This is a genomic window from Undibacterium sp. RuTC16W (assembly GCF_049339445.1).
Lineage (GTDB): Bacteria > Pseudomonadota > Gammaproteobacteria > Burkholderiales > Burkholderiaceae_D > Undibacterium.
Map to the genome: position 1 here is coordinate 1 of NZ_JBMPPE010000001.1, position 57,671 is coordinate 57,671.

At 50.5% G+C, this 57,671-nt stretch carries 52 protein-coding genes (1 of these 52 running past the window's edge); 14 read left to right on the forward strand and 38 right to left on the reverse strand.

Features of this window, described 5'->3' with window-relative positions:
- Nucleotides 1–41: 41 nt before the first annotated feature.
- A complete protein-coding gene (locus ACO0K4_RS00005; protein WP_422955401.1) occupies nucleotides 42–155 on the forward strand; it encodes a hypothetical protein in 114 nt (37 codons plus the stop codon).
- Nucleotides 156–338: 183 nt separating this feature from the next.
- On the opposite strand, the gene trmB is transcribed toward ACO0K4_RS00005, so the two are convergent.
- The 15 genes from trmB to ACO0K4_RS00080 form a co-directional block, all read right to left on the reverse strand.
- Entirely contained in the window at nucleotides 339–1,058 is a 720-nt protein-coding gene (gene trmB, locus ACO0K4_RS00010) for a tRNA (guanosine(46)-N7)-methyltransferase TrmB (protein ID WP_422954568.1), read from the reverse strand.
- Between the two features lie 293 nt (nucleotides 1,059–1,351).
- A complete protein-coding gene (locus ACO0K4_RS00015) occupies nucleotides 1,352–2,431 on the reverse strand; it encodes a porin (RefSeq protein WP_422954569.1) in 1,080 nt (359 codons plus the stop codon).
- A gap of 479 nt (nucleotides 2,432–2,910) precedes the next feature.
- On the reverse strand, nucleotides 2,911–4,188 hold the full coding sequence (locus ACO0K4_RS00020; RefSeq protein WP_422954570.1) for a multidrug effflux MFS transporter: 1,278 nt from the start codon (nucleotides 4,186–4,188) through the stop codon (nucleotides 2,911–2,913).
- Between the two features lie 327 nt (nucleotides 4,189–4,515).
- A complete protein-coding gene (locus tag ACO0K4_RS00025; protein ID WP_422954571.1) occupies nucleotides 4,516–5,988 on the reverse strand; it encodes an NAD-dependent succinate-semialdehyde dehydrogenase in 1,473 nt (490 codons plus the stop codon).
- 167 nt (nucleotides 5,989–6,155) lie between these two features.
- Nucleotides 6,156–7,367 carry a THUMP domain-containing class I SAM-dependent RNA methyltransferase gene (locus tag ACO0K4_RS00030; protein WP_422954572.1) on the reverse strand — a complete coding sequence of 404 codons (1,212 nt, stop codon included), beginning with the start codon at nucleotides 7,365–7,367 and terminating at the stop codon, nucleotides 6,156–6,158.
- Nucleotides 7,368–7,643: 276 nt separating this feature from the next.
- The gene (locus tag ACO0K4_RS00035) at nucleotides 7,644–8,246 is read right to left on the reverse strand and encodes a 2-hydroxychromene-2-carboxylate isomerase (RefSeq protein WP_422954573.1); all 603 of its coding nucleotides are present in this window, start codon (nucleotides 8,244–8,246) and stop codon (nucleotides 7,644–7,646) included.
- Between the two features lie 17 nt (nucleotides 8,247–8,263).
- On the reverse strand, nucleotides 8,264–8,686 hold the full coding sequence (locus tag ACO0K4_RS00040) for a CopD family protein (protein ID WP_422954574.1): 423 nt from the start codon (nucleotides 8,684–8,686) through the stop codon (nucleotides 8,264–8,266).
- Between the two features lie 79 nt (nucleotides 8,687–8,765).
- Nucleotides 8,766–10,031, reverse strand: coding sequence for a glutamate-5-semialdehyde dehydrogenase (locus tag ACO0K4_RS00045; protein WP_422954575.1), 1,266 nt, complete (start codon nucleotides 10,029–10,031; stop codon nucleotides 8,766–8,768).
- A 247-nt stretch (nucleotides 10,032–10,278) separates the two neighbouring features.
- Nucleotides 10,279–11,295 carry a DNA polymerase III subunit delta gene (gene holA / locus ACO0K4_RS00050; protein ID WP_422955402.1) on the reverse strand — a complete coding sequence of 339 codons (1,017 nt, stop codon included), beginning with the start codon at nucleotides 11,293–11,295 and terminating at the stop codon, nucleotides 10,279–10,281.
- Nucleotides 11,296–11,388: 93 nt separating this feature from the next.
- A complete protein-coding gene (gene lptE, locus ACO0K4_RS00055) occupies nucleotides 11,389–11,922 on the reverse strand; it encodes an LPS assembly lipoprotein LptE (RefSeq protein ID WP_422954576.1) in 534 nt (177 codons plus the stop codon).
- A gap of 2 nt (nucleotides 11,923–11,924) precedes the next feature.
- The gene (gene leuS / locus ACO0K4_RS00060; RefSeq protein ID WP_422954577.1) at nucleotides 11,925–14,645 is read right to left on the reverse strand and encodes a leucine--tRNA ligase; all 2,721 of its coding nucleotides are present in this window, start codon (nucleotides 14,643–14,645) and stop codon (nucleotides 11,925–11,927) included.
- Nucleotides 14,646–14,762: 117 nt separating this feature from the next.
- A complete protein-coding gene (locus ACO0K4_RS00065) occupies nucleotides 14,763–15,215 on the reverse strand; it encodes an ExbD/TolR family protein (protein WP_422954578.1) in 453 nt (150 codons plus the stop codon).
- A 5-nt stretch (nucleotides 15,216–15,220) separates the two neighbouring features.
- Nucleotides 15,221–15,877 (reverse strand): MotA/TolQ/ExbB proton channel family protein, encoded by a 657-nt coding sequence (locus ACO0K4_RS00070; RefSeq protein ID WP_422954579.1) that lies wholly within the window; start codon nucleotides 15,875–15,877, stop codon nucleotides 15,221–15,223.
- A 202-nt stretch (nucleotides 15,878–16,079) separates the two neighbouring features.
- On the reverse strand, nucleotides 16,080–16,886 hold the full coding sequence (gene dapB, locus ACO0K4_RS00075; protein ID WP_422954580.1) for a 4-hydroxy-tetrahydrodipicolinate reductase: 807 nt from the start codon (nucleotides 16,884–16,886) through the stop codon (nucleotides 16,080–16,082).
- 14 nt (nucleotides 16,887–16,900) lie between these two features.
- On the reverse strand, nucleotides 16,901–17,479 hold the full coding sequence (locus ACO0K4_RS00080; protein WP_422954581.1) for an outer membrane protein assembly factor BamE: 579 nt from the start codon (nucleotides 17,477–17,479) through the stop codon (nucleotides 16,901–16,903).
- A gap of 189 nt (nucleotides 17,480–17,668) precedes the next feature.
- Between ACO0K4_RS00080 and fur the strand changes: the two genes are divergently transcribed.
- Nucleotides 17,669–18,106, forward strand: a complete 438-nt coding sequence (gene fur, locus ACO0K4_RS00085) for a ferric iron uptake transcriptional regulator (protein ID WP_422954582.1) — start codon at nucleotides 17,669–17,671, stop codon at nucleotides 18,104–18,106.
- 134 nt (nucleotides 18,107–18,240) lie between these two features.
- Here fur and ACO0K4_RS00090 read toward each other — a convergent pair whose 3' ends face one another.
- Both ACO0K4_RS00090 and hrcA read right to left on the reverse strand, forming a co-directional pair.
- The gene (locus tag ACO0K4_RS00090; protein ID WP_422954583.1) at nucleotides 18,241–18,624 is read right to left on the reverse strand and encodes a response regulator; all 384 of its coding nucleotides are present in this window, start codon (nucleotides 18,622–18,624) and stop codon (nucleotides 18,241–18,243) included.
- A gap of 57 nt (nucleotides 18,625–18,681) precedes the next feature.
- Nucleotides 18,682–19,710, reverse strand: coding sequence for a heat-inducible transcriptional repressor HrcA (gene hrcA / locus ACO0K4_RS00095; RefSeq protein ID WP_422954584.1), 1,029 nt, complete (start codon nucleotides 19,708–19,710; stop codon nucleotides 18,682–18,684).
- A gap of 149 nt (nucleotides 19,711–19,859) precedes the next feature.
- On the opposite strand from hrcA, the gene ACO0K4_RS00100 reads away from it, so the two are divergent.
- Genes ACO0K4_RS00100 through arsC form a run of 3 tightly spaced genes read left to right on the forward strand, consistent with a single transcriptional unit; the run spans nucleotide 19,860 to nucleotide 21,352 of the window.
- Nucleotides 19,860–20,207 carry an ArsR/SmtB family transcription factor gene (locus ACO0K4_RS00100; RefSeq protein ID WP_422954585.1) on the forward strand — a complete coding sequence of 116 codons (348 nt, stop codon included), beginning with the start codon at nucleotides 19,860–19,862 and terminating at the stop codon, nucleotides 20,205–20,207.
- The gene (locus tag ACO0K4_RS00105; protein ID WP_422954586.1) at nucleotides 20,204–20,893 is read left to right on the forward strand and encodes an aquaporin; all 690 of its coding nucleotides are present in this window, start codon (nucleotides 20,204–20,206) and stop codon (nucleotides 20,891–20,893) included. Before ACO0K4_RS00100 ends, ACO0K4_RS00105 begins: the two co-directional genes overlap by 4 nt.
- A 39-nt stretch (nucleotides 20,894–20,932) precedes the next feature.
- Nucleotides 20,933–21,352, forward strand: a complete 420-nt coding sequence (gene arsC, locus ACO0K4_RS00110) for an arsenate reductase (glutaredoxin) (RefSeq protein WP_422954587.1) — start codon at nucleotides 20,933–20,935, stop codon at nucleotides 21,350–21,352.
- 108 nt (nucleotides 21,353–21,460) lie between these two features.
- Here the strand turns inward: arsC and ACO0K4_RS00115 are convergent, their stop codons facing one another.
- Entirely contained in the window at nucleotides 21,461–22,150 is a 690-nt protein-coding gene (locus ACO0K4_RS00115) for an HAD family hydrolase (protein ID WP_422954588.1), read from the reverse strand.
- 161 nt (nucleotides 22,151–22,311) lie between these two features.
- Here ACO0K4_RS00115 and ACO0K4_RS00120 point away from each other — a divergent pair, with 161 nt between their 5' ends.
- The 4 genes from ACO0K4_RS00120 to ACO0K4_RS00135 all read left to right on the forward strand — a co-directional run bounded on the left by ACO0K4_RS00120 (nucleotide 22,312) and on the right by ACO0K4_RS00135 (nucleotide 27,033).
- Nucleotides 22,312–23,205: an NAD kinase gene (locus ACO0K4_RS00120; RefSeq protein WP_422954589.1), complete on the forward strand. Its 894-nt coding sequence runs from the start codon at nucleotides 22,312–22,314 to the stop codon at nucleotides 23,203–23,205.
- 112 nt (nucleotides 23,206–23,317) lie between these two features.
- Entirely contained in the window at nucleotides 23,318–24,964 is a 1,647-nt protein-coding gene (recN, locus tag ACO0K4_RS00125) for a DNA repair protein RecN (protein WP_422954590.1), read from the forward strand.
- Between the two features lie 96 nt (nucleotides 24,965–25,060).
- Complete coding sequence (gene hemH, locus ACO0K4_RS00130; protein ID WP_422954591.1) at nucleotides 25,061–26,167, forward strand: ferrochelatase; 1,107 nt, start codon at nucleotides 25,061–25,063, stop codon at nucleotides 26,165–26,167.
- 20 nt (nucleotides 26,168–26,187) lie between these two features.
- Nucleotides 26,188–27,033, forward strand: coding sequence for a symmetrical bis(5'-nucleosyl)-tetraphosphatase (locus ACO0K4_RS00135; protein ID WP_422954592.1), 846 nt, complete (start codon nucleotides 26,188–26,190; stop codon nucleotides 27,031–27,033).
- Nucleotides 27,034–27,094: 61 nt separating this feature from the next.
- Here ACO0K4_RS00135 and ACO0K4_RS00140 read toward each other — a convergent pair whose 3' ends face one another.
- From ACO0K4_RS00140 to ACO0K4_RS00165, 6 genes are all read right to left on the reverse strand, one after another.
- Nucleotides 27,095–27,829: a lysophospholipid acyltransferase family protein gene (locus ACO0K4_RS00140; protein ID WP_422954593.1), complete on the reverse strand. Its 735-nt coding sequence runs from the start codon at nucleotides 27,827–27,829 to the stop codon at nucleotides 27,095–27,097.
- Between the two features lie 230 nt (nucleotides 27,830–28,059).
- Nucleotides 28,060–29,343, reverse strand: coding sequence for a dihydroorotase (locus ACO0K4_RS00145; protein ID WP_422954594.1), 1,284 nt, complete (start codon nucleotides 29,341–29,343; stop codon nucleotides 28,060–28,062).
- Nucleotides 29,344–29,475: 132 nt separating this feature from the next.
- Nucleotides 29,476–30,435 carry an aspartate carbamoyltransferase catalytic subunit gene (locus ACO0K4_RS00150; protein WP_422954595.1) on the reverse strand — a complete coding sequence of 320 codons (960 nt, stop codon included), beginning with the start codon at nucleotides 30,433–30,435 and terminating at the stop codon, nucleotides 29,476–29,478.
- Nucleotides 30,428–30,940: a bifunctional pyr operon transcriptional regulator/uracil phosphoribosyltransferase PyrR gene (gene pyrR, locus ACO0K4_RS00155; protein ID WP_422954596.1), complete on the reverse strand. Its 513-nt coding sequence runs from the start codon at nucleotides 30,938–30,940 to the stop codon at nucleotides 30,428–30,430. The genes ACO0K4_RS00150 and pyrR overlap by 8 nt, the downstream gene beginning before the upstream one ends.
- The gene (ruvX, locus tag ACO0K4_RS00160) at nucleotides 30,937–31,341 is read right to left on the reverse strand and encodes a Holliday junction resolvase RuvX (RefSeq protein ID WP_422954597.1); all 405 of its coding nucleotides are present in this window, start codon (nucleotides 31,339–31,341) and stop codon (nucleotides 30,937–30,939) included. Before ruvX ends, pyrR begins: the two co-directional genes overlap by 4 nt.
- Nucleotides 31,341–32,039, reverse strand: coding sequence for a YqgE/AlgH family protein (locus ACO0K4_RS00165; protein ID WP_422954598.1), 699 nt, complete (start codon nucleotides 32,037–32,039; stop codon nucleotides 31,341–31,343). The genes ruvX and ACO0K4_RS00165 overlap by 1 nt, the downstream gene beginning before the upstream one ends.
- Before the next feature lie 199 nt (nucleotides 32,040–32,238).
- On the opposite strand from ACO0K4_RS00165, the gene ACO0K4_RS00170 reads away from it, so the two are divergent.
- Nucleotides 32,239–33,738: a cryptochrome/photolyase family protein gene (locus ACO0K4_RS00170; protein WP_422954599.1), complete on the forward strand. Its 1,500-nt coding sequence runs from the start codon at nucleotides 32,239–32,241 to the stop codon at nucleotides 33,736–33,738.
- Between the two features lie 64 nt (nucleotides 33,739–33,802).
- On the opposite strand, the gene ACO0K4_RS00175 is transcribed toward ACO0K4_RS00170, so the two are convergent.
- The 6 genes from ACO0K4_RS00175 to ACO0K4_RS00200 form a co-directional block, all read right to left on the reverse strand.
- Nucleotides 33,803–40,348, reverse strand: coding sequence for an Hpt domain-containing protein (locus ACO0K4_RS00175; protein WP_422954600.1), 6,546 nt, complete (start codon nucleotides 40,346–40,348; stop codon nucleotides 33,803–33,805).
- A gap of 93 nt (nucleotides 40,349–40,441) precedes the next feature.
- Nucleotides 40,442–42,778 carry a methyl-accepting chemotaxis protein gene (locus tag ACO0K4_RS00180; protein WP_422954601.1) on the reverse strand — a complete coding sequence of 779 codons (2,337 nt, stop codon included), beginning with the start codon at nucleotides 42,776–42,778 and terminating at the stop codon, nucleotides 40,442–40,444.
- A 59-nt stretch (nucleotides 42,779–42,837) separates the two neighbouring features.
- On the reverse strand, nucleotides 42,838–43,428 hold the full coding sequence (locus tag ACO0K4_RS00185) for a chemotaxis protein CheW (protein WP_422954602.1): 591 nt from the start codon (nucleotides 43,426–43,428) through the stop codon (nucleotides 42,838–42,840).
- A gap of 32 nt (nucleotides 43,429–43,460) precedes the next feature.
- Nucleotides 43,461–43,826 carry a response regulator transcription factor gene (locus ACO0K4_RS00190; RefSeq protein WP_262837714.1) on the reverse strand — a complete coding sequence of 122 codons (366 nt, stop codon included), beginning with the start codon at nucleotides 43,824–43,826 and terminating at the stop codon, nucleotides 43,461–43,463.
- Between the two features lie 29 nt (nucleotides 43,827–43,855).
- Nucleotides 43,856–44,257, reverse strand: coding sequence for a response regulator (locus ACO0K4_RS00195; RefSeq protein ID WP_262837715.1), 402 nt, complete (start codon nucleotides 44,255–44,257; stop codon nucleotides 43,856–43,858).
- Nucleotides 44,258–44,403: 146 nt separating this feature from the next.
- Nucleotides 44,404–44,574: a rubredoxin gene (locus ACO0K4_RS00200; protein WP_422955403.1), complete on the reverse strand. Its 171-nt coding sequence runs from the start codon at nucleotides 44,572–44,574 to the stop codon at nucleotides 44,404–44,406.
- A 187-nt stretch (nucleotides 44,575–44,761) separates the two neighbouring features.
- Here ACO0K4_RS00200 and thiD point away from each other — a divergent pair, with 187 nt between their 5' ends.
- From thiD to ACO0K4_RS00220, 4 genes are all read left to right on the forward strand, one after another.
- A complete protein-coding gene (gene thiD, locus ACO0K4_RS00205) occupies nucleotides 44,762–45,592 on the forward strand; it encodes a bifunctional hydroxymethylpyrimidine kinase/phosphomethylpyrimidine kinase (protein ID WP_422954603.1) in 831 nt (276 codons plus the stop codon).
- Nucleotides 45,593–45,715: 123 nt separating this feature from the next.
- Nucleotides 45,716–46,999, forward strand: a complete 1,284-nt coding sequence (gene hemL / locus ACO0K4_RS00210) for a glutamate-1-semialdehyde 2,1-aminomutase (protein ID WP_422954604.1) — start codon at nucleotides 45,716–45,718, stop codon at nucleotides 46,997–46,999.
- A 120-nt stretch (nucleotides 47,000–47,119) separates the two neighbouring features.
- Complete coding sequence (locus ACO0K4_RS00215; protein WP_422954605.1) at nucleotides 47,120–47,821, forward strand: transglutaminase-like cysteine peptidase; 702 nt, start codon at nucleotides 47,120–47,122, stop codon at nucleotides 47,819–47,821.
- A gap of 12 nt (nucleotides 47,822–47,833) precedes the next feature.
- Nucleotides 47,834–49,741 (forward strand): bifunctional diguanylate cyclase/phosphodiesterase, encoded by a 1,908-nt coding sequence (locus ACO0K4_RS00220; RefSeq protein ID WP_422954606.1) that lies wholly within the window; start codon nucleotides 47,834–47,836, stop codon nucleotides 49,739–49,741.
- 433 nt (nucleotides 49,742–50,174) lie between these two features.
- Here the strand turns inward: ACO0K4_RS00220 and corA are convergent, their stop codons facing one another.
- The 8 genes from corA to ACO0K4_RS00260 all read right to left on the reverse strand — a co-directional run.
- Nucleotides 50,175–51,140 carry a magnesium/cobalt transporter CorA gene (gene corA / locus ACO0K4_RS00225; protein WP_422954607.1) on the reverse strand — a complete coding sequence of 322 codons (966 nt, stop codon included), beginning with the start codon at nucleotides 51,138–51,140 and terminating at the stop codon, nucleotides 50,175–50,177.
- Between the two features lie 83 nt (nucleotides 51,141–51,223).
- Nucleotides 51,224–51,652 (reverse strand): hypothetical protein, encoded by a 429-nt coding sequence (locus tag ACO0K4_RS00230; RefSeq protein ID WP_422954608.1) that lies wholly within the window; start codon nucleotides 51,650–51,652, stop codon nucleotides 51,224–51,226.
- Nucleotides 51,649–52,335: a monofunctional biosynthetic peptidoglycan transglycosylase gene (gene mtgA / locus ACO0K4_RS00235; RefSeq protein ID WP_422954609.1), complete on the reverse strand. Its 687-nt coding sequence runs from the start codon at nucleotides 52,333–52,335 to the stop codon at nucleotides 51,649–51,651. Before mtgA ends, ACO0K4_RS00230 begins: the two co-directional genes overlap by 4 nt.
- Nucleotides 52,332–53,210 carry a shikimate dehydrogenase gene (aroE, locus tag ACO0K4_RS00240; protein WP_422954610.1) on the reverse strand — a complete coding sequence of 293 codons (879 nt, stop codon included), beginning with the start codon at nucleotides 53,208–53,210 and terminating at the stop codon, nucleotides 52,332–52,334. Before aroE ends, mtgA begins: the two co-directional genes overlap by 4 nt.
- Nucleotides 53,207–54,103, reverse strand: a complete 897-nt coding sequence (locus ACO0K4_RS00245; RefSeq protein WP_422954611.1) for a TonB family protein — start codon at nucleotides 54,101–54,103, stop codon at nucleotides 53,207–53,209. The genes aroE and ACO0K4_RS00245 overlap by 4 nt, the downstream gene beginning before the upstream one ends.
- A 69-nt stretch (nucleotides 54,104–54,172) precedes the next feature.
- Nucleotides 54,173–56,296 carry a ribonuclease catalytic domain-containing protein gene (locus ACO0K4_RS00250; protein ID WP_422954612.1) on the reverse strand — a complete coding sequence of 708 codons (2,124 nt, stop codon included), beginning with the start codon at nucleotides 56,294–56,296 and terminating at the stop codon, nucleotides 54,173–54,175.
- A 199-nt stretch (nucleotides 56,297–56,495) separates the two neighbouring features.
- Complete coding sequence (locus tag ACO0K4_RS00255) at nucleotides 56,496–57,152, reverse strand: chorismate--pyruvate lyase family protein (RefSeq protein WP_422954613.1); 657 nt, start codon at nucleotides 57,150–57,152, stop codon at nucleotides 56,496–56,498.
- On the reverse strand, nucleotides 57,149–57,671 hold the 3' portion of the coding sequence (locus tag ACO0K4_RS00260) for a YqiA/YcfP family alpha/beta fold hydrolase (protein ID WP_422954614.1). Its footprint extends 50 nt past the window's final position; only the last 523 of its 573 coding nucleotides appear in the window; its start codon lies off the right edge, out of view; its stop codon occupies nucleotides 57,149–57,151. Before ACO0K4_RS00260 ends, ACO0K4_RS00255 begins: the two co-directional genes overlap by 4 nt.

Genomic DNA, 57,671 nt, shown 5'->3' on the forward strand with positions numbered 1-57,671 from the left:
CAGGACATTGGTATCAAGGCAGCGTACGCCCTATGCCCGCGATGCTTGTAGAGCAAATTACAATAGCGCCAAGTCCTAATCATTATTGGATACCAGGGCACTGGAAATGGCATAGTAATGAATGGGAATGGGTCAAAGGGCGTTGGAATATTTAAGTGCTTGACTGCCAGCATCGATCTGCTGTGCTGGCAGGGCTTGCTGATTTTTGTGATCCCCGCGCATGGACATTGTAGTAGTGCGAACGTAGTAAGTCGTTCAAGCTTTGTTAATACTACTCTGCTTGCGGCAATGTGCTTTGCTTGTTTGTTTTAGCGAACTAATTAGCTAGGCGAAATCAATTAACGCTTACAAAACACTAAATCCCAAACACCGTGACCAAGCTTCAGACCACGGTTTTCAAATTTCGTGACGGGGCGATAATCGGGTCGCGGTGCATAGGCATCCGCAGTATTTTGCAGGCTTGGCTCTGCGCTCAGCACATCGAGCATCTGAACCGCATATTCTTCCCAATCGGTTGCGCAGTGGAGGTAGCCGCCCGGTGCAAGACGCGAGGCGAGCAGCGCAACCAGCGGGCCTTGAATCAGGCGGCGCTTGTTGTGACGTGCTTTGTGCCATGGATCGGGGAAGAAGACATGTACGCCTGCGAGTGAGTTGGGCGCAATCATGTTTGTGAGAACTTCAAATGCATCATGCTGAATGATGCGTTGATTTTTAAGTCCTGATTCATCCGTCAATTTCAGCAAACTACCTACACCTGGCGTGTGTACTTCAACACCGATGAAGTTTTTTTCCGGCATGCTGGCAGAAATTTTAGCGCTGGTTTCGCCCATGCCAAATCCGATCTCAAACACTGTAGGCGCGTGGCGACCAAACGCAGCATCGATATCTAATACGGCTTTTTGATATGGCAACATCAATTGCGGACCGAGCGTCTCGATTGCTCGCGCCTGTGCATCCGACAAACGACCGGCACGTGTCACAAAGCTGCGAATGCGATGCTCGGTTGGGTCGTAGAAAAGTGGCTTAGATGCGCCGTCGGCAGGTTTGGAATCGGACATACGTGTGAGCTTTAAGAAAGATGAGGATCCATTTGTCCGGATCGGCTCATGAGAATTGGATTAACTGATTGAATGGACTTGCGACGCTAAATTAAACTTAGTTAAAATTAAGCGTAAGCCAGAATAAAGGCGTATTTTACGCGGTTTTAACCCCACTTAGCAAACTCGCGAGGGTTCTGTAGTATGCACAGAGCTGGACGAAGATCATCAAAACAAATGGGGTAATCATCACTGATTACCCCATTTTTATTACGAATTCACTTCTGATTTATTCAGGCTAGGCCTGACATCAATTAGAACTGGTGACGTACACCAAATGTGAGTTCTTTTACGTCTGCGCCGTTCACGGATGCCAAAGTTTTGGAATTAGCATCTTGTGTCAAACGAGCGTAAGCAGCATACAAATCAGTACGCTTAGACAATGCATATTGGTAACCCAATGCGAATTGTTTAGCATCGCCAACTGTATCAGTCGTTGTTGTGTTGATACGTGTGGAATCTTTCACTTTTGTGAATGTAGCGATTACTTTGCTGGAAGCATCAACTGGTACTGTTGCACCCAATGTGAATACTTTTTTGTCCAGAGCAGAAACTGCTTTGTCATCTTCAACTTTTTGATAGATCACAACTGGCTTTACAAAACCGAAGTCATAAGTTGCAGCAACTGTGTTTGCTTTTTTGCCTACGATAGGACCGCCAACAACTGCTTGTTGGTTGTCTTTAGTGAAGGAGTAGCCAACATCCAGACCACTTGCAGTGTAACGCAGGTTCAAGCCCAAAGAACGGCCAGCAGATGTGTCACCAGCGACTTCACCCATACCGTAACCAACCAGAGCGGAGAAACCGTTCAGGTTACCTGGTGTGGAGTACAGAACTGCATTAGTGATACGGCCATTGGATGCACCAGCTGTGTTTGCTGTGTCGCCACCAACGAAGTACAAAGTGTTGTTAGACAGACCGCTACCGTTGTTGATGTAGCCAGATGCGTATGGATCGAAGTTGTCGAAGAATTTGAAAGTTGGAGTCTTGTCGCGGCCCAGATCAACAGAACCGAAATCGCCAGACAGACCAACCAAAGAGCGGCGACCAAACGCCTTGCCACCTTGACCGGATGTGCCATCATCAACGTTCAGGCCCATTTCCAACACGAAGTTTGCTTTCAGACCGCCGCCCAGATCTTCAGTACCTTTGAAGCCCAGACGTGAACCACTTTCCTGACCGCTTTGCAGTCTGGAAACTTTACCGGCAACAGCGCCGTTGTCCAGACTTTGGAAGCCAGCGTCAACGATACCGTAGACAGTTACAGAAGATTGCGCGAATGCTGCGCCGGAGAAAGCACTGATTAGAGCCAGTGCGAGTAATGATTTTTTCATAGGGTAATATCCAGAAAATGATAAGTTTAGTCTTTGCTGCAACACAACAAATTCAGCGAGCAAAAACAAATTTGCAGGTCTTTTACAGCCTTGAGCACTCTAAGCGACTCAATGACAGAAGTCACGATACCTGCGGAAAATGACAACTTGATGAAATCGGTACTTGCTCACATACAAGACTGTACCTAACGTTGTTTAAAAAATACACGAAGTATTTTTAATAACGGTATGCACATTTCTTAGATGCGTTAATTTCAATTTGGTTCGCATTATAGGCAAATTTTCAAAATGCTGCAGAGCATCAATAATGTAAGGTGTCAAAAGCTTATTTCAAGTCAAGGAAAGCAAATATTTTTGGCCGAATTGTAAAAAACTGTATCAGTGAAAGACATTTGAATTTCGTTGCGTGGAATAGTAAATGCAATACTAGATTCACTACCGGATTCGCCGCTCGATTGAGTATTGTTCCAGCTACCCGGCTACCCAACGGTCTCCCAGGCATTTTGTTTTTGATTCGTCATGGCATGCCAGTAATGGCGCCCCGTGTACCACAAGACCATGCCGATCACGGCAAATGCCAGCTGGCCGAGCGCCAGCGTCAAAGCAGAGTGATCCAACGCAGGAGCGACCACGCCGGCAACCACAGCGCCTAACATAGTCACCGATGCCGACTGGCAAGACGCGACAATCCCGCGAATTGTCGGAAACAGATCGAGCACCAGCAAGGTTGCACCGGGAGCTACCAGTGACATGCCGAAGCAATAAAAAAACAGAGGCAAAACAGACCATGGCAACATCGGTGGCCAGATAGCGTGATACGCGACATTGAATAAGGCAGCGCCAACCAAAAAACCAAATCCGATATTGACCTGCTTCCAGACCGATAGTTTACCTGCAAGACGGTTCGCCGCCAAAGCACCGAGAAAAATCCCGCCCACAGATGGCACAAACTGCCAGCCAAACTGATCTGCACCAAGATGCAAGTGCTGGGTAATAAAAGCCGGTGCCGACGATACGTATAAAAACAAACCAGCAAAATTAAAAGCAATCGTGCCCGCTTTTAGATGAAACAACGGCGACTTAAATACTTTTTTGTAGCTATCCCATAAAAACTCTGCACTGAATGGCTGGCGCTTATCTAAAGGCAAGGATTCCGGCAAGCGTTTGTAGCAAGCCCAAAACAACACCAAGGTATATACGAACAAGAGTAAAAATATGCTGCGCCAGCTGAGATAACTCACAACCCAGCCACCCAAAATCGGCGCAATCGCAGGCGCAATCGAAAAAATCATCGTGACCAGCGACAGCAAGCGCTCGGCCGCCGCTCCCGCATAAAGATCGCGGATAATCGCCCGGCCAACCACTACACCAGCGCCGGCCGACACTCCCTGCAAAATACGAAATCCCCACAAATAGTGAATGCTATGCACTGACGCACAGCCAAAGGACGCAACGGCGAAGATCGCCAGAGATACCAGGATCACATTGCGACGACCAAATGCATCAGACAGAGCGCCATGCCACAAGGTCATCACAGCGAATGACAGCATGTATGCAGTCAAGGTCTGCTGTACCTCGATCGCACTCGCCTGTAAGCTCGCCTGTATCGCTGGGAAGGCCGGCAGGTACGTATCAATCGAGAACGGCCCCAACATGGCCAGCGCCGCTAATAAAGTAGCCAGAGCGCCTGTGCTGGCTACTTGCATAGGTGACGGCGAGGAAGATGAAACGGATGGCTCGGGTGGCGTGGTCGACATAATTTCACTTATTAAAACAGGAGTATCGCCGCATCACATACGCGGCGATTTACAACATGGTGCAAATACAATGTCCGGACAGTGCCGGGTAGAGCGAGTGACGGCGCATCTGATACCGGCGCTGTATTTGCAAATTGGCTCATCACTAGACTGCACTTTAATGCAGCAACACGACATTACCAGGCTCACACTACTGAGTTCACACTACTGAGTTCACACTGAAGCATGATGCCCGAGTGTGAGCAATACAAACAATGAGGCGATCAACTATCAACCACCAATCACCGTTCAACATCAGCGCTGAAAAAATAAAGTACAAAAATCCGCTTAAATTCCACCCATGCATAAGTATTTCATTTCGAGATACTCATCCATCCCGTAGACAGACCCCTCGCGTCCCAGGCCAGATTGCTTGACGCCGCCGAAGGGTGCTACTTCGTTTGAAATCAGACCGGTATTGATACCGACCATACCGTATTCCAGTTGCTCGGCGACGCGCCAGACACGGCCAATGTCACGCGAGTAAAAATACGATGCCAGACCAAAATCAGTATTGTTCGCAGCGGCGATCACTTCAGACTCAGACGTGAACTTGACGACTGCCGCAACCGGGCCAAAAGTCTCTTCACTCATAATCTGCATCGACTCTGTGACATTCGATAACACCGTAGGTTCATAAAAAAGTGAACCGGCTGCATGTTTTTTTCCACCAGCCAGCACAGTCGCGCCCTTAGACAAGGCATCGGCGACATGTTCTTCTACTTTTGCCACGGCCTGCTCATCGATCATCGGCCCCTGGTTGACGCCTGCATCAAGCCCGTTGCCAACCTGAATTTTTTTAGCACCGGCAGCGAGCTTTTCGACAAAAGCGTCATAAATCGATTCGTGTGCATAAAACCGGTTCGTACAGACACAGGTCTGACCGGCATTGCGGAATTTTGATAACAGTGCGCCCTCCACCGCGGCGTCAAGATCGGCATCATCAAATACGATGAAAGGTGCATGACCACCTAATTCCAGCGCGAGTTTTTTCACGGTAGAAGCGCACTGCCGCATCAAAATACGGCCAACCGGCGTAGAACCAGTGAACGATAAATGACGGACCACTGGGCTATCGCATAAGACTTTACCGACCTCAACCGAACGCTCGGAGTCTGCGGTAATCACATTGATCACCCCTGCGGGCACGCCTGCACGATGTGCGAGCTCGGCCATTGCCAGTGCCGACAAAGGTGTTTGTTCCGCTGGTTTGATCACGATGCTGCAACCGGCGGCCATCGCTGGCGCTACCTTGCGCGTGATCATCGCAATCGGAAAATTCCACGGCGTGATTGACGCGCAGACACCGATGGGCTGCTTCAATACCACCATACGTTTATCCGTCCAGGTTGAGGACATGACATCGCCAGAAACACGCTTGGCCTCCTCGGCAAACCATTCTATAAAGCTGGCGCCATAGATCACCTCGCCTTTTGCTTCCGCGAGTGGCTTGCCCTGCTCTACCGTCATCAGGATTGCCAGATCATCGGCATTGGCTACCATCAGATCAAACCATTTACGCATGATCGCAGCACGCTCTTTACCGGTCTTCGCCGCCCACAACGGAAAGGCTGCTTGTGCCGCATCAATTGCCGCCTGAGCCTGCTCAGCGCCGAGATTCGGCACAGTGCCGACCAGGGCAGAAGTCGCTGGATTGGTGACATCGAATGTCCCGGATGCACCAACCCAGATACCATTGATATAGGCTTGGCTGCGTAACAAACTGGGATCTTTTAAATTGAGGGAAGTAACTTGGGACATGAATTAATCTCCGGAATAGTTGCTGTATGTGCCGTATGTGCTGAGCGCTCTGTCTATGCGATGAATTCCATGGATGCTGTGAATGCTGCATGGCTTGATGAACTGGCGATCAGCATAAAGCAAAACGGGCGAATCTGCTGTGCAGCTTCCGCCCGTTAGATGAGGAGTTAAGACAAGTGTTTAGGCTTGGCTTCTTCGCGGCGATTAAACCCCGCGACCATATCGAAGCGGAATAAACGACACTCCAGTGCACCATTAAAGAACGGTGTTTTACGCGATTCCTTCAAGCGCAACATCTTAGGCAAACCCAGATCGGCGGTGAACAGAAAAACGCTCCAGCCGGCAAAGCGTTGCTTCAGTGTCGAACTGAATGCACTGAAAAAGTCTCTCGCCATATCATCTGGTTCGACCGTGCTGTCACCACGCACACCAATACGCTCACCGTACGGCGGATTGGTCAGCAGGACGCCTGGTATCTCTGTCGGTGCTTTGATTTCCTGCGCTTCAATCTGCTTGAGTGGTACGTCAAAACGGATACCCGCCTTGTTCAGATTATTGCGAGTCATCACGATCATATCGCCCGAAATATCGCTACCAAAAATCGTCGGCTCAACAGGCAAAGGATGCGGTTTGGCCTTGGCTTTGGTCGCCAGCCACTCTTCTTCTTGAAAGCCTGCAAATTTTTCAAATGCAAATTCACGGCGTAAGCCCGGCGGGATACCTGCCAGCATCTGTGCCGCTTCAATCAGGATCGTGCCCGAACCGCACATAGGGTCAAGCAAAGGCATGCCTGGCTTCCATCCCGTGGTGCGCAGCAAACCCGCCGCCAGATTTTCACGCAACGGTGCATCGCCTGTTTCCATGCGCCAGCCACGCTTGAACAAAGGCTCGCCCGAGGTATCAAGATAAATCGTGAAGTTGCGCGCATCCAGAAAACCGACGATACGCATATCCGGATTTTTGGTATCTACCGACGGACGCTGGGTAAACTGATCACGGAAGCGATCGCAAATCGCATCCTTGATTTTCAGCGTCGTGAATTCCAGACTCTTCAGCGGTGATTTCACCGCAGTCACATCAACGCGTATGGTGTGGTGATAACCGAACCAGTCTTCCCATGGCTGCGCCAGAGTCAGGTCATAAATATCGTTTTCATTCAGGTAACCGGCATGTGCCATCCGCAGCAAAACACGGGATGCAATACGGGAATGCAAATTGATGCTGTAGGCATCGCGCAGTTCGCCAGAACAATGCACACCGCCTGGCACTTGTGTGTGCACATGCAGTGTTTGATCAAACTGAGCAATCTCATTCAGCTCTTCAGCGAGAGCGACTTCCAGGCCACGAGGGCAAGGGCAAAAATACGAGTAACGTGTCATGGGGAACCTTTTATCCAAATTAATTTTTAAAGACCAAGCTCTTGCTTAGCCGGTGTGAGCATCAAACGCTACGTTTTCACTTCAGAACATCAGGACGTAAGCAAAACCTTAACTCTTAAAATCTCTTAATACACTATGATCGGATATGGATTTTTGAGCGCCTCAAAAAGGGAACACGCTTTATTGGCGCGCCTTCCAGCATGAAATGCCTCCATAAGCCGCATCCAGTCTGCGGATGGCATTTTGAAATTTTCAAAATCCCTTACTCAAAAACGCTTATTCCTGAAATACACGCTCTAAAAAATCCAGTCTATCCTGTCCCCAATAGCTCTCGCCATTAAAGACAAACCAGGGTACGCCGAACACATTATTGGCGATCGCCTCATTGGTAAAACGTTCGTATTCGGCTGATACACTGCTGGTTTCCGACGACTTGATCAAGGCTTTACCATCGAGATCACAATCAAGCGCGATACTAATCAGCGTGTCGAGATCGGCAATATTTTTTTGCTCGGCCCAGACTCCGCGCATGATGGCGCCGGTTAAATGCAATGCGGTCTCGGTGCCGTGCGCCAGCTGCGCGGCGATAATCAGATGCGCGGCAGAATCAGCGGCGACCGGAAAAAAAGTCGGCTGCAAATTCATCGGCAGCTCCAGATGCGTACTCCAGCGTTGCATCTCGACCAGGCGATATGCCTGCCTCTGCGGCGCACGTTTAGCCAACGGAAGACCACCCGAAATCGCGAATACTTTGCCTAAATCAATCGGTTTCAGATCAACGCGGACTGCGTGCTTTTTCGCCAGATCGACAAAACGCTGGTGCCCCAGATATGCCCATGGGGATTGCGGAACGAAATAATATTCACAGACTCTGTTCATCGTGATTCCCTGCAGGATTAAAACGGTTTGACTACGACAAGAATAACGACGGCCAGTAACAACACAACGGGCACTTCATTGAACCAGCGAAACCAGGTATGCGTGCGTTTGTTTTTGGCTTGTTCAAATTTTTTCAGAATGCTGCCGCAAGCATGGTGATAGCCGATAAGCAAAACAACGATGAAAAGTTTTGCATGCATCCAGCCACTACCTGGACCGCGTCCGATTCCCGTCGCAAGCCAGTACCACAGCCCGAAGCCAATCGCAGGAACCGCCAGTATCGTCATGAACCGGTATAACTTGCGCGCCATCAGCAACAGGCGTTCTGTCGTGACAATTTCATTTTCCATCGCAAGATTGACAAAAATACGCGGCAAATAAAACAGTCCCGCAAACCACGACGTCACAAACACAATGTGTAGCGCTTTAATCCAGAGCATGCATTTCTCCTGTTATTCATATATTCATATTGAAGGCGAATACGACACTATTCCAGCACAAGGCCGGGACGGCGAAGGTTTATTGACGGACTTCGCCATTCCCAAATACCACGTACTTGAGCGACGTCAGTCCTTCTAAACCAACTGGTCCACGCGCATGTAATTTGTCGTTCGAGATACCGATTTCGGCACCCAGACCGTATTCAAAGCCATCGGCAAACCGCGTCGACGCGTTGACCATCACTGAGGCAGAATCGACTTCGCGCAAGAAGCGCATGGCTCGCGTGTAATCTTCGGTGATGATGGATTCGGTATGTTGCGATGAATAATGATTGATATGTTCAATCGCTTCATCCATATCCGCCACCACTTTGACGGCCAGAATCGCCGCCAGATATTCGGTGCTCCAGTCGTCTTCGTTCGCACTGGCTAAATGAGGATAACCCGCCAGCAATTGCATCGCTTCCGGATCACATCTCAACTCGACCTGTTTGCCCGCATACAGCGTTGCCAGCTCCGGTAATACTTGTGCCGCAATCCCGCGTGCGACCAGCAGAGTTTCCATGGTGTTGCAGGTGCCGTAGCGGTGGCATTTTGCGTTGAAGGCGACATCCAGCGCTTTTTTACTATCGGCTTTGTCATCGATATACACGTGACAGATGCCATCCAGATGTTTGATCATCGGCACTTTGGATTCGCGCATCAGGCGCTCGATCAAGCTCTTGCCACCGCGCGGAACGATCACATCGACATACTCTGGCATGGTGATCAGTTCACCGACTGCAGACCGGTCAGTGGTCTCGACGACCTGTACCGCATCCGGTGGCAAACCGGCACCGGCCAGACCTTCTTTAACGAGTTTAGCCAGGGCTTGATTGCAATGAATCGCTTCCGAGCCGCCGCGCAGGATAGTCGCGTTGCCGCTCTTGATGCACAAGCCTGCGGCATCGACGGTCACGTTCGGACGGGCTTCGTAAATGATGCCAATCACTCCCAGAGGGACGCGCATCTGTCCGACCTGGATCCCGGTCGGACGAAATTTCATATTCGAGATTTCACCAATCGGGTCGGCGAGGCTGACAATTTGCTCCAGTCCTTCGGCCATGGTGGCGATCGCCTTGTCTGACAGAGTCAGTCTATCCAGCATCGCGGCTTCCATGCCATTTGCACGCGCTGCCGCGAGATCGAATTCGTTCGCTGCGCGCAAGGCCGCTGCCTCGCGGCGTATCGACGCGGCAATCAATGATAAGGCGCGATTCTTGGCTGCTGTATTGGCCTTGGCCATGGCACGCGACGCTTTGCGGGCGCGTATGCCAAGGTCTTTCATATAATCTTTGATATCCATGTGTAATTCTTTATCGATTACGGTGAAATTATGTGCATTCACACATACTCCACCATGTATATTTTAAATGCCTAGTATTGTTGTGCGGGTAAATGCCTATTTTCGGGCATACCCCCCCCAAATAACGACGCAATACGATACGACGCAACGCGATGCGACCTGACATAACGTAACACATCTCGATCAGCCTGCCGCTTAGTCGCCGACCCGGCGCACCGTGCGTCTGGCACAAACGCTGGCGACCTGTTTATCCGCGCGCGACCCTGAGACCTAACTGCAACAGTGCATCCCATGCATCACCCGCAAAGGCTTTGGCACGCAAACCTTTCACCATCTTATCGACTTGTGCCGCCTCTTGCAGCGCAGTCTCCAGCGTGGCGAGGCTGACGCGACGCAATGCAGGCTCCATCAATTTTTCACGAGGCCCCCAGATCCGGTATTCCTTGAGCAGCATGCCCAGGGATTTACCCTGACTCATGCCGGACTTCAGCTTGAGCAGGGTACGGAGCTCTTCAGCAACCGCCCATAACACCAGTGGCAGCGCCTCGCCCTCGCCTTTTAAGCCTTCCAGCATGCGCACCAGGCGAGAGACATTGCCAGCTAACATCGCCTCATTGAGCTTAAAGACATCGTAACGCGCTACATTCAGCACTGCATCGTGGATTTGTTCAAAACTCAGCTTGCCAGCGGGATGGAGCAAGGCGAGCTTCTGGATTTCCTGATGCGCTGCGAGCAGATTGCCCTCAACCCGGTCAGCAATAAAGTCCAGGCTTTGCCGGTCGGCGCTTTGTCCTTGCATAGAGAGCCGCAAAGAAATCCAGTTGGGCAATTGCGCCCGTTCTACCAGCGGGATGTCGATATACACCGCCGCCTGTTGCAAGCTGGTGACCCAGGCCGCCTTTTGCGTAGCCCAGTCCAGCTTGGGTAGAGTAATCAGGGTCAGATTATCCGGTGATAAGTCGCTCACATATTCTTGCAATGCTGCACCGCCATCCTTGCCGGGCTTACCGGTAGGGATACGTAAATCAACGAGCTTTTTATCGCCGAACAGGGATTGCGACTGATTCGCGGCAAGCAGAGCACCCCATTTAAAACTGCGCTCTACGGTCAGGATTTCCCGCTCCAGAAAACCCTGCGCTTTCGCTGCGCGACGGATTTTGTCCGCTGTTTCTAATGCCAGCAAATGTTCGTCGCTGGTGATGACATACAAGGACGCCAGCGATTTGCTCAGATGAGCGTCGATTGCATCAAAGCGCAATTGCATCTCATTGATCTCCAGAGAGGACGGCATCATCCTCAGCACTACCGCTCTTCTCCGCACGGGATGAGATTGGCGTGAGGGGATGCATGTGCGTCATTAGTCGATTTTCAGCACGGCCAGGCGGCGCATGATTTGTTGCACCAGATCGCTTTGCATGTCCCGATATAGCAGAGCCTCTTCGGCCTCTTTCGCCAAGACCTGTGCCTCGTTAAACGTGATATTTCGTTTCAGGCTGATATCAGTCGGCGCAAGCAGCTCTTTGCCAGCCTCGTTGCGAACGCGAAAACGGAAGGTATAAATCAAATTGTATTCACGTGCGCGACCTTGGCTATTCAAGGACAAAATGACTTTTTCTCGCGTCTCGCCCAGTACTTCCAAAATCACGTCTACATTTTTGGCTTCGCTGGCAATGACTGTTTTTCCATTCGCACGGATATTGCGCTTCAGTTCACCGCCGAGTGGCGCACTGTCAGGCAAGCCAATGTAGATACTGGAAAAAGGGAATGCCACCGGCCCGCGCAAAGCAAAACCGCAAGCAGACAATGCCAGCACAGCAGAGGCCATCGCAATGCAGGCAAGCAGCTTGCACGCGATGTGACGAGGGGAGAAAGTGGAGAATTGAGTCATCATGATCAGGCGACGATGTTAATCAGCTTGCCCGGCACCACGATGATTTTCTTCGGTGTGCCTTCGACAAAACGCAGGACATTTTCATTCGCCATCGCGAGCGCTTCTATCGTCGCTTTGTCTGCATCCTTGGCCACTGTGATGCTGCCACGCAGCTTGCCGTTGACCTGGATCATCATCTCGATTTCGGTTTGAACTAAGGCAGCCTCATCAACTTGTGGCCATGGAGCGTCGAGCAAGTCACCTAATTTTCTACCATTCAAAATCTCTTCGTTATAACCAAGCCTCTGCCAAAGATCGTGCGTAATATGCGGACAAGCTGGATAAAGTATCCTTAACAATATGCCAAACGCCTCTCCAATCACAAAGCTTCTTTCAAATCCATTTTCTTTAATACTATCAATAGCACTAAATTTATCGATGGAATTAAGCAATTTCATACATGCTGAGACAACCGTGTTGTATTGCATGCGCTGATAGTCAAAAGTTGCTTGTTGCAAGGTGCGATGTGTCTCAGCCCTAAAGTCTTTGAAAGATTTGTGTGCGGCGTCCCAATCAGGTTGTCGACCCTGAACTCTATGACCAGTAATTCCTCCTCCATGGTCACTTGCAAATTTCCATACGCGGCTTAGGAATCGATGTGCGCCTTCTACCCCAGAATCATTCCATTCCAAAGTCTGCTCGGGTGGCGAGGCAAACATCACGAATAAACGTGCGGTATCTGCACCATATTGGTTGATCAGTTCTTGCGGATCAACGCCATTACTCTTCGATTTAGACATGGTGGTCATCTCGTATTCTAGTGCCGATCCATCCGATTTCAGTGTCGCGCCAGTAATCCGACCTTGCTCGTTGGTGATGACATTAACTTCTTCTTCCCAGAAATAATTCTTGCCTGCACCTTCTGGTTTTTGGAAGAACGCGCCCTTGAGAACCATGCCTTGCGTCAGCAATTTAGAGAACGGCTCATGTGCATCGATCAGCTTCAGATCGCGCATGACCTTGGTCCAGAAACGTGCATACAGCAAATGCAAAATCGCGTGTTCGATACCGCCGATGTATTGATCCATCGGCATCCAGTATTTGCTGCCCTCCGCCACCATCGCCTGATCATTACTCGCATCGCAATAGCGCATGAAGTACCAGGAGCTATCGACGAAAGTATCCATGGTGTCGGTCTCGCGCTTGGCTGGCTTGCCGCAGCTTGGGCAATCGACATGCAAGAAATCGAGGCGTTTATTTAGCGGATTGCCAGCACCGTCAGGAATGCAATCTTCTGGCAATACGACTGGCAAATCTTTTTCCGGCACAGGCACCGCACCACAAGCATCGCAATGGATGATAGGGATAGGTGTGCCCCAATAACGTTGACGGCTGATGCCCCAGTCACGCAAACGCCAGGTAGTTTTTTTCTCGCCTAATTCTTTTGCTGCCATCAATTCTGCGACTTTGCTGACTGCCTGTTTGCAAGTCAATCCATTTAGGTCAACACCAGAATGGTCACTATTGATCGTCAAGCCACGCTGCTTGTCGCCATACCAGTCGACCCAAGCCTCTATGGAATAGGTTTCACCCTCGACAGCAACCACTTGTTTAATCGTCAGATTGTATTTTTTTGCGAAAAGGAAATCACGCTCATCATGCGCAGGCACGCCCATGACCGCACCATCCCCGTAACTCATCAATACATAATTACCGACCCAGACTTCAACCTGCTCACCTGTTAGCGGATGCGTGACGAACAGACCTGTTGGCTGCCCTTCTTTTTCACGTACTGCAACTTCAGCTTCGGTAGTACCGCCTTTTTTGCATTCTTCGATGAAGGCTGCCAGACCAGGATTACTCTCTGCAGCATGTATCGCCAGTGGGTGTTCCGGCGCCACGGCGCAGAAAGTCACGCCCATGATGGTATCGGCACGGGTCGTGAACACATACATTTTGCCGTCTTGGATCAGATTACCGCTGACATCCTTGATGTCATGTGTAAAAGCAAAACGTACGCCTTCGGATTTGCCTATCCAGTTTTCTTGCATCAGGCGCACACGCTCTGGCCAGCCGGACAGGTAATTCGGATCTTCCGGATTGGCGACCGCCGACAATAATTCTTCGGCGTAGTTGGTGATGTTCAGGTAATAGCCTGGAATTTCGCGCTTTTCGACCAGTGCACCGGAGCGCCAGCCGCGGCCGTCGATTACCTGCTCATTGGCGAGCACGGTCTGGTCAATCGGATCCCAGTTAACGACTTGGGTACGGCGTTCACAAATACCGGCTTCCAGCATTTTCAGGAACAGCCATTGATTCCATTTGTAGTATTCAGGTGAGCAAGTTGCGACTTCGCGCGACCAGTCAATCGCCAGGCCCATGGCTTGCATCTGGGTCTTCATGTAGGCGATATTGTCGTAGGTCCATTTGGCAGGCGGCACCTTGTTTTTGATCGCGGCGTTTTCTGCTGGCAGACCAAAGGCATCCCAGCCCATCGGCATCAGGACGTTATAACCATTCATGCGCAATTGACGCGCCAGCATGTCGTTGATCGTGTAATTGCGCACGTGACCCATGTGCAGCTTACCCGACGGATAAGGCAGCATAGAGCAAGCGTAGTACTTTCCTTTTGGGAAGCGCGGGTCGTTTTCAACCGCTTTATACGCGTCTATTTTTTTCCAATGAGATTGTGCTGATTGCTCGACGTCGGCTGGTTTATATACTGAGCTGAATTTTTCTTGCATGGCGGACTATATTTTCTGAATGCGAGGGAATCTTTTGAACCTTGGATTATAACTGGTTCAGGGGTGCTACTGAAGGCGGGATGCCGCGCCTGGCTATTTTTTGCCGGTGCTGCAGGTTTATCGGGGCTGTGACGAAGATGTCGTGGAGGCCGGATCGGTAACAAAACCGATTTTATCCAAGCCCTGCGCCTGTGCAGCTGCCATGACCTGAGCAATGATTTCGTAACGGGTTGCCTTATCGGCACGTAATTGCAGCTCCGGCTGCGGTTGTTTTTTCGCTGCCTCTGCCAATTTAAGGTCTAAATCACGAAAACTGACCGGTGCTTTGCCCCAAAACAATTGCCCCCGCGCGTCAAACGACAGACTGATGGTGTCAGGTTTATCCGGAGAGGCCGTGGATTTGGCAACGGGCAGTTCTAACTTGATCGATTGGGTCAGCAAGGGTGCAGTAATAATGAAGATCACCAGCAACACCAGCATCACATCAACCATCGGCGTGACGTTGATGTCCGCCATGGCCACGGGCGCTTTTGAGGTCAGGTCGTTACGGCTGAATTTACCGAAAGCCATGAGGTTTACACCTTAGTCAGATGCGCATGCAAGTCGTAGGCAAACGCATCCAGCTCTGCCTGACAAATCCGGTTTAAGCGGTTAAACGCGTTGTACGCCAGCACCGCAGGAATCGCCACCAGCAAACCCAGTGCCGTCATGATCAGCGCCTCGCCTACCGGACCAGCAACCTGGGCAATCTGCACGCTGCCTGCGCTTGCGACGGTAGCCAGTGCATGATAAATACCCCAGACCGTTCCTAGCAAGCCCACAAACGGGGCTGTTGCGCCGATTGAGGCGAGCACGCTTAAACCTGATTCCAGTCTGACGGTGGCGGTGTTGAGCTGTTGTCGCAATACCCGCGTCAGTACGTCATCGAGACTGGCCCTGGCATTCAGGCTGGAGCTTAAGTTTTCAGGTGCTGTCGCTTCTATAGCCGCTCTCGCGAGAGGTGCATAAATTTCCTCAAGATCAGCCTGGCTCAGTAATGTCAGCGCATCGGCAAAATCAGGTGCTTTCCAGAAATTGGGCAATGCCGCTGCAGCGCGGCGAATACGCCAGAATGACCAGGATTTGTATAACAAAATGAACCAGCTGAACAAAGACATCGCCAGCAATACATAGGCAATGAGGTGACTGAATTCATCCACTTGCGCCCAGTAATGGGAAATCGTCGGGTTCATAAGGTTAGGTTTGTATCTTAGCTAAAAGAGGAGTGAGGATGTATCCAGCGAACAAACGTCTGACTAAGTGCAACGGATAAAGACAGAAGGCAAGGCACAGATTATGTGCTTTTGAGGGCTGCTACCAACTTTTTCAGCAAAACGCACCCGCACGCACCGACAATAAAAAATAAGCACTGCCGGTGCGGTGCGCGCAAGTTGTCTAATTCAACCCGAGCACGTCGTACATATCGTACAAACCTGTCTGCTTGTCTGCTAGAAAGCGTGCTGCGCGCAAGCTGCCGTGAGCATAATTGATACGGCTTGAAGATTTGTGACTAATTTCTACCCGCTCGCCGATGCCAGCAAACATTACCGTGTGGTCGCCAACAATATCGCCACCACGAATCGTCGCAAAACCGATCGAGGATGGATCGCGCTCACCGGTTACACCCTCACGGGCGAATACACCGACTTCGTTCAAATCACGACCCAGCGTATCGGCGATAACTTCCCCCATTTTCAGGGCGGTACCGGACGGTGCATCGACCTTATGGCGGTGATGCGCCTCGATGATTTCAATGTCATAGCCCTGAGCAAAACTTTTTGCTGCCATTTCCAGCAACTTCAAGGTCACATTGACGCCGACACTCATGTTCGGAGCGAACACGATAGCGGTTTTTTTGGCGGCCGCAGCGATTGCGGCTTTGCCTTCTTCATCAAAACCTGTCGTGCCAATGATTATCTTGATGCCATGTTCGGCACAATAGGCAAGATGAGTCAGCGTGCCTTCAGGGCGGGTAAAATCGATCAGAAAGTCGGCATTAGCCAACCCTCTGGATAACTCAGATTCGATCAACACACCGGCTGGCTTACCCATACTCGCAGCAGCATCCGTACCGATAGCAGGCGATGCTGCGACATCAATCGCGCCGACCAATAGCGTGTCGTCGGCGGCAGCGATTGCTTCTATCAACATTTTACCCATGCGACCGGAAGCACCGGCCACCGCAATTTTCAATGCACTCATGCTGGTTATCCTGATTATTTTTTCTTGTCTTTATCCGTTGTCAGGATAGAGGATTCCGCTCTGATGCCAATAGCGGAAGTCGTGATGTGGGCGAGGTAGTCTTTTTCTGTCGGCAAGTTACCGCCTTCAAAACGCTGCACCGTATTATTTTTAAAAAACACGGCAACACGGCTGGTAATCAGATCGCCGTTTGGCTTTTGCAGACGGAAAGGATAGTCCCAGCGGTCTTCATGGAACATATCCGTCAGCAAAGCCGTACCCAACAAAAAGCGCACTTGCTCACGGGTCATACCCTCTTTGAGCTGCGACATCATTTCTTGAGAGACAAAGTTACCTTGCTGAATGGTGATGCGATAAGGAGAGATATAGCCGAGGAATTTAGAAACACCGGTGCGGCCAACAATCTGTGCATCGGTCGATGCCGCAGTGGACGCTCCAGTCGCCGCCGCATCCGTTGTCGCGGTGAGTTTTGTCGCAGCAGGTGCGTCAACCATAGGGTTGAACAAGGCACAACCAGACAAGCTCAAGGCAAAAGCCATTGCCGTCAATCGTAGTGGCATGCCTTTGGATGCTTCAGGGAACAACAATCGCATAGTGTTAACCTCAATGTGTGTGCAACAGTGTACAGTTTGCAAATAGTTCACGGCTAGGCCGTTGCTTAGCTCAATGTAAGTTAAAAATATAAGCTTGAGAAAATCGCCGACAAATCTGCTGGTGATTTACTTTGAGTTAAGCTTTAAACCCTATATCATAAAGCAGATAGACCTTTTTTTACTGAAAACATGACGAATTCCACTACCGACCTCAAATCCAGCGGCCTCAAGGCGACTTTGCCAAGATTGAAAATTCTGGAAATTTTCCAGAACAGCTCGATTCGTCATCTGACAGCAGAAGACGTCTATAAAATCCTGCTCAATGAAAATATGGACGTCGGACTGGCAACGGTGTACCGCGTTCTGACTCAGTTTGAACAGGCTGGCTTGCTACATCGCAACCATTTTGAAACTGGCAAGGCCATTTTTGAGCTGAACGAAGGTACGCACCATGACCATCTGGTTTGCTTGGACTGCGGTCTGGTGGAAGAGTTCTTTGATGAACAAATTGAAAAACGCCAGCAAGCGGTCGCCCAGGAGCGCGGCTTTACTATTGCAGAGCACGCTCTGGCGCTGTATGGCAACTGCACAAAAGTAAATTGCGAACACAAAGTGCGCAAAGCATAGGGCGCTTGCCAAATTTGGTTTGATTTAGACTGATTTGTCGGAGGAGTGACCAAGACGGTTTCAGCAAGAAATATCCGCAAACTGTCAAGCCACCGGAAGTAGTACAGTGGCTTTTATATAAACTCAGCCTTCCATTATTTACCTAACTTTACAACCACACTGGCGACGGTATCGAGCACGCGCTGTGCATTAAACGGTTTCACAATGAAGCCATGGATGCCTGCCTTAACCGCCTCACTTACCGTATCCTGATCCTTATTCGCGGTGACCATCAGTACCTTCACGTCTGGCAAGGCCTCTTTAATCTTTGGCAAAATTTCCAGCCCGCTGATTTTAGGCATCACCACATCAAGCAAAATGATTTTTGGCTTTAACTTGATCGCCAATTCTAAGCCGGTACTGCCGTCAGCAGCCTCACCGACCACGTTATAAGCCTCACTGCGGAGGACAACACGCAGTACTTCACGCGTCGCTTCGTTGTCATCAACGATCAGAATAGAGATGTCTTTGTTATGCATACGTATCTTCACTGACTGAATGTCTGATCACAATCACGATGCCATCATTACGACAATTTAATTGTTCACAGAACCTAAGGCATTAGAAAGTAATTTTGCCGTAATATCTACAATCGGAATGACACGCTCATACGCCATGCGTGTCGGACCTATTACACCCAGAGTACCTACAATTTTACCGTTCACGCCATAGGGCGCAGTGACAATACTCATTTCATCCATCGGCACCAACTGTGATTCACCGCCGATAAAAATCTGCACGCCAGTTGCCTTACTCGACACATCCAGTAACTGCATCAGGCCGGTTTTTTGTTCGAACATATCAAACAGCTTACGCAAGGAAGTCATGTTATTCGACAGATCCTGGACATTCAGCAAATTGCGTTCACCGGAGATCACGACTTCATCAGACTGATCCGACATCGCATCGCTACCGGCCTCAACAGCCGCCTGCATCAGTCGGGTCATATCGTTTTGCAACTGACGTAATTCACTGTTGATACGCAACCGGGCATCTTCAAAACTCAGACCGCCAAAATTTTGATTCAGATAGTTTGCTGCCTGTATCAGTTGCGAGGCATTGTAGTCAACATCGGTCAGCAGCAAGCGATTATGCACCTCACCATTGGGCGCAACCACAACCAGCAAAATCCTTTTCTCAGATAGGCGCAAAAACTCCACTTGTTGAAAAATAGATTCATGTCGCGGTGTCATCACGACTCCGGCAAATTGCGATAGCGATGACAAAACCTGGGCGGCATTCGAGATGATTTTTTGCGGTGAATTGGCAAATACATTCGCCTGCATCCGTGATTCCAGCGCGGTACCGTCAATTTCTTGGACCGTCAGCAACTTGTCGACAAAAACACGATAACCCCGCGGTGTAGGAATACGTCCTGCCGAGGTGTGCGGACTCGCCACGAAACCCATCTCTTCGAGATCCGCCATTACATTGCGGATGGTCGCAGGCGATAACTCCAGACCGGAAATTTTAGACAAAGCCCGGGAACCTACCGGCTGACCATCAGCAATGTAGCGTTCGACCAGGGCTTTCAATAATGTTTGTGCGCGGATATCAAGTTGCATAAAGATATTCTATGTCAGTGTGAGATGAATGGCATAAAAATCTATGGTGAAAAATGAATGGCAGAAAAAGAACTGCAAATAAAAAAAGTAAAAATCCGTTTACTTTGATATTTCAATCAATATAGAATTATTGAATTAAAAGGAACATCATGGAAACCAAACAAGCCGTTGCCGCACTTGCCGCGATCGCACAAGACTCCAGACTCGCTATTTTTCGTCTGCTGGTACAAAGCGGTCCTGATGGCTTGATTGCGAGCAAGATTAGCGAAAATCTAGGGATCGCACCGTCATCACTCTCTTTTCACTTAAAAGAGCTGACTCATGCCAATATGATCAGCGTTACTCAGGATGGCCGCTTCATGATCTATGTAGCGAATTTCACCACGATGAATGCTTTATTAGGTTTTTTGACCGAAAACTGCTGTGGCGGCAATCCTTGCTCAAGCACCTCAGCTTGCACAGCCGCCACTGATGCGGAAACGAAAGCATCAGCATGAATTTACCGAATTTATCCAGGCGACTGGTTGCAGAAGGACTCGGGACCGCATTCCTGCTCGCAATCGTAGTCGGCTCTGGCATCATGGCGGAGAGGCTCGCCGGTGGCAATATGGCACTGGCTTTACTGGCCAATGCCATCGCGACTGGCGCAGGACTGGTCGCGCTGATCCTGATGTTTGGCGGCATATCCGGCGCGCACTTCAATCCTGTTGTGAGCTTATCGGAAGCCTGGCAGAAAAACCTGCCCTGGTCCTACGTAGCGCCGTATATTGCGGCGCAGATAATCGGTGCATTTGCTGGCGTTGCAGCTGCGCATGGCATGTTTGACGATCCGGCATTTTTCGCATCTGAGCATGTTCGTACCGGCGCCGCACAATGGTGGAGTGAATTTATCGCAACCTTTGGCCTGATCGGCGTCATTATTGGCTGTTCACGCAATCGCCCCGATCTCACACCATTTGCTGTTGCTGCCTACATCACAGCAGCCTATTGGTTCACCTCATCCACATCTTTTGCCAATCCTGCCGTGACGCTGGCACGCGCTGCCAGCAATACATTTGCTGGGATTCGCCCTGTCGATATCAGCGGATTTATGCTTGCGCAAATAGCAGGTGCAGCGGCGGCCACCTTATTGTTTGGCTGGCTGTATCCATCCACCACTCAAGATGCCATACGAATTCAATAGCAGCCAATTATTTAAATTCACAAAGAACTTTCGACGACTATGACTACCACGATTTATCACAATCCAAAGTGCGGGACATCACGCAACACCTTAGCTCTGATTCGCAATACCGGCGAAGAACCTGTCGTCATTGAATATCTGCAACATCCACCTAGCCGGGAAAAACTATCAGAGCTCATTAACGGCATGAATCTGACGCCACGTGAGCTATTGCGCAAAAAAGAGACTCTTTATGAAGAGCTGCAGCTCGATGACAGCAAGTGGTCTGATGATGAGCTGATCGACTTCATGATCAGCCATCCGATATTGATCAATCGCCCCATCGTCGTCACCCCTGCCGGTGCCAGACTGTGCCGTCCATCCGAACTGGTTCTAGATATTTTGTCCGCACCGCAGCGTGGCGAATTTATAAAAGAGGATGGAGAAAAAGTGATTGATCAGGATGGGCGTCGTGTCTGAGCTAGTTACTCATTTTCTTTGGCAGATCGTTACAGCAAACACAAAGAAAGTGTGGAGGTTCTATCAAAACGAGTGAACCAGCAGGTTATCTAACTTTTTTGATGCAGCTCATTCAACCAGCGCAAGCACATCATGCAAACTGCTGACCACGGCATCTGGTCTGATATGCGCATGGTGTGGCTTATCTTGTTCTAGTTGATGACGGTTCATCCAGACGCCATACATACCCACTTTTTGGGCGCCTTCCACGTCTAACAATAGATCGTCGCCGACATACATGACCTGCTCTGGCTTGAGATCGAGTGCATGGCAGGCTGCGGTAAAAATACGCGGATCTGGTTTGGCGCAGCCGAAGCGATGTGCCGCGAGAGAAACTTTAAAATGTGCTGCCAGTCCGATTTCATTCAGGTCGGCAAATCCGTTCGATACAGAGCCCAGGCTCACCCTCGAACCCAGCGCCTGCAAACCCGGCAGCACGTCGTCGTACAGACTGACCTTATTTCTGGCATCGGCGAAGACCGCCATTGCCTCATCCGCCTTGCTCACATCAACTTTATATTCTTTAAACAAGGTCGACAGCAATGCATGGCGCAGCGACCAGAGATCGTATTGAAAACGTGGATTGGTTTTGACCAGCTTTTCACGATAAGTACGCATCCGCTCAATTGAGTAGTGCCTGGCAACCTCTGGTGTATTGAACATCATCCACTGATACAGGGTCGCTTCGGCGTATTGAATAACAGGGGCGACCGGCCACAAGGTGTCATCTAAATCAAATAGAACTGCCTGGATCTGCATCTTTGCTCACTTTTTCCGTATTTCCTGCTACGTCACCGCATTTGGAATATCCAAATCAGATGCAATTATGGTCTAATCTGAGTCATCTCGCATGCCTCATCATCTGTTTGACCGTATGTTTCATCGTATGCCTCGTACCCTAGCTAACAAATCTGACCTTTATGACTTCTTCGGCTAAAACCATTGCACTCGTTGGCAAATATAATGCCGCAGGTATAACCGAATCGTTGGCTGAGCTTGCCGACTTTCTGAACGAGGCCGGGCATACCGTTGTCTTTGAAGAAGAGACTGCGCAGAACATTCTGCTAGATACTTATACCGTTATGAATGTCGCGGAAATCGGCAAATTTGCCAATGCTGCCATCGTGCTCGGCGGCGATGGCACCATGCTAGGTATTGCACGACAACTGGCTCCTTACAATGTGCCGCTGATCGGTATTAACCAGGGGCGGCTCGGCTTTATTACCGATATTCCCATGGACCGGATGTTTCCCGTGATTACAGAAATGCTGGAGGGCAAATATGAATCCGAGCGGCGCAGCCTGTTACAAGGAATCGTGGTACGCGAGGGTAATCAGATTTTTAGCGGCACAGCATTCAATGACATTGTGGTGTCGAGAGGTGCCGGTTCAGGCATGGTGGAATTGCGGGTCGACGTTGATCGTCACTTCATGTACAACCAGCGCTCGGATGGCCTGATTGTCTCTACGCCAACCGGATCCACGGCATATGCGCTGTCCGCTGGTGGTCCTTTGCTACATCCTAGCCTGAGCGGCATCGTGATGGTGCCGATCGCGCCACATGCCCTGTCTAACCGCCCTATCGTCTTACCTGACTCCAGTGAAATCGTGATTGAGATCGTCGCAGGACGCGATATCAGCGTGAATTTTGATATGCAATCGTTCGCCAGCCTGATGTATCAGGACAAAATTATGATACAGCGCTCCGCCCATACGATCACGTTCTTACACCCCCGTGGCTGGAACTACTATGACACGCTGCGTGAAAAACTGCACTGGAATGAATACCCCTCCGTCGAAGGGGCTTTACGTTAAAATAGAATGATGTCTCGCCGCACCTGAATGACAGGTGCGGCGAGCATGATGACACACCTTTTCCCGTGTGACGATTCCAGTTTCCCTCAATTTCTTATCCCTGTAACCACTTATGTTGCGCACGCTTGCTATCCGTGATTTTGTTATCGTCGATGCGATAGAACTTGAATTTTCTGCGGGCTTCACCGTCTTTACTGGCGAGACCGGCGCAGGTAAATCCATTCTGATTGATGCCCTGAGTCTGAGCCTCGGAGGGCGCGGTGATGCCAGCATGGTACGCGAGGGTGCGGCACGCGCCGACATCTGCGCAGAATTCTCCGTCGATGAAAACACGACCGCCTGGCTAAACGAAAACGATTTTGCTAATGACGACCATGAACTGATGTTGCGTCGTGTGATTGATAATGCCGGCCGCTCAAAAGCCTACATCAACGGCATCCCGGCAACAGCAGGTCAGTTGCGTGAACTTGGTGAATTGTTGGTTGATATCCACGGTCAGCATGCCCATCAGTCTTTATTAAAATCAGAAGCACAACGGGCACTGCTCGATATGCAGGGTGGTTTGCAAACTCAGGCACAAGAAGCCGGCAAATTATTCAAAGTCTGGCGCAATCTGGTCAAGCAAAGAGAAGAGTTTGAGCGCGATTCAAAAAATGTAATGCTGGAGCGCGAACGCCTGGAATGGCAGGTGAAAGAACTCGACAAATTACAAATTCAAGCCGGTGAATGGGAGAGCATCACTCACGAGCATAGCCGTCTGGCGCATGCCGCCAGCTTGCTTGAAGGTGCGCAGGAAGCTGCCGATCTGATTTCAGAAGCCGATCATCCGATGCTGTCGCAACTCTCTTCTCTGCATCAGCGTTTATCAAAACTGGTGGAATACGATGTAGCGCTGCAACCAGTGGTCGATGCGCTCGATTCTGCCCGCATAAATTTGCAGGAAACCAGCTACACATTGAATGACTACCTGAACCGTATTGAGCTGGATCCGGCTCGCTTACGTACCGTTGAAGCGCGCCTGGAAATCATGCACGCCACGGCGCGACGCTTCCATGTTGCACCAGAATCGCTGCATCTGGAGCTGGCGATTCTCTCTGAGCAATTACAGCAGTTAGCCGATGCCTCCGATATCGATGCGCTCAAAACACAAGAGAAAAATGCCTATGCCGCTTATGAACAGGTCGCACAAAAACTATCCAAAGCGCGTCATAAAGTAGCGAAAGAATTAGCTGCGGCAGTCACCACCGCCATGCAGGATCTGAGTATGAGTGGCGGTAGTTTTGCGATTGCCCTGCATCCTTGCGAAGCCGCTAGTCACGGGCTGGAGCAGGTCGAATTTCAGGTGGCAGGTCACGCCGGGGTGCAACCACGCTCTCTCGCCAAAGTGGCATCAGGGGGTGAACTCGCCCGCATCTCGCTAGCGATTTCGGTGATTACCTCGTGTGCGACGGCGACCCCGACGCTGATCTTTGACGAAGTTGATAGCGGCATCGGAGGCGGCGTTGCCGAAGTCGTAGGACGCCTGCTTAAACGTTTGGGACAAGACCGTCAGGTGCTGTGCGTAACACATTTACCGCAAGTGGCGAGTCAGGCAAATCAGCATTTTCAGGTGAGCAAAGACAGCAGCAATGGCAAGACTCAATCGCAAATTGACAGGCTCGACTCCAAGCAACGAGTAGAAGAAATTGCCCGTATGTTGGGCGGTATTGAAATCACTGCCACCACGCGCAAACATGCCAGAGAATTGCTGGCATCCTGAACCAGCGTATCCTCAGACAATGACCAGCTCAGTTCAACTGCGAGCAATGCAAATAACACATTAATCGATAACACTAACAAGGCCACTAAACTACCTATGCGCTTTCTGAAAGAACCTGACTATACGCACGGCAAAGCCACCAAAACCGGCGTCGTCCTGATCAACCTCGGCACACCCGATGCGCCGACAACCTCGGCGGTCCGGCGCTACCTGAAAGAATTTTTATGGGATTCGCGGGTAGTCGAAGTACCCCGCCTGATCTGGTGGTGTATCTTAAACCTGATCATCCTGCCATTTCGTTCAAGTCAGTCAGCGAAAAAATATGCCACGATCTGGAGCAAGGACGGCTCTCCGTTGAAAGTTCATACTGAAAAACAAGCTATCTTGCTCAAAGGCTATCTGGGTGAGCGCGGACATGAAGTACAGGTTGCATATGCCATGCGCTATGGCTCGCCCAATATTCCGACGGTGCTGCAAAAACTGAAGGAAGAAGGCTGCGAACGGATTTTGATTTTGCCTGCCTATCCGCAATACTCAGCGACCACAACAGGTTCTAACGCCGATGCCGTCTTCAGCCATTATCAGCGTACCCGCAACATGCCAGAACTACGCCTGGTGCGCAGTTACCATGACCATGATGCGTATATCCGCGCTCTGCGTTTGTCGATCATGAACCACTGGCAAAATAACGGACGTCCCGAAAAACTTGTCATGAGTTTTCATGGCTTGCCAAAGGCATTTTTAATGCGCGGCGACCCTTACCATTGCGAATGCTACAAAACAGCGCGCCTGCTGGCAGAGCAACTTGGCCTTAGCAAAGATCAGTACGTTGTCACCTTCCAGTCGCGACTCGGGCGTGCCGAATGGCTGCAACCCTATACCGCACCCACGGTAAAAGCCCTGGCGCAACAAGGCATCAAACGGATCGACGTAGTATGCCCTGGCTTTATCGCCGACTGTCTTGAAACGCTGGAAGAAATCGCGATGGAAGTACGCGATGAATTCTTGCACGCAGGCGGCAAAGAATTTAGTTACATTCCCTGCCTCAATGAATCACCGGAGTGGTTGCGCGCACTTGCTGAAATTACTGAGCAACATCTGATTGGCTGGCCGACGATGATGACTGTCAGTATGCGAGATAAGCAAAAACAAGATGCCTTGATCAGTCGCTCAGAATCCAAGCGTCTTGGTGCAGATCACTGAGTCAGATAACCGGATAGATTATGCACGCAGCGTCATCAGCCCATGTTGATACCTACTTCATCGGCGACATTCAAGGTTGCTGTGAGCAGCTACAGCAACTGCTCACTAAGATAGAACAACAGTCTCCGCAAGCGCAGTTGTTATTTGCAGGCGACCTTGTCAATCGCGGGCCGCAATCGCTGGCAACGCTGCGTCTTGTGAAGCAGCTACATGAGCAAGGCCGTGCCGACAGTGTGCTGGGTAATCACGATCTGCATTTGCTGGCGGTTGCCAATGGCATACGTCCCGCTCATCGCAGCGATACGCTGGACGACATTCTGCAGGCGCCTGATCGTGACGACTTACTTGACTGGCTGCGTCATCGCCCACTGGCGATCTGCCGTGACGATCATTTGCTGATACACGCCGGTGTTTTCCCGCAATGGTCGGTACAGCAAACTCTGTCACTGGCGCAAGAGCTTACGACCCAATTGCAAAGCAAGGACTGGATCAGTTTGTTACGCCAGATGTATGGCAATACACCGAACCAGTGGGATGATCATTTACAAGGTGCGGACCGCTATCGCTGCATCATCAATGCGCTGACACGCATGCGCTTTTGCAGTAGTGACGGCATCATGGATTTTGCGAGCAAAGATGGCGTCGGAACGGCACCAGCGGGATACGCGCCATGGTTTGACCTGCCGAGAGCGAGTGAAGACTACACGCTGGTCTTTGGTCACTGGTCAACCATGGGACTGGTCCTGCGTCCCAATCTGATCAGCCTCGATACCGGCTGTGTGTGGGGTGGAAAATTAACCGCCGTATCTTTAAAAAACAGAGCCGTCGTACAAATCGATTGCCCGCAGCAGCAAAAACCTGGTTAGGTTTTTGCTCTGACATTTTGCTTTGACACCGCGATTTATCTGGCGAGTTTATTCTGTGAACTTATTCCGCAATACCGAGCTGCGTCATCACAGCCACCCGCGCAACCAGAGCAACTTCCCGGCGGTGTGCGCCTTCGGTAGAAATCGACGGCAATCTGACGAGCTCAGCCGTCATTTTAGGTGCTCGTAAAATCGCATGCATACTTTCGACAAACGTCATGTCACCGATAAAATCGGCTGCGGCATGCGGGCGCCCCTGCGCATCCACATAGCGCACAACCAGCGGCTGTACCGGGACATGCGCTTCTATTGCGGCTTCAAATAAGTTTGCATGAAACGGCAATACATTACCTTGTGCGGCAGTCGTGCCTTCGGGGAAAAACGCGATGCGCTTGCCAGCTACGATCTGATGCACCAGACCTTCGTAGATACGGCGCACGTCGCGCTGTCTGCCGCGCTTGAGAAAAATCGTACCGGCTTTTTCGCATAACCAGCCGAGCAAAGGCCAGTCGCGAATATCGGACTTGGCGACAAAATGGCAGGGATGCAGGGTGTTAATGACGAAAATATCGAGCCAGGAAACATGATTCGACACGATCATCGCCCGCTCTGCGACGGCACCATCACTCAGGTCTTTGAACACTACTGTGACAGTACAAATCGCGAGTAATTTTTGCGACCAGCGACGCACCAGGCGTTCGTGCGTCTGTACCGATGTAAAAGGAAACACCACAGCACAGGTCAATAATCCAGCGAATAAATGGATCACCACCCGTGCGAAACGCCAAGCTATCATGCCTATCCTGTTTTTATATACTGAGTGGGAGTATTTTTAATAGCGTAGATATAATCTGCGCAATCAAGGCATTTTATGCCGATACTCCCCTATTTATTGATACTGCGGCATATTTTTGCGTTACATGCAGCTTTTAAGCGACATCGGTTCATGGACATCATCGGACCTGAAACTCAAAAATCTCAATTGAATTTCAAGCGAATCTCAACTGAGTTTGAACTTAGACTCACCTAAGACACATCAAACGCGATATGCCCAGAGACAATCGTTGTTTTCACGACGCCGGGCAATTCATAGCCAAGGAAAGGCGTATGCTTGCCCTGGCTCGCCAGCACTTTGGCATCGACTGTCCAGCGTGTCGCGGGGTCAAACAGACAGACGTCGGCCACAGATCCGACAGCCAGCTGACCACAACTCAGGCCGGCAACTTTCGCCGCCGTATGCGTAATGGTGGACAGCATCTGCGATAAAGACACATCGCCACGGCTCTCTTCTACCCATTTCAATGACAGCGAGAGCAGCAACTCCAGTCCTGTTGCACCAGGTGATGCTTCGGCGAACGGCAATAGTTTTTCATCATCATCAACCGGAGTATGGTCAGAGCAAATGGCGTCAATCGTGCCATCCAGCAAAGCCTGACGAATCGCATCACGATCACGCTGAGTGCGTAATGGCGGTGTCAGACGGGCATTCGAATCGAAGTACCCGATATCCGCATCGGTCAGATGCACATGATGTGCGCCGACGTCACAGGTCAGTAACAGCTCCTCTTTCTTCGCCTGCCGTATCAATTCCAGGCCCACAGCGGACGAAATGCGGCACAGATGCACTTTGGCACCGGTCGCCCGCATGAGTTCAAACAAGGTATGCAGAGCGATCGTCTCCGACATCACCGGCACCCCAGCCAGACCGAGGCGTGATGCGAGAGGCCCGCTATGCGCTACGCCGCCTTTACCGATGAAGGCATCTTGCGGACGCAGCCAGACGGTGTAGCCAAATGTGCTGGCATATTGCAAGGCACGCTGCAATACATTGGTATCGGCAATCGTGACTTCAGCTTGCGAAAAACCGATGCAGCCGGCATCAGTCAGTGCGGCCATTTCTGTCAGTGCTTCGCCTTTCAAACCAATGGTCAGAGCTCCCAGTGGATAAACATGGGCTTTATTCTGAACCCTGGCGCGCTGCTTGAGCATCTCGACCAGACCGGATTCATCCAGAACAGGGTCGGTATCGGGCGGACAGACCAGACTCGTGACGCCGCCACGCATGGCGGCCTGCAACTCAGACTCCAGCGTGGCTTTGTACTCGAATCCCGGCTCACGCAGGCGGGCACTCAGATCGACCAGGCCAGGTGCTACGACCAATCCCGTCGCATCAATCGTTTTATTCGCAACGAAATCGGCAGGCGCCTGCCCAACCGCCACAATCTTGCCAGCGGCGATAAATACATCTTGCACTGCATCGACCTGATTCGCAGGATCGATCAGACGACCGTTTTTGATATGTATTTTCATGCTTGTTCTTTCACGTGTTTTTGCTTATTTTTTGCGTGTTCTTTTTTGTTTGGTATCCCAAGCTCGCTAAGGCCATGTTGCGTGCCACGCCCGAGATAGTCGCGGTGTTCGCCTGTGTTGTCAGCAGAATGGCTAATTGCCTGCAACGATACTCATGACCGCCATGCGCACAGCAATACCGAATGTCACCTGCGGCAAGATCACTGCTTGCGGCCCATCGGCTACAGCGGAATCAATCTCAACCCCGCGATTCATCGGTCCGGGATGCATAACAATCGCATCAGGCTTTGCCAGTGCCAGACGCTCTGGCGTCAGTCCATAACTTTTAAAATATTCTTGTGCCGAAGGAAGCAAGGCACCGCTCATACGCTCATTCTGTAAGCGCAGCATGATGATGACATCCACACCTTTGAGACCTTCGTCCATGTTGTTGAAGACGCGCACACCCATTTGCTCCAGACCACCCGGCAACAAGGTGCGCGGCCCGATCACACGTACCTCTGGCACACCGAGCGTCGTCAGTGCATGAATATCCGAGCGTGCAACGCGACTGTGCAAGACATCGCCGACAATCGCCACCGTGAGATTGGTAAAATCTTTTTTGTAATGACGGATGGTGTACATGTCCAGCAAACCCTGAGTCGGGTGGGCATGACGCCCATCACCAGCGTTGACTACGTGAACATGATTTTGTCTGGTGTCGTTCAGATGCTTGGCGATCAGGAAAGGGGCACCCGAAGTCGCATGACGCACCACGAACATATCGGCATGCATCGCCGCCAGGTTGTCGATGGTATCGAGCAGTGATTCGCCTTTACTCGCACTTGACGCGGCAATGTTCAGATTAATGACATCGGCAGATAAACGCTTGGAGGCAATCTCAAACGTGGTGCGGGTACGTGTCGAGTTTTCAAAAAACAAATTGAACACGCTTTTACCACGCATCAACGGGACTTTTTTGACTTCGCGATCACTCACGCTGACGAAGGAAGAGGCCGTATCCAGAATGTGATTGACGATGGATTTTGGTAAACCATCGATAGTCAGCAGATGCTGGAGTTCGCCGTTTTTATTGAGCTGAGGATTATGCATGATCTATCGAGAAGCTAAGTTGACCACCGTCTGCGCGTTGCAGATTGACGGAGCAGTTTTTTTCAAATTCGGCAGTATGGGCGACGAAATCTGCCGCAATCGGCAACTCGCGCCCGCCTCTGTCAACCAGAGCCGCCAGCATGATTTTTGCGGGACGGCCATAGTCAAATAATTCATTAATTGCGGCGCGTGTTGTGCGTCCCGTGTAAAGCACGTCATCGACCAGAATAATACTGGCACCATCGACATCGAACGGAATCTGACTAGGCTTCACTTCAGCATGCAAGCCTTTAGCCGCATAGTCATCGCGGTAAAATGAAACGTCGATAAAGCCGGGCTTGCCCTTCAAGCCGAGATCGCTGACCAGGCGCTCTGCCAGCCAGGCGCCGCCAGAGTAAATACCAACGATAGCGAGATGCTCATCGGTGGCAACACGCGCTTTAATTTGTGCCAGCAATTGCTGGTAGAGCGTTTCCGCATCGGGTAATTGCGTAGAAGAGGTCATGGAGTCTGATCAAAATATTGTTGCAGAATAAGGGCGGCTGCCTGTGCATCGATATGTTCGCCGCGTTTGGCGCTCAGCACAGCGGAGGAGTAACGTTCATCGACTAAGATCGTCGGTACAGCAAAGCGACCATGCAGCTGGTTGGCAAATCGGGTGCAACGTACCGTCATTTCATGCTCTGCGCCATCAGGATGCATGGGTAAGCCTACGACGCAGAGTACGGGTTGCCAGTCTTTGATCAGTTGTGTGATTTCACTAAATTTGCCATCGTTGGTGGCGGCACTGATAATTTTTAAAGCCTGAGCTTGTCGCAGCAAGGTATTACCGACTGCGACTCCAATACGTTTTAGTCCGAAATCAAATGCCAGGATGGTGCCAGATACATTGGCGACAGCATTCATCAGGCGTGCCCTGCATCGGCAGCGAGCATCATCGGATCAATACCGAGTAATTTAATCGCGGCAGTAAAGCGATCTTCAATCGGCAACTCGAACATAATCCTAGCGTCAGCGGCAACAGTCAGCCATCCGTTGGCGCCTATTTCCTGCTCAAGTTGACCCGCACTCCAGCCTGCATAACCGATACTGACCAGGGCTTGTGCAGGACCATCGCCCGATGCAACCGCTTCTAAAACATCGCGCGACGTAGTGAAAGCGATCTGATCCGTAACTCTGAGTGAGGATGAAAACTTGCCGGCAGGCGCATGTAAAACGAAGCCACGATCATCTTGCACCGGTCCGCCAAACATCACAGGCTGCTGGCGCATAGGGTGAGAATCAGGAATAATTTCAAGTTTTAAATCGATACGATCAAATAAACCCGCTAGCGTCATGTCAGTCGGCTTATTAATGACTAGTCCCATCGCACCACGCTGATTGTGCTCACAGAGATAAATCACCGTGCCACCAAAAATCGGATCCTGCATTGACGGCATTGCAATCAAGAAATGATTGGTGAGATTTAAAGTGGCACCGGACTGAGATGCTTCGCCGGATGTGCCGGAAGATGTGTCAGCAGCAGCGTCAACATGAGCATTTTGCTCTTGCTGTACGAATTCTGCCGATAAGTCAGAGTGGGGATTTTTGATTAACTTCGCCATTCGGTCATTTTAACATTTTTGGGCTGTTTTTTCGATGTCTGTGCTCGCGCTAAGAGTTTGGATATTGCGGCATTTTTCTGCTTTTGGGCATCTTTTATAGAGCCTACCCGGGTATCAGGCGGATGATGAGGCGACCTGATCACGCGCTATGACAATCAACGGTATCTCAACATAACGAATCACAATTTTTCATACTACGATGACCACTTCTCAATTAACTGTCGAACGCTCTCTGGTCTGGTTCCGGCGCGATCTGCGCTGCTTTGACCATGCTGCCCTGTATGCAGCCCTTAAACACAGCAAGGCGGTGTATTGCGTCTTTGTTTTTGACAAGAGCATCTTGCAGGATTTATCTCCTCATGACAGGCGTGTCTGGTTTATTCATGAAAGCATCAAGGAACTGGCACAGGAACTGGCGAAGCTGGGCGGAAAGCTCGTCGTGCGTTACGGTATTGCCGAGGAGGAAATTCCGGCGTTAGCAGCAGAACTCAACATCAACGCGGTATTTGCCAACCATGATTACGAGCCTCAGGCGATCAGGCGTGACGCTCTTGTCAAGCAGCGGCTGCAGAGCTTTGACTGCGTAATGCATACGCGTAAGGATCAGGTAATTTTTGAGAAAGATGAAGTCTTGTCGCTGGCAGGAACTCCTTTTTCTGTATTCACGCCTTATAAAAATGCCTGGCTGAAGAAATTTTATGCCGAGGGAAGCGATTTTTTTAGCAAACCCTATCCCGTTGATATTTACACAAACCGTTTTGTAGCCGATTTGCCTCCTGCACTGACCACTATTCCTAGCCTGACGGAGATGGGGTTTAGGGACTCTCCTGAATCACAGATGAACGTAGCAGCCGGCATGTCCGGCGGCGCGGCATTACTCGATGATTTTTTACAACGGATACAGCGCTACGGTCAGGCAAGAGATTATCCCTCGGTAAAAGGCCCTTCCTATCTATCGGTACATCTGCGCTTTGGTACCGTATCGGTGAGGCATCTGGTGCGAGAAGCAATGACGTGCATGCGCACCGCTGCCGATCTTGGCGGAGCGCAAGTCTGGCTGGCAGAACTGATCTGGCGCGATTTTTATTTTCAGATCCTGCATCATCACCCTCATGTTGTGGAGCGCTCATTTAAGAAAGACTACGATGCGATCCAATGGGAACAGGGTGAGCAGGCAAAAAACCTGTTTGCGGCCTGGTGTGAGGCCCGTACGGGCTATCCTCTGGTCGATGCGGCAATGACACAATTGAATCAGACTGGATATATGCATAATCGCCTGCGCATGGTCGCGGCGTGCTTTCTGATTAAAGATCTGGGTATCGACTGGCGCTGGGGTGAGCGTTATTTTGCCCAGCATTTGAATGACTTTGACTTGTCTGCAAACAATGGAGGCTGGCAATGGGCATCCTCGTCAGGCTGTGATGCGCAGCCCTACTTCAGGATTTTTAATCCGGTCACGCAATCTGAAAAGTTTGATGCAGAAGGTAAATTTATCCGCCGGTATTTACCGCAACTCGGTAAACTCACGAACAAACAAATTCATGCGCCATGGCTACATAGTACGGATGCATTGCAATCGGCTGGACTCACTTTAGGGAAAGACTATCCGCTTCCCGTCGTCGAACATGATCTGGCACGCAAAGCGACCTTGGCTCGCTATGCTGTGGTGAAAAAGCCAGACGAAAAAAATGCACCTTGAGCAAGGTGCATTTTTAAATTTACATCTGGAGGATGATCTCTAGAAGACATCCGGCACGGTTTATTTATACGACAACCGCTTCTTTACTTACAAAACGTGTAATCGCTCCGAGCAAATCATCTTCACGATAGGGCTTACCGAAGTATTCGTTCACTCCCAGCTCCTGCGCATAGTTACGATGCTTGTCCGCTGTACGCGAAGTAATCATGATGATAGGAATGTGACTTGTACGCGCATCACTGCGAACGTTACGGGTCAGATCGAAACCATCCATACGTGGCATTTCGATGTCAACCAGCATGACATCCGGCGTGACTGATTGCAATTGCTCCAATGCGTCAATACCGTCTTTGGCCAGTACCACCTGATATCCCTCACGTGTCAGCAAACGCTGAGTGACGCGACGTACCGTCAATGAATCATCAACCACCATAATCGTATGCTGGGTACGTAAGCCCTGGACTGGCGCGACTTCTGCATGCGCTGTACCGGCACTGAGGTTCGCTACCGCACCCATTTCAGGATTATCCTGAGTTGCTTGCTGAGTAGGATGACGGGCATGTTCATGTTCCATTCTGTGCGCCAAAGGCACAGGATTCAGAATCAACACGATTTCACCTGAACCGAGCACGGTAGCACCGGCGACACCGATCATACGCGCTAACTGCGGGCCGATATTTTTAACAACGACCTCACGGTTACCGACGATATCATCGACGTGAATTGCAACACGTTCAGTACCGCTCTTCATGATTAGAATCGGTGAATATTGCTGCGCAATCGGCGCTACCTCATGCTCACCTAACATCGATGATAGGTAATGCATCGCAACGCGGACGCCTTGCCACATAATCGCACCGTCGTTGTAAGCAGTAGCCAGCATTGCAGATTTCAATTGCTGTACTTGCTCAACAAGAACGGACGGCACTGCAAAAGTTTTTCCACCGGATTTCAAGATCACCACTTGCGTTACAGCGAGAGTCAGCGGCAAGTGAATGGTGAAATGCGCACCCTTACCTTCGACTGAACTCACCGCAACACGACCACCCAAAGACGCAGCCTCAGAGCGCACCACGTCCATACCAACACCACGACCTGCCAACTCTGTGACTTCGCTGGCAGTAGAGAAACCCGGTTCAAAAATCATATTGACGGCGTCGGCATCGCTGGCATTTTCGTCGTAACCAATCAAGCCGACTGTTTTGGCTTTTTCGCGAATACGTGACAAGTTCAAACCTTGTCCGTCATCGCTGAAGTGGATCACAACTTCATTACCTTCCTGACGAATTTCAACTAAGAGTTCACCGATTTCTTCTTTGCCGCTGGCACGACGTGCATCACGTGTTTCGATGCCGTGAACAATCGCATTACGCAATAAATGTTCGAACGGGCCGATCATTTTTTCGAGAACGCTACGGTCAATTTCGACCGATGTTCCACGGATATCGAGATTGACACGTTTGTCGACTTCTTTCGACGTCTGGCGGGTTACCCGATACAAACGCTCGGCAATACTCGCAAACGGAATCATACGGACACGCATCAGATCCTGTTGCAATTCGCGGGTGAGACGTGCTTGCGTATGCAAATCGTTCGATGCGCCATCAATCGTACGCGTCAGGTTGGTCTGCACCGTGGCCACGTCGCTGACGCTCTCAGCCATCATGCGCGTCAATTCCTGCAGACGGGTAAAGCGGTCAAATTCCAAAGGATCGAACTCGCGATCGCCAGACATCGCCATGCGCGAAGTGATTTGGGTTTCTGCCTGAATCTCGACTTCACGCAATTGCGCACGCAGACGGTTCACGTTTTCGGTCAATTCAGTCAATGAGGTACGTAATGTACCTACCTCATTTTCTAACTTGGAACGTGAAATGGAAACTTCACCAGCCTGATTGACGAGGCGATCAAGAATATCTGCACGGACACGCACCAATGGCACAGGACCTGCAGGTGCGGCTGGGGCCGTAACTGCCGCGCGGCCAGGCACAAAATTGCTGACGGCGTTCGATGTCTTTAAAGGTACTACAGGTGCGAGGCTGACCAATTCTTTCGGAGCTGACACGGTATCAGCCGGACTGGTCGCAGCTGCTGCATCCTGACTCAGTGTTTCCTGGAATTGATCTAGTTCTTGTGCTGCTGTCAGCGCTTCTGCTGCAACAGGCGCGACTACTTGTGCCTGCGGATTCTGCAGGCGATCAAACAGTTGCATGCTGTAGTCGTGACGCATGACCAGATCATCCATCAATGGCTGACGCGCTGCTCCGCCACCGGCGTGCATGAGATTCTCTACGCGCGTTTCCATATCATGGGTGTGCTGCCCCAACTCCATCGCACCCGCCATCCGGGCACTACCTTTAATGGTGTGCATCAGACGCAAGATGGATTGAGGAATGGCCGTTTCTTCCGGTTGTTGCTGCCACGAGCGCAATAATTGCCCTACCATAGGCAGCAAATCGTGACCTTCTTCGATAAACACCGGCAAAAGATCCAGATCCAGATCATCTTTGATGCGCAAATCTGGGTCTGATGTCAATGACGCTGCATCAAATGTAGTGTCCGCTGCAACTTCCTGGTGCTGTGACACTAGTGGCGCAATCACAGGCTCTGCAACTAGCTCTGGTATTGCAGCATCTACACTGACTACTGATTCTGGTTCAGGCAGAACTAGCGGCTCAATGGCTGGCTCATCAGAAACTGACTCGACAAGCACCTCAGGCTCAGATGCCACCTCTGCCGCAGGCGCAAGTAGTTCCGGCTCAAGCAAGGCATCTGCAGTTACATCAGAGGCATTAGTTGCAACATCCGGATGTTCAAGCAAATCTGCAGCAATCGCGCGTTGCGTCTCCAGATCCAACAAACTATCTTCTGGTTTATCTAACTTAACATCTGAAGCTGGATCTTGTACCAATTCAGTTTCGAGAACGTCTCCGGCGATATCCAATTCAGCTAAATCGTTGATATCGAGTTTTTCGTTTGTAGAGGTAATGAACTCGTCGTCTGCACCGACATCCGAACGCGCTATGACAGCAAGCAATAGTTTATCCAGCTGACGAACTTCGGTCAATGCATGCTCTGCAAGCTCAGACAAACCGAATTTTTTTAACATCTGCTTCACGGTTTCAACTGCGTGATCCAGAGTGTCAAACTCTGTATTGTCCAATACCACAGGATGACGTTCTAAACGCTGAAGAACCATTTCCAGACTGTGTGCCAGCTCTTGAACTGACTTCAAGCCTACCGTAGCAGAGCTGCCAGCTAAAGAATGCGCTGCATGTACCGCGTGTTTAGATACGTTGCGATGTGGCTCGTGACGCCACTCAGCAAAATCCTGTGACAGGTAGCGGACAATTTCATCCGTTTCTGCCATGTAAATCGTGTGCAAAGGCAAACTGATTTCGATGTCGCCGATACGTTTTACGTTGTCATCCTGCGTTTCGGAAGGCTTGGATAAATCTGGAAACTCAATGATCTGTGCAGTTGCTGCCGCTTCCTCAACCAAGTTCGCCAATGATTCAGGTGCTATCGGGGTCACCTCTGGCAAAGTCTCATGGTGATCAACAGCGTCCGAATGTGCCTTAGTCTCAAGCACCGCGGCAATATCCTGGGGCAATTCAACGACAGTATCCGCTACAACATCAAGAGCAACTGGCGCTGGCGATAAGGCTTCCGGTATATCGAGACTATCTGTTATGACGAGTGCTTCAGGGACTGGCGCTGGGTCCGGCAATAAGACAGGTTCGATGAAATTACTTGCTTCGATTGCAGGCACTTCCGTAATTTCCTGGCTATCAACCGGACTTAATGATGTTGGCTCAGGAATAGTAGTATCAGAGACAGTAATTGTATGATCAACGCTGTCACTCACCTGATCTTCTTCATCCGCATCGAAAGCGGCAACCGCCTCAATGACGACCTCAGCTTCTTCTGGAGCAGAGCTTGCTGTGCCTACATCAGCAGCAAACTCAACCAAGACAGGCGAATCAATGTGGGCGTTATCCAGCAAAGGATGAGCGGGTTCAGCCAAAACAGGGTCGACTACAGCATGCTCAATTACAGGAGGTGCCACTTCTGCTATTGCAGTTTCTATATATTGGAAATCCTGACCGGCTTTAATGCGTTCTGCTGCGGCAATCAGGGCTAATCCATTGCGTCCAGAGAATCCCACATGCTTCAAATCCTCGACCCAGGCAAACATTTCGTCTGCGGCCCGGTCTAACAAACCGTACAAATGCTCGTTACCATCACGTGACTCGGACAGCCACATATTCATGATCTGTTCGATACTCCATGCAGCCTCACCAAAGACTGTCAGGCCAACCATGCGTCCACTACCTTTTAAAGTATGGAATGAACGACGCAGACTTGTGAGATGTTCTTGATTGCCCGGATCGCGTCTTGACGCCGGCACAGTTTCTCTGACAAAGCCAAGAACCTCATCTGCTTCCATCAAAAATATTTCCAACAATTCAGCATCAATCGCATCATCATTGGCAGGCAACTCAGGAACATAACTAGGTGCAGGCTCGCTGACAACGTGCGTCGTAGCCGCTACGATATGGTTGAGCGCGTCTTGAGAAATAGTCGAGTCTGCTTGCCCCAGTAAATCAATCGCCGCACGAGCACGTGTACTCGCATCGGCATCATCAAGAAGGGTGGCGACCGAGCGCTCCGACTCAAGTGAATCTTTTAACTGTGCTTGTAATTCACGGTTTTCCGGCGCTTCCATCAAGGAAGCAACTAGTTTTGACGATTGCTGCTGCTGATTGACCAGCTCTTGTTCTGCGGTAACGACCGCCTCGGACAACGGTGCCTGAACAACATTTCCGGCAGACTCATTGAGTGAAGAAGGAAGCAATTCTTTCTCTACACTCTTCTCCAGCAATCTGGAGCGCAACAATCCAGCGTCTGCATCAAAACTGAATTTTTTCTTCGCCGTATCTGGTTGCGATTGCAAAATCTCGATAAAGAACGTCAATGCACCAATATTTTGGGCGACATTCTGGTGAGCGCTTTCCGCATGCTCAGTACCAGCAACTTCAGAGAAATTTGCGATGACTTTGCGGGCATGTTCCACAGCGAGCATGGCATCATCCTGGTCCAAGATAGCCAGAGCGCCACCAATCTGATGCAAAATCGGATCAACAGGTGACAGTACATCGACGCTAGCCGGATCACGGAAGTACTCGTCCAGAGTTTTTTCAACTTGACGCAGACTGGATTGCATTTCTGCCACCAGTACTGACATCGTTTGCCTTTGTTGCGCCTCACGTGAAATTTCCCCCATCCAGGCGGCTTGAGTTGGCGGCTCATCACCGGAAACCAATGACAACAAACGTGCTGTTACTTCGTCTGCACGTTCAGAAAAATGGTCCGGCAAACGTGAGATGTGGTCAAGTGCATTTTCTACAAACAATAAGCTTGTTGCGAGCTCTATGCCGATCTTGCCCTTCTCCGGTGTATGAGCGGCATGACGTGCGATACCACTCAGTTCACGGAGCAATTTCGACAGAGGAGCTGAGTTCAGGTTTGCACCATTCTCAGCCAGGTCTTTCATTTTTTGAGCAAAGCGATCTGAGACGCTGGCATCGCCATTGGCAATTCTGCCCCACAGATTTTTCAAACTACCTACTTGCTCTTTGGCAGTCGCCAACACATTGGCGGCAATCTTGCCGTAGTTCTTTTGATCGTAATCAATCGGAACCTGATTATCGAGCTGATATGCGCGACGAATTTGTGCGACGAAAGCCGAGGGATGATCGACCTGGGCAATAAAAAACAGAGCATCCCGCAACAGACGTTCAGGAATACTGGAAACGCCATCTACCAAACGACGAATCTGCAAATTAATACGTCCGAAAATTTGTTTTACGTACTGTTTATTTTCGATCGCACCCTGTGCAACCGCCTCGGCAAATCCACGCATCACCAGCCAGAAAGCTTTCGCTTGCGGCGTGACCTGCGCATGCTCAATCTCACCGATCAGATCATGCATCGCCTTTACGGCAAGCAGTTGCTGTGCATTATCTTTGCTGGTTAAAACAGTCAGCAAGAGTTTTTCAAAACGCTGCCTCAGGCTGGTGTAATTCACAGCGGCGACATGATGCGCGATAGTCAACTCAGGAATTTGCTCCTGAACCGATAAAGACGGGAAGAACAAATCGGCAGGATGGATGCGCTCGGCACCCTTTAATTCGAGTAATGCACGATAGTAAGGGAATAAACGCACGGGTTGATGTGCGCTTCCAGACAACAAGTCTTCGAGGTAACGCAAAATAGCGTGGAAAGCGTCATTGATGACGTCAATATGCGCCGGACTCATTTCGAGTTGTCCCGATTGCAGGCGCTCGATCAAATCCTCGATGGTCTCAGTTACAATCGATACACCATCAATATCCACAATCTGCAAGGCACCATGTGCCTGGTGCAAATAACTTTTGGCATGCAATAGCATCGTGGATTTGCTGTCGTCATCCTGCACGACAGCATCCGACAATAATTTTCCAGCACTGGTAATTGCTTCGCGGACTTCACCCATCACCCAAGACAAAGGGCCAATATCAAACTGCTCCTGGGGAGTTTCTTGCGAAATTGAAAAATCAGACGTCATGCGTACCCCGCAAACTCAAAGGGCGATAAACCTTCGCTTATCGCCATGCATTTATGATCTGGCTACGAACAACACGTAGCCAGTAGCTGAAAATTAAGCCGCAACCCGGAAACGAGATACGGAGTTTCTAAGTTCTTCAGCCAACATCGACAATTCACTAATGGAATGCGCAGTTTGTTGTGTACCGGTCTGAGTTTGCTCAGTAATTGTCAAAATATGTTGAATATTCTGAGCAACGCCGTTAGCAGAAGTTGCCTGCTGCTCGGTAGCCAGAGAGATGCCTTGAATCAGTTCCGCGAGACGGTTCGAAACACTACGAATTTCCGACAACGCAGTACCCGCAGCATCGGAAAGCTTTGCCCCCTCAACCACACCCTGGGTAGATTTTTCCATCGCGGCAACCGCATCGTGGGTATCTGTTTGAATCGTACGAACCAGCGCACCAATCTGCTTGGTCGCTTCAGCTGAACGTTCCGCAAGTCGCTGAACCTCTTCCGCAACCACGGAGAAGCCTCGACCTGCTTCACCTGCTGACGCAGCCTGAATCGCCGCATTCAACGCCAACACGTTGGTCTGTTCGGTAATATCAGAAATCAGTTCAGTGATCTCACCAATCTCTTGAGAGGATTCACCGAGACGTTTAATCCGTTTAGATGTTTCCTGGATTTGTTCGCGAATCTCGTTCATACCTTTGATCGCGTTTTCCACCGCATGGGAACCTTGTTCTGCCGCAGCAACCGATTGACGCGCAACCTCAGCTGATTCATTCGCGGAGCGGGAAACGTCGGTAATATCCTGCGCCATGGTCACAACAATCTGACCCGCGTCAGAGATTTCACGAGACTGCTGTTGTGATGCTTCCAGCAAATCGTTAGAAATACTTTGCGCCTGATTCGATGCAGAAGTAACCTGTGCCGCCGTTGACGTAACACGACCTACCAGCCCGCGCAACTCTTCCACCGTGTAGTTAACCGAGTCGGCAATCGCGCCGGTAATGTCTTCCGACACCGTTGCCTGAATCGTCAAGTCACCATCCGCCACTTCCTGCAATTCATTCATCAGACGCAAAATCGCAGCCTGATTCTGATCGTTCGCCGCTTTCGCTTCTTCTTCTTGCTTTTGCGCTTGCAACATCTGCGCATCGGCCTCTACACGACGTTCATTCGCTTCTTTAGCGCGGTTACGACTATCTTGCAACAGAACCAGAGCGATACCTGCTGCTGAAACCAAAGCCAGTACAGCGCTTAACAACATTAGCCAGAATGAAATACTGATCGTATCTTGCTGAGCAGTGTAAGTTTTTTGAAGTTTGGTAATTTTTTGCTTCAAATCTTCGTTTTCGTTAAACACCAGCTGTTCAGATTGTTTCGCTGCAATAAAGTTTTGCAGATTACCGAGAATGCTGGAAACGGAAGTCTGGTACTCAGCAAACGCTTTTTGCAGTTCAAGTAATTTCTCGCGTGTTGCCGCATCTTTCGTCGGCGTCAGGCGCAGTACATCACTGCCGTTCAGGAAGCCGTCAACCAGATCGCGGAACGTGTTGGTATCTTTACCCAGCAAGAATGCCGTTTCAGGATTAACACCTTCAGAGGTCAGGAATTCATTCGCACTACGTGCCAGACGCTGAGTCAACATCACCAGCTGACCTGATGCTGAAATTTCACGGGAATTACCACCACCCTGCACTTTTAAAGTCGAAATTTGTTCAGTTAATTCCAACAGACCACCAGACATACCATTCAATTTTTGCAATGTCTGACCAAAACCCGTCAACTCTTTGCGCAATTTCAAAATTGTGTCGGACGCTTTGTCAGAGTTATTCCAAGCCTTCTTAGTATCAGCCAGGATAGGCTCAACAGAAGAATCTGGCTTTTTCAGTTCACGCCCCTGGTAGGACAAACCGTTCAGCAGGACGTTCAGATCGCTATTGATCTCGCGACGACTTTCATCGAGCTGCTTAAACGCTGCCGGATTACCCTGAATCGCATTCGGTGCCGCTTTACCAATACGCTGGGAGTGCATCAGCACTTCACCGGCGATCTGCGCCTGAGTAGAAATCAACGTTGACTGGGCAGAGTTCAAATAAACGAACAGAGCAACCGCCAGCAATGAACCCACCATCAGAATCAGCAATAAGCGAATCTGTCTTTGCAATGGCAAATGACCGATCAGCGGGAGGCGGATATCCCCCCCTTTTTCCAGCGCATCACCAATAAAAGTCGCATCAGCACGCGGTACATGCGTGCGCTCTGCGACGACTTCTACAGGCTCAGGCTTTGTTTCGCCATGTGCGTCTTCCGGGAGCATCTTCACGTTACTAGCCTCTTCAATCGAATCGGCAGCATTATTGAACTCCCGGGCGCTTGATTCTGCTAAGTCAAGCTCTTGGTCTTGTTTTTTCTTGGACAAGGACGGTAGTTTAAATGCCATTACTAGGTCTCCTAAACGATTGAGAAGCTGTCAGCCATTCTGATAATTCAACTGACGAATTACAAACCAATATGTAAAAAATCCTGATCTTGCACCAACGTAGCCAAACTCAGCTGCGTCCAGATGTTTGCATCACGATCACGATATTTCTTAACGATCCAAGGTTTCTGGTCGGGGTGGCTCTCCCCTTCCGGATTCACTTGCTCTTCCATTTCTGCTACGTTTCTCAAACCCAAGACCTGAGTGACGAGCAAGCCGCTGTTAAATGCCAAGCTGGGAGCAAATGCAACGACACGGCAGCTATGATCCAGATTAGTCACATCACGCCCCTCAAAACGAGCAAGGTCGACAACACTGGTCAAGCTTCCCCGTATATTTGACAAGCCAACATACCAGTCTTTGGTCAGAGGCACTTTAGTCATGGAACCGGCAGAGACGATCTCACCAGACTCCTGCAAATCAAGCAAATACCTTACCTGCCCAATCATCACGCCTAGTTGACTTGCGCTAACGCGGGCGCCACTTTGAGCCGCCTGCATACGCTCAACCAGTTGCGCCTGAAATTCTCGCAAACGGGTACGGCGCAGACCAGCATCTGGTCTGGTTCTGTCTAGGCTTGTCGCTGGTTTATCGCGAGAAGTTTGGTCCATAATGGTCCGGAAAGGTTATCGAACGAAAACAATCAGCCGAGTGCGGCTATCTTTGCCAATAATTCTTGCGGGTCAATTGGCTTGACGAGGTAGTCACGAGCACCTTGACGCAATCCCCAGATACGGTCCGTTTCCTGGTTCTTGCTGGTGCAGATAATGACAGGAACGTCCTGTGTTTCAGGATCACGGGCGATCGCACGTGTAATCTGGAATCCGTTCTGACCAGGCATGACCACATCCATCAAAATCAATTGTGGCTTATCGGCCTTGATTTTTGTCAGTGCCTCTTCACCATTTTCAGCAGTTGATACTGAAAAACCATTTTTAACGAGGATATCCGTTAAAAAATAACGCTCGGTCGGAGAGTCATCCACTACCAAAATTTTCTGTATAGCCATTTTTTACCTCAACATTTAATACGGTTAAATCATTTGGATGGCGTGCCGGATGTGTAATTACGCACCGTCTTGAGCAAACTGTCTTTTGTAAAAGGCTTGGTCAGATATTCATCTGATCCTACCATCGCTCCGCGTGCACGATCAAATAAGCCGTCTTTTGAAGACAACATGATCACCGGCGTGTCACGAAATTTGGCACTTTTTTTGATTAACGCGCAAGTCTGATATCCATCCAGCCTTGGCATCAAGATATCGCAAAAAATCAAATCAGGATGAGAGTCGTTAATTTTAGCCAAAGCATCAAAGCCATCTTCTGCCAAAACCACCTTGTAACCCACCTGCCCCAAAAAAATCTCTGCTGACCGACGAATCGTGCTGCTGTCGTCGATCACCATAATTTTCAAGCTTTCATTGCCTGTCAACGTTGACATAAGATTATCTCTAAGATACTGGGGTTAAAATCATCTGACACTGTAACAAAAAATGACAAACTTGCGATGATTTTTTCCCAGAATAAACATTCGAGTACAACACGCAACACCAAACCACTTTAAAAATTAATTTTTAAACAATTAAATCAGAACGCAACCATCTCGAAATCTTCTTTGCGGGCGCCGCATTCGGGACAAGTCCAGTTCATCGGCACATCTTCCCATCGGGTTCCAGGCGCAATGCCCTCATCGGGCAAGCCTTGTTGCTCATCATAGACCCAACCACAAATCAGGCACATCCATGACTTCAATTCTATAGTTGCTGATTCTTTATCACTCACGACCAAAACCCTTCAATCAAGTAAAATACTGAGATTGTCGCAAAACATTCCCGCTAGTCCTAAGCATGCACTTTTTAGCACTGATATTGGTGCCTGAATTGAAAACACCACCGGAATATTGAGCAATAACCTCTACAAAGTCGACTATATTAATCTACCAAACGTGCAAAACCAAATTTCTCCACTTATTTTGACCTTTGGGGCCTCCGATCCGGTTGCCGCAATCGGCGTGCAGGCGGATCTTGCCTCTTTTGCTGCAATGGGCTGTCACGGCTTGCCGGTCATTACGGCCATCCTTGTTGGTGACACCTCACAAATTGATGACATCTATCCGATGGAAACCGATCTGGTCACGGATCAGGCCCGCACCGTCCTCGAGGATATGCCTGTCGTCGCCTTCAAAGTCGGACAAATAGCGAGCGTAGAAACAGTCACCGCAATTGCCGAAATCGTCTCCGATTATCCGGATATGCCGCTGATACTGGATCCATTTAATTCCGGCATGCCGGAAGTACCGGAAGCAGAGGATCTGTTGCTGGCCATCCGCGAGCTCCTCATTCCGCAAGCAAGTTTATTATTGATCTCCGCCGTTGAATTATCCAGACTGGCAGAGACCTGGCGCGAAACCGGTGCGCAAAGCCTTGCCAGCAATGAGGAAGAAATGCTGGCAGATGTGGCGACCCTGATTGAATCCGGTTGCGAATACGTTCTGGTCACAGGCACGCCAACCAGCACAGCAGAAGTAGCTAATATTTTATTCGATGAATCGGGCGTGGTGCGCAATGATCACTGGCAAAGAGTCCACGGTTCACATGCTGGTGGCGGCACCACCTTATCCGCCAGTATTGCTGCGCTTCTGGCCAATGGTTTAGAAATTCCGGAAGCGGTACTTGAAGCGCAAGAATTCACCGTCGCGGCAATTGGTCATGCTCAACGTCTGGGCATGGGCAAGCTGATCCCGGATCGCTATTTTTGGGCGAAAGAACCCGAATAATTAAGTCTGCTTTTACTGATTCTCGTTTTCAATGCATCGCAAGACATAGCAGCATGCTTGGATGCGTACTTTTTTTGATCTTTTCATCATTACCTATCTGACCCTACCTGACACTGCATCACCATGATAAATAAAAACGACAGCCTGTTTTCCCGGGCACAAAAAACGACACCCGGCGGCGTCAATTCACCCGTGCGGGCATTCCGCTCAGTAGGCGGCACACCACGCTTTATCACCCGTGCTGAAGGCCCTTATTTCTGGGACGCAGAAGACAAACGCTATATCGACTATATCGGCTCCTGGGGGCCTGCTATTGTCGGCCACGCTCATCCTCTCGTGGTCAAAGCGGTTCAGGAAGCCGCTATGCGCGGCCTGAGTTTTGGCGCCCCAACCGAAGGTGAAATTCTGATGGCAGAAGAAATCTGTCGTCTGGTTCCGTCCATTGAGCAAGTTCGACTGGTCTCCAGCGGCACAGAAGCGACAATGAGCGCATTGCGACTGGCGCGCGGTGCAACCAAGCGTGACAAGATTATCAAATTTGAAGGCTGCTATCACGGTCATGCAGACTCCCTTCTGGTGAAGGCCGGTAGCGGTTTACTCACCTTTGGTAATCCGACCTCGGCAGGCGTTCCAGAGGATTTCACGAAACATACGCTGGTACTGGACTACAACAACCCGCAACAACTGGAAGACGCTTTCAAGGCCTATGGTAAAGACATTGCCTGCGTGATTGTCGAGCCGGTTGCCGGCAACATGAACCTGATCAAAGCGACGCCAGAATTTCTTCAGACAATGCGTCGTTTGTGTACGGACTACGGCAGTGTCTTGATTTTTGATGAGGTCATGTGCGGCTTCCGCGTCGGCCTTGGCGGCGCGCAAGCCTTATACGGGATTCAGGCAGACATCACTGCGCTGGGCAAAGTGATCGGTGGCGGCTTGCCCGTGGCAGCGTTCGGCGGACGCGCTGACCTGATGCAGCACATGGCACCTTTAGGTGGCGTCTATCAGGCAGGAACTTTGTCCGGCAACCCAGTTGCTGTAGCAGCAGGCATGTCCACACTGAAGCTAGTACAAGAGCCAGGCTTCTACGAGAATTTATCTGCGCAAACCACGAAACTGGTTGAAGGTTTGAGTGCGGTCGCCAGAGAGTCCGGTATCTCTTTTTGCGCCGATTCTCAAGGCGGCATGTTTGGCCTGTATTTTGCCAATTCCGTCCCGGACAGTTATGCAAGCGTGATGGCAAGCGACAAGGAAAAATTTAATCGTTTCTTCCATCTCATGCTTGATGCCGGTGTCTATCTGGCTCCCTCTGCATTTGAAGCGGGATTTGTCTCCGCCCAGCATGATGACGCCGTCATTGCCGCAACGATAGATGCTGCCCGACACGCCTTTGCTCAATTGAATTAATGCTACAGTAACCAAATACTGCATCAGCTTAGCCTGTACGCCATCGTCGATACAAAGTACAAAGCAGATTGGTGCAGTCTTCATTTTTGTCTCTTGATGTGATACCCACGGACACTTAATTTGTCATCGCGCTCTCGTCAATTGCCTGTATTGAATAAGTTAAGCAAGCTGGCATTCTGTGTGTCCGCTTTATGCATGCTATTGACGGTCAATGCCTTCGACTTTCCGCGCTTACAAGCCAGTATCAAGGCGCTGGGCGGCACTCAGCAAGCATTGAATGAATGGCAAAAATTAGTGAAGGCGAACACGACGACATCAATCGCCGTCAAGCTACAAACCGTCAACGATTTTTTCAATCAAAAAATAAGCTACGCAGAAGATCAGGAAGTCTGGGGCGTCCCCGATTATTGGGCAACACCGATGGAAACGCTGGCCAAGGGTAAAGGCGATTGTGAAGACTTCGTCATTGCGAAATACTTTACTCTGCGCAGCATGAATGTTCCAGATAATCAATTGCGTCTCATCTATGTCAAAGCGCGGATTGAGAATACCGACGGTACTGGCGGCAGCACCCAGCAAGCGCATATGATACTGGCATACTACCCATCTCCCTCTACGGACGGCGAGCCTCTGGTACTGGATAATTTAAATACCGAGATTCATCCGGCATCACAACGTAAAGACTTAACACCGATATTTAGCTTTAATAGTCAGGGAGTTTTCTCCGGTGCTGCGGCCAATGCCGTAGCGGGTGCCGGTGGTACCAGCCGGCTATCCAGGTGGCAGGACTTGTTAGAACGTGCACGACGCGAAGGCTTTTAAAGGAAACGTATTATGTCTATGTATCGCCAACTCTGGCTTGCCATCATTCTCAGCACACTGCTCGCATCGATAGGCAGTTTACTGGCGTCGACACTCAGTTCGCGAGCCTATCTGAATGAACAGCTCAGGATGAAAAATGCCGATAACGCCAGCGTTCTCGCCCTATCGATCAGTCAGAAAAGCGCCGATCCTGTGGATCTCGAATTAATGGTGGCAGCCCTCTTCGATCGCGGGCATTACGAAAGCATCAGCATCACCAACCCCGACGGCAAGAAAATAGTCGAGCGTGTAACTGCAGCAGAAAAAACTCAAATACCCGAATGGTTTATTCGTCTGTTCCCGATTCGTTCCATTCCGGGCCAAGCGCAAATCAGCGATGGCTGGAAACAAGTCGGCACGATTTCTCTGATATCGCAAAGCGGTTTTGCCTATCAAGCCTTATGGGACTCCACTTGCAATATGCTGGGAGCGATTGGCCTGGCCGGATTGATTTCCGGCTATCTGGGTACACGGGTATTACGTCGTCTGAAGCAACCATTGGATTCTGTTATTGCACAAGCACATGCCTTGTCAGAGCGACGCTTTGTAACGACACCCGAGTCACAGGTACCCGAGTTAAAACAACTATCGGTTGCGATGAATGCATCAGTCAATTTATTAAAATCCATGTTCGCTGAAGAAGCAACCAGACTCGACAACTTACGCCGCGAGGCGAATACCGATGCGATCACCGGCCTGGCAAACCGCACGCATTTTATGGCACAGCTACAAGTCATGACGGAGGAAGAAAATGCTGCACCCGGTACTCTGGTGATGCTCCATCTGACGCACTTCGCTCAACTGAATCAGCAATGGGGGCGTGAAAAAACGGATGCACTACTCAAAGATATTGGGCAGGCCTTGCAGCAACATATTCTGGCATTAGAAGAAGGATTCGCAGCCCGGCTGAACGGATCAGACTTTGCTGTTTTGTGCCGTCAGACCGACGCAGAGCCAGTAGCAAAAACGCTGCTCGATCTGGTGAAATACACGCTAGAGCAAGCGGGCGAGCATCCATGCAAAGCCTGCATCGGCTATGGCGAATTTGACTATGGCATGACTGCAGGCGACCTGCTCTCTCAAGTCGATACGGCGATTGCCAGCGCTGAAATGAGTAGCCAGAGCGATGCCCGTCGCGCAGTGCCTCTCGGCATTGCGCAGGCACCAAAAAGTAAAGACGAGTGGACTAATCTGATACAACAGGCTTTGCAGCAAAACCGCGTCAAACTCGCAGTATTTCCTGTCACTGATTTCACTCATCGCTTGCTGCATCAGGAGACTGCGTTGCGCCTGATGTTTGACGGTAGCTGGTTTGCGGCTGGCCGCTTTATCCCGATTGCAGAACGGTTAGGTTTATCCGCACAACTCGATCTGAGTGCGGTTTCGCTGGGCCTCATTACCTTGGGCCAGCAACCTGAGTTGCCGGGGCTGGCGATTAATCTGTCGGCCTTTTCTATACGCGATGCGGGATTCAGGGAAGAGCTGCGCCGGCTGATGGGAACCTATACCGATCTGTGCCATCGCCTATGGCTGGAGATACCTGAGAACGGCGTGTTCGCCCAGCTCGACGGCTTTAAAATCTTTGAGCAAATGGTGCGGCCATTTGGTTGCAAGATCGGCTTCAAACATGCAGGACATCAGCTCAGCAAGATGAATTTAATCCATGACATCAAACTGGATTACCTCAAGATTGACGGCAGCTTTATACGCAGCATCAACAATAATGAGAGCAACCAGGTGTTCATCAAAGGCATGACGAATATCATGAGCCGCATAGGCACACAAGTCATTGCCGAAGCTGTCGTATCTGAAGAGGAGTTCAATGCCCTCGCCACGCTCGGGCTGACCGGAGCAACCGGGTCAGGCGTGAAGCTACTCTAGTTTTGTGTGTTTAATTTCCGTCCGGAGCAAAGCAACAACGCGATGTTGCGGCGGTACTGGGGCAAATGAATTCATCCGCCATGAAATTCCGAAAATCCATGCGGGAACTTCTAAAAACCTTCAAATTAAAAATCCTATCGATAGGACCAACGCCAAAACCAAGACCTCTCACCACAGAGACACGGAGACACGGAGACACAGAGGAAAGGCCGGAGTAGCAGAGGGAGCAGGAGTAAGGGCTTCTATGAAATATCGATTAAAGGATTATTAGCAGTGTCTAGTCTCGAACCCGTACGTTGGGTGCGGCTTTCAGAAGCATTTCAGGCCAGAAGGCGCATCAGCATTGCGGATTCAGTTTTTAGAAATGTTTTTTTGCGTACGAGCTGTATTAGCAATGACGCACTCCAATCGTTTGGTGGCGTGAAAAAATGATCTATTTCAACCAGCCGCGGCGACGGAAATACAAGAACGGGGCGATGGCGGAAGCCAGCATCAATACCAGTGCAAACGGATATCCCCAATCCCATTGCAACTCGGGCAAAATTTTAAAATTCATACCATAAATACTGGCGATCAGCGTCGGCGGTAAAAAGGCGACCGAGGCCACAGAAAAAATCTTGATAATCTTGTTCTGATTGATATTAATAAAACCGACGGTCGCATCCATCAGGAAGTTAATCTTATCGAACAAAAATGAAGTGTGACCATCAAGTGATTCAATGTCGCGCAAGATCTGCCGCGCCTCTTCAAACTGGTCGGCATTCAGCAGGCGCCCCCGCATCAAAAAACTCACAGCCCGGCGCGTGTCCATCATATTGCGGCGAATCCGGCCATTCAGATCTTCCTCTTGCGCAATCGCATTCAACGCGGCAGCCGCATCCTGATCGGAGAAATTCTTTTGCAATACTGCGCGGCTGACCTCTTCGAGATTTTGGTAAATCCCCTCCAGCGCATCCGCAGAATATTCGGCATCCGTTGCGTACAAATCCAGCAAGACATCTTTGTAATCGTTGATCGAACCAGGCCGCGAACGGGCGCGCATACCCACCAGCCGGAATACCGGTAAATCGAGAGTATGAACAGAGAACAGGATATCGCGGGCAAGGATGAAAGCGACTGTGACGGTACGGGCTGGCTCGTCATCATCGTCAATCAAAAAATCCGTGCGCAAATGCAGATCGCCATTATCCGCTTCGTAGTAACGGGCTGAGGCTTCAATATCTTTGACCTCATCCTCACCAGGCAAGGTCACGCCATAAATACTCTTGACCCACTCACGCTCTTCTTCATTCGGATCGGTCAGATCGACCCAGATCGGCAACGTATTCTCCAGATCTTCGCGGTTCTCTACATTGATCTGACTGAGGCGGCCATTGTGTAAGACGAAAACATTAATCATGGATGGATTCCGGCGAAAACGGATGGCTGGATTGTAAACCTGTTCATCTTACATGTTCAAACAAGATGACAAGGACATCGACATCAGCGAGCTTGCTTGTTGATCAGTTGCTCACGCAAGTCAACTACGCCACTCGCCTGATTTTCACCGCTGGATGCGGGCGCTTTAGGAGGTTCAAAACCCTTGTTATCGATCAGCTTGACTGTGCGTGTCGTTGTATTTGTATCGAGACAGTCGGTATTGGAGAACACGACTTTACCCTTGATCGTACAACGGCGCACCTCTGAATCTGCGGTAATCGTCTGTCCTATGGGGTTACGTAAGTTGGCCGCGTCCTTGATACCAGCAGAGATCGCATCACCGGACTTCGTCCAGCGCAGGAGCGCATCGTGAAAAGGCAATTCACCATAACGCATGAAATAAAAGAAGGCGAGTGCTAACGACGTCACGACCATCATCACAATCGAGGTCATCAGCAAACTAATTGCACCGGATTGTCTCTGCAAGCTCATGGTAACTCCGCAGAATTCATGCGTTTCAAAATCATTTCACTACGCCTTTGTAAATACGCCGATCCGGTATTTTTATCGAAATAGCGCGGCTTGGGCAGCATCACGGCAAGTCGTGCCGCCTGAGCTGGCCCCAACGCAGCGGCACTGATGCCGTAGTAGTGCTGAGATGCCGCCTCGGCACCGAATACACCGACACCCCATTCAACAACGTTCAGATAAATTTCCAGAATCCGCTCTTTATCCATGCACAGTTCCAGCATGTAGGTCACGATCAATTCCTGTCCTTTGCGCAGATAACTGCGTTGACCGGACAAAAACAAATTCTTGGCTAACTGCTGTGTAATCGTCGAACCACCGGACACTACTTTGCCCTTCTTTTGATTTTTTTCGTAGGCTTTTTGCATGGCCTCCCAATCGACGCCGTCATGATCGACAAAACTATCATCTTCAGAGGCAATCACAGCGCGCTTCAGGTTGTTCGAAATTTTGTTATACGGTACCCATTTATGCTGAAGCCTGGCATCTGGATTTTTCTCTTGCAGTACGCTTAATTGCTGGCGCATGAAACTGGTCGACGATGGATTGAATTGTACCCACCAGCAAATTTGCAGAAAAAAATACGCCTGCAGCAAAATGAATAAAAGTATCGGCAACAGAATCAGCCACACGAAAAAACGCTTCATGATGACACCGCCGCGGCCATCAGCGCGCTGCGCAATTCTGCCAGAACGGACGTAGTCTCAGGCAATACACCGCGCCAGAACTCAAAGGCGACTGCCGCCTGTTCGACCAGCATTCCAAGGCCATCACGGATCTGTGCCTCATGACCGGCGGCAAAGCGCAAGAACGCTGTCGGCGCTGCCCCATACATCATGTCGTAGGCCAGCGTATTGGTAGTAAAAATACCTGAAGGAACCGGCGGTACATCGTCATGCAAACTTGCGGAGGTGGCGTTGATGACGATGTCGAATTCACCGCTTACATCACTGAACGCGCTACTGGTGACAACAGAGGCGATCCCTGTAAGCGGTCCATGTTGATGCGCCAGCGAGACCAACTCTTCTGCTCGCGCAACGGTACGATTGGCGATCACCAGCTGTGCAGGGTGTTGTTCCAGCAAGGGCAAGAGCGCACCGCGTGCGGCACCGCCAGCGCCGAGCAGTAATACGCGCTTTCCCTGAAGCGTCACACCCGCATTGCGTACGATATCGGCAACCAGACCCTGACCATCTGTGTTGTCGCCAAGCATGAAGGAGCCGTCAAACTTCAGCGTATTGACCGCACCGGCAGCTTGCGCCCGCGGCGTCAATTGTGTGGCAAGCGCAAAGGCCTCAAGCTTAAAAGGGACCGTGACGTTCGCTCCTTTACCGCCAGATTCGAGAAAGGATAAGACGGTCTGTGCAAACCCATCCAAAGGGGCCAGCAGGCGTTGATAATCGATTGGCTGGGCCGTCAGCAAGGCAAAGTGCGCATGTATCGCCGGCGACTTGCTATGCGCGATCGGATTACCGATGACGACGTAACGGTCACTTGCCGCGGTTCTATTCAAGGTACTCAATTAGGACCTCCGCGCAACTCAGTTTCAAGTTGTTGATCGCGGGTGAATTTGAAGCGAGTAATGACGACCCAGAGATCATCTTTATCATTCGAGCGCATATTCGCCGGGAACTTGCCAAACGGCGCCGCCCGCCGCACAATGCGCAAAGCAGCCGCATCCAGCGCGCGATTACCCGATGATTTTTCTACCTTTGGTCCACCATCTTTTTCGTAGATGGTGCCGTCCTGAAAAATCGGAATATAGATAATCAATTCACCGTACAGCTTCTTGCCGTCTTTTTGAGGAAAATTCAGCGTACCGATGTCCTCGACTTTTTTCTGCAGGGCCTTGTAATACATGGCATAGCCAACTGCTTGCGTACTCGGCGTGATAAAGGTTTTACGCGGACGTTTGTTCTGATCTTCTATGGTCTGTGAAATCTCCGCAGCCATTCTGGCCAGCGCCTGATTGCTGTCCACATTATCGCGGCCATTGCTACTCTGTTTGCTGTCTTCTGATTTATTGCTGTCACTGGTTTTAGTAGATCTGAACGGCGTTTTCAAATCGACCTGATCCATCAATTTTTTTTGTCGTTCTTCCAGCTCTTCGACTTTGCGTTTCGCCGTCATAATGCTGTCGCCGTTCTCGGTCTTGCGCATATCTGGCAACGGTGACTTGGCACGCCCCGCATCGCTCGCACCACCGCCATCAAGATCGGCCTGGGCTAATGCTTCTGCTTTTAAGGGTTTTTTATCATGCTTAGCATTGACTAAAATCACTTCCAGACCGGGATCCGCAGCAACAGCTTCGGCAGGTCGGGGAGAAACAAAGTGCAATAACAAAATCGTCCCGTGCAAGACCAGGGAGATCAAGATGGCAGTGGACAGAATCAGATTATCAAAAATGGATTTCACAAATAGTTTCGTCGTTTTTTTAATGTAAGGCGGCGATCAGAAGTCATCGACTACTCTTGCGGACTATGTTCAGTTGTCTGCTTGCGCCGGATTGACGTGATGCCCGGCCTGCTGTGACACGTTCAATGCATCGATGGCATCAACTTCGCCTGACATTGTAGCGCCGTTACTTTCTTCCGTAACAGTCAATTCGCCAGCTTCACCAGACTGATCAGCCATATCCTCCGCTACCTCGGCAACCTCGCCATCCGCAGCATCGTCTTCGACATCGCCCAAGCCTTCTTCCGTCACGCGGGATAACATTTCCAGAATACGCGCTTCAACGCTGAGATCTACTTCATCCCAGCGCAGGATGTCGAGCTTGACCTGTGCACCGCGCGCCATTTGCGGCATACCCGGCAAACGGATGACCAAGGGAACATCGACCAGGCGCAGTACTTCATCTTTGAGCACTACGGCTTCAACCTGACGTGCCTCTTCTTGTTGCAACCAGCGCAGGCACCAGTATCTTTCCATCGTGGACTGGAAGTCGCCGTAGGCGGAATAGGCAGCGTCAAAACCGGACACGATCGCGAACAGGTCGGCGTCTTTGGGTTTAAACGGCGCTACCAGCGGTGCGGTTACGCCATTCTGCACGCAGGCGATGATCTGCCACTGATTCACCAGGTCGGTATAGCGACGCAGCGGCGAAGTACTCCATGCATATTGATCGACGCCCAGCCCCTGATGCGGCGCAGCGTGGGTGACCATGCGCACCTGCATCTTGGCGGCCCAGCCACCGGATCCGCCACCCTGCGCGCGGTAAATGCCGGGAATGCCGTGATCGGCCATGAATTTGCCCCAGGTACTATTCGCAAAAATCATCAGCTCGGCAACCATCTTATCCAGCGGCGCACCACGCTTGCGGCGAATGATAGAGACGACGTCATTCTCAACATAAAAATTGAAATCGACGCGATTGGTTTGCTCTGGCTTAAGTCCAAAACTTTCGCGCTTCGCCATGCGCCCTTGCTCCAGCACCAGCGCCCATTGCCAGATTCTGGCGATCTCGGCTTTGTGCGGATACTCGCCAGCGTTATTTGCGAGGTTCTCCTCAGTCACCAGTGCGTCGAGATCGTTATGACGCAGATTCGACGCCATCGGTATTGCTTCGACCTTGGTTTCGGTGCTAACGACAGACCAGTCTGTGGTATTGAGCGTCACATATAAAGATAGTGCCGGACGCGTCTGGCCTTCGCCGAGCGTATAAGTCTCGACCAGTGCATCGGGCAACATCGTGATCTTATCGCCTGGCATATACACTGTGGACATGCGGGAACGTGCAATGGCATCAAGCGCATCACCTCGCTGTATACCCAGCGCCGGTGCCGCAATATGAATACCGACGCGTATCTGGTCGCCGCCTAACTCAACGACGGAGAACGCATCATCAATCTCGGTCGTGGTTACGTCATCAATCGAAAAAGCCTGCACGTCTGCCACCGGCAAATCTGTCGGCAAAGCAGGAATAGGCGCCGCAGGAAAACCCACACCCTTAGGAAAACTCTCAAACAAAAATTTAGAAAAGTGCAGGTCTTTCGCACTCTTCAGTCCGCCGCATGCCAGCATCAGGCGTGCTGGTGAAGTTTGCAAGGCATCACAGGCTTCGGCCATGGCTTTATATTCAATGCTGTTTTTATCCGGCTTGAATAATAGTTGCAGCGCCAGTGATGCAAATGCGGCAGGCAATCTATGCTGCTTCAACTCTTCAACATACGCCGCCTGCACGATCAACTGCTGCTTCTTCTTTTCTATCCCTGCCAGAGCGGCCTTCAACGAGGCTTCCGGCGCTTTTTTGTAGCGGCCGCGGCCTTTTTTGTAGAAGTAAACCGGTGAACTATGCAATGCCAGAATCAGGCCGGCAGCTTCGTCGGGCGTTGGTGCGTGGCCAAAATATTCGGCACCCAATTCAGCAAAACCAAATTCATCTTCGCCCGCGACTTCCCATAAAAATGCCAGGTCAATCTCAGCCGCTAATGTTTTAGCCTGAGTCATCAATGTGGCAGGATCGGGGGAACTGAACTGCAACAGCACATCCTTCGCCTTGACTTTGCTACGCTTGCCGCTCGCCAGCTCAACCTGATATGCCTCACCTGCCTGCGACAACACGCTACCTGCTTTGAAATCACCGGATTCTTCAAAAAATAAGTTCATGCAATACTTCTTTGATGCGCCGGTTGCCCGGCTATTGTTTATCTAATATGGGTCTGACATCGATGTATGATCGGCACATTGCGTCGACACCCTGTCAATCTACAGCCAATTTATTCAATAAGGGGGGAGTATCACCCAATTTAAGCCCAATCCGCACTCGATACGGCGCGGTTTAAATATGCTCCCCACCAGTATGTTTTTATTTCAAGTCAGTAATCGCTGGCAAGAACACCTCTGTTACCAGCAAACTACTGCCTTTACGGCGAAACACCGACCGTCGTGCCAGCAAGCTAAACACACCCCGCGTCAGTCCCGCCAATTCGTCAATAGCGGCAATTCTGCGCATCAGGGGATGCGACGGGCGCAAACGGGCGTACATCAGATCACCACGCGCTACCAGCGGATCATTAAACAAGGTCGTCCCTAGAGAACGCTCGCCGAGAGAGCGAAATAAAGGCCACTGCGTAGCGCTCGCCGTCAACGGCACCACTGTATGCGCATAGACCATCGCCTGCCCGTCACAGCGCAAAATCACCTCACGCTCATGCACTTTACGGACCACGGGCAAACCGATCTGCGCAGCCTCATCAGGCAGGCACAGGGCACGGCGCTGATGCAGACGCTGGACGCGAAACTGGCCGCAGCGCGCTACCAGACGCGCAGTCAGCGAACCGCGGTTGGACAGCCAGTCTGCCATCAGGGGCGATGCCTGTACGCCGTTTACATTGGCAAACCAGCGCGCATGAGCCGGCGTCACGATCAGCGACATGCAGGGGGCATCCGTATCTTCATGCGGATGTGCCACTGCTCTTTGGTTACTACTTTGGCCTGTGCTTTGCTTTGCGCTTTGCATCATGCTTTTTCATCGCAAAACGCTATTACCTGATCCATGTAATCAACAAAATCCGCCATGCCATGATCACTACCCTGAATCACAATCTGTTGAGCGCCGGGATAATGCGCCACCATCTCGCGCCAGTCCAACACCTCATCTCCCGTCGCCGCCAGCAACAAATAGCGCTCGGGGTGAGTAATAGCCGCCACTTCGCAGGCACGCAACTCCGGCACATACTCCGCTTTAAATTCAAAGATCTCATCGCTGTAATAAGCCGTCGTGACGCCGATGTATTTTTCCAGATCACGCGGCGGCTTGACTGCAGGATTCAACAATACCGCTTTGCAGTCATAACGCTCCGCCAGCCAGGTTGCATAAAATCCACCCAGAGAGGAACCGATGATAGTGACCTCGCTGAGCGGATAAGCAGCAAGAATCTGTTCGGCTTGCTGGATTGCCAGCAAAGGCGAAGCGGATAACTGCGGACAAATATAGTCATCAGCACGACCAAGGCGCTGCATATGCTCGGCCATCATGCGG

What these genes read in the sequence shown, in the direction of transcription:
- ACO0K4_RS00035 (WP_422954573.1), bottom strand. Translation starts at nt 8,246, where the DNA reads ATGAACAGAGTCTGTGAATATTATTTCGTTCCGCAATCCCCATGGGCA.
- ACO0K4_RS00045 (WP_422954575.1), bottom strand. Translation starts at nt 10,031, where the DNA reads ATGGATATCAAAGATTATATGAAAGACCTTGGCATACGCGCCCGCAAA.
- hemH (WP_422954591.1), top strand. Translation starts at nt 25,061, where the DNA reads ATGCGCTTTCTGAAAGAACCTGACTATACGCACGGCAAAGCCACCAAA.
- ACO0K4_RS00165 (WP_422954598.1), bottom strand. Translation starts at nt 32,039, where the DNA reads ATGGCGAAGTTAATCAAAAATCCCCACTCTGACTTATCGGCAGAATTC.
- trmB (WP_422954568.1), bottom strand. Translation starts at nt 1,058, where the DNA reads ATGTCCGATTCCAAACCTGCCGACGGCGCATCTAAGCCACTTTTCTAC.
- ACO0K4_RS00040 (WP_422954574.1), bottom strand. Translation starts at nt 8,686, where the DNA reads ATGCTCTGGATTAAAGCGCTACACATTGTGTTTGTGACGTCGTGGTTT.
- ruvX (WP_422954597.1), bottom strand. Translation starts at nt 31,341, where the DNA reads ATGAATGCTGTCGCCAATGTATCTGGCACCATCCTGGCATTTGATTTC.
- ACO0K4_RS00005 (WP_422955401.1), top strand. Translation starts at nt 42, where the DNA reads ATGCTTGTAGAGCAAATTACAATAGCGCCAAGTCCTAATCATTATTGG.
- hemL (WP_422954604.1), top strand. Translation starts at nt 45,716, where the DNA reads ATGATAAATAAAAACGACAGCCTGTTTTCCCGGGCACAAAAAACGACA.
- ACO0K4_RS00030 (WP_422954572.1), bottom strand. Translation starts at nt 7,367, where the DNA reads ATGACACGTTACTCGTATTTTTGCCCTTGCCCTCGTGGCCTGGAAGTC.
- ACO0K4_RS00170 (WP_422954599.1), top strand. Translation starts at nt 32,239, where the DNA reads ATGACCACTTCTCAATTAACTGTCGAACGCTCTCTGGTCTGGTTCCGG.
- ACO0K4_RS00070 (WP_422954579.1), bottom strand. Translation starts at nt 15,877, where the DNA reads ATGAACCCGACGATTTCCCATTACTGGGCGCAAGTGGATGAATTCAGT.
- lptE (WP_422954576.1), bottom strand. Translation starts at nt 11,922, where the DNA reads ATGATGACTCAATTCTCCACTTTCTCCCCTCGTCACATCGCGTGCAAG.
- ACO0K4_RS00015 (WP_422954569.1), bottom strand. Translation starts at nt 2,431, where the DNA reads ATGAAAAAATCATTACTCGCACTGGCTCTAATCAGTGCTTTCTCCGGC.
- ACO0K4_RS00145 (WP_422954594.1), bottom strand. Translation starts at nt 29,343, where the DNA reads ATGAAAATACATATCAAAAACGGTCGTCTGATCGATCCTGCGAATCAG.
- ACO0K4_RS00080 (WP_422954581.1), bottom strand. Translation starts at nt 17,479, where the DNA reads ATGCGATTGTTGTTCCCTGAAGCATCCAAAGGCATGCCACTACGATTG.
- ACO0K4_RS00185 (WP_422954602.1), bottom strand. Translation starts at nt 43,428, where the DNA reads ATGGACCAAACTTCTCGCGATAAACCAGCGACAAGCCTAGACAGAACC.
- ACO0K4_RS00175 (WP_422954600.1), bottom strand. Translation starts at nt 40,348, where the DNA reads ATGACGTCTGATTTTTCAATTTCGCAAGAAACTCCCCAGGAGCAGTTT.
- ACO0K4_RS00140 (WP_422954593.1), bottom strand. Translation starts at nt 27,829, where the DNA reads ATGATAGCTTGGCGTTTCGCACGGGTGGTGATCCATTTATTCGCTGGA.
- ACO0K4_RS00180 (WP_422954601.1), bottom strand. Translation starts at nt 42,778, where the DNA reads ATGGCATTTAAACTACCGTCCTTGTCCAAGAAAAAACAAGACCAAGAG.
- ACO0K4_RS00115 (WP_422954588.1), bottom strand. Translation starts at nt 22,150, where the DNA reads ATGCAGATCCAGGCAGTTCTATTTGATTTAGATGACACCTTGTGGCCG.
- holA (WP_422955402.1), bottom strand. Translation starts at nt 11,295, where the DNA reads ATGCAATTGCGCTTTGATGCAATCGACGCTCATCTGAGCAAATCGCTG.
- ACO0K4_RS00230 (WP_422954608.1), bottom strand. Translation starts at nt 51,652, where the DNA reads ATGAGCTTGCAGAGACAATCCGGTGCAATTAGTTTGCTGATGACCTCG.
- ACO0K4_RS00135 (WP_422954592.1), top strand. Translation starts at nt 26,188, where the DNA reads ATGCACGCAGCGTCATCAGCCCATGTTGATACCTACTTCATCGGCGAC.
- leuS (WP_422954577.1), bottom strand. Translation starts at nt 14,645, where the DNA reads ATGCAAGAAAAATTCAGCTCAGTATATAAACCAGCCGACGTCGAGCAA.
- ACO0K4_RS00150 (WP_422954595.1), bottom strand. Translation starts at nt 30,435, where the DNA reads ATGCATAATCCTCAGCTCAATAAAAACGGCGAACTCCAGCATCTGCTG.
- ACO0K4_RS00220 (WP_422954606.1), top strand. Translation starts at nt 47,834, where the DNA reads ATGTCTATGTATCGCCAACTCTGGCTTGCCATCATTCTCAGCACACTG.
- arsC (WP_422954587.1), top strand. Translation starts at nt 20,933, where the DNA reads ATGACTACCACGATTTATCACAATCCAAAGTGCGGGACATCACGCAAC.
- ACO0K4_RS00100 (WP_422954585.1), top strand. Translation starts at nt 19,860, where the DNA reads ATGGAAACCAAACAAGCCGTTGCCGCACTTGCCGCGATCGCACAAGAC.
- recN (WP_422954590.1), top strand. Translation starts at nt 23,318, where the DNA reads ATGTTGCGCACGCTTGCTATCCGTGATTTTGTTATCGTCGATGCGATA.
- mtgA (WP_422954609.1), bottom strand. Translation starts at nt 52,335, where the DNA reads ATGAAGCGTTTTTTCGTGTGGCTGATTCTGTTGCCGATACTTTTATTC.
- pyrR (WP_422954596.1), bottom strand. Translation starts at nt 30,940, where the DNA reads ATGACCTCTTCTACGCAATTACCCGATGCGGAAACGCTCTACCAGCAA.
- ACO0K4_RS00195 (WP_262837715.1), bottom strand. Translation starts at nt 44,257, where the DNA reads ATGTCAACGTTGACAGGCAATGAAAGCTTGAAAATTATGGTGATCGAC.
- dapB (WP_422954580.1), bottom strand. Translation starts at nt 16,886, where the DNA reads ATGAGTGCATTGAAAATTGCGGTGGCCGGTGCTTCCGGTCGCATGGGT.
- ACO0K4_RS00255 (WP_422954613.1), bottom strand. Translation starts at nt 57,152, where the DNA reads ATGATGCAAAGCGCAAAGCAAAGCACAGGCCAAAGTAGTAACCAAAGA.
- hrcA (WP_422954584.1), bottom strand. Translation starts at nt 19,710, where the DNA reads ATGCAACTTGATATCCGCGCACAAACATTATTGAAAGCCCTGGTCGAA.
- ACO0K4_RS00250 (WP_422954612.1), bottom strand. Translation starts at nt 56,296, where the DNA reads ATGAACTTATTTTTTGAAGAATCCGGTGATTTCAAAGCAGGTAGCGTG.
- ACO0K4_RS00065 (WP_422954578.1), bottom strand. Translation starts at nt 15,215, where the DNA reads ATGGCTTTCGGTAAATTCAGCCGTAACGACCTGACCTCAAAAGCGCCC.
- ACO0K4_RS00090 (WP_422954583.1), bottom strand. Translation starts at nt 18,624, where the DNA reads ATGCATAACAAAGACATCTCTATTCTGATCGTTGATGACAACGAAGCG.
- fur (WP_422954582.1), top strand. Translation starts at nt 17,669, where the DNA reads ATGACGAATTCCACTACCGACCTCAAATCCAGCGGCCTCAAGGCGACT.
- ACO0K4_RS00025 (WP_422954571.1), bottom strand. Translation starts at nt 5,988, where the DNA reads ATGTCCCAAGTTACTTCCCTCAATTTAAAAGATCCCAGTTTGTTACGC.
- ACO0K4_RS00190 (WP_262837714.1), bottom strand. Translation starts at nt 43,826, where the DNA reads ATGGCTATACAGAAAATTTTGGTAGTGGATGACTCTCCGACCGAGCGT.
- ACO0K4_RS00120 (WP_422954589.1), top strand. Translation starts at nt 22,312, where the DNA reads ATGACTTCTTCGGCTAAAACCATTGCACTCGTTGGCAAATATAATGCC.
- ACO0K4_RS00105 (WP_422954586.1), top strand. Translation starts at nt 20,204, where the DNA reads ATGAATTTACCGAATTTATCCAGGCGACTGGTTGCAGAAGGACTCGGG.
- corA (WP_422954607.1), bottom strand. Translation starts at nt 51,140, where the DNA reads ATGATTAATGTTTTCGTCTTACACAATGGCCGCCTCAGTCAGATCAAT.
- ACO0K4_RS00020 (WP_422954570.1), bottom strand. Translation starts at nt 4,188, where the DNA reads ATGTCGACCACGCCACCCGAGCCATCCGTTTCATCTTCCTCGCCGTCA.